The organism is Shewanella oncorhynchi, assembly GCF_012584455.1.
GTDB classification, from domain to species: Bacteria; Pseudomonadota; Gammaproteobacteria; order Enterobacterales; family Shewanellaceae; genus Shewanella; species Shewanella oncorhynchi.
Genome location: NZ_JABAEB010000011.1, coordinates 1 through 54885 on the forward strand (window position 1 = coordinate 1; position 54885 = coordinate 54885).

At 44.7% G+C, this 54885-nt stretch carries 66 protein-coding genes and 1 pseudogene (1 of these 67 only partly in view); 53 read left to right on the plus strand and 14 right to left on the minus strand.

What is annotated here, in order from left to right:
- Positions 1-74 precede the first annotated feature (74 nt).
- The 8 genes and pseudogenes from HGO26_RS16625 to HGO26_RS16660 all read left to right on the plus strand — a co-directional run.
- A pseudogene (locus tag HGO26_RS16625) lies at positions 75-392 on the plus strand (hypothetical protein); the annotation flags it as partial.
- A gap of 154 nt (positions 393-546) precedes the next feature.
- Positions 547-1197 carry a hypothetical protein gene (locus HGO26_RS16630; protein ID WP_247651580.1) on the plus strand — a complete coding sequence of 217 codons (651 nt, stop codon included), beginning with the start codon at positions 547-549 and terminating at the stop codon, positions 1195-1197.
- A 149-nt stretch (positions 1198-1346) separates the two neighbouring features.
- Positions 1347-2096, plus strand: a complete 750-nt coding sequence (locus tag HGO26_RS16635) for a hypothetical protein (RefSeq protein ID WP_168826597.1) — start codon at positions 1347-1349, stop codon at positions 2094-2096.
- Between the two features lie 342 nt (positions 2097-2438).
- The gene (locus HGO26_RS16640) at positions 2439-3389 is read left to right on the plus strand and encodes a DUF4427 domain-containing protein (protein ID WP_168826598.1); all 951 of its coding nucleotides are present in this window, start codon (positions 2439-2441) and stop codon (positions 3387-3389) included.
- 248 nt (positions 3390-3637) lie between these two features.
- Positions 3638-3907 (plus strand): type II toxin-antitoxin system TacA family antitoxin, encoded by a 270-nt coding sequence (locus tag HGO26_RS16645; RefSeq protein ID WP_168826599.1) that lies wholly within the window; start codon positions 3638-3640, stop codon positions 3905-3907.
- Complete coding sequence (locus HGO26_RS16650) at positions 3904-4434, plus strand: GNAT family N-acetyltransferase (protein WP_168826600.1); 531 nt, start codon at positions 3904-3906, stop codon at positions 4432-4434. Before HGO26_RS16645 ends, HGO26_RS16650 begins: the two co-directional genes overlap by 4 nt.
- 338 nt (positions 4435-4772) lie before the next feature.
- Positions 4773-5588, plus strand: coding sequence for a hypothetical protein (locus tag HGO26_RS16655; RefSeq protein WP_168826601.1), 816 nt, complete (start codon positions 4773-4775; stop codon positions 5586-5588).
- Positions 5578-5967, plus strand: a complete 390-nt coding sequence (locus HGO26_RS16660) for a hypothetical protein (RefSeq protein WP_168826602.1) — start codon at positions 5578-5580, stop codon at positions 5965-5967. Before HGO26_RS16655 ends, HGO26_RS16660 begins: the two co-directional genes overlap by 11 nt.
- Positions 5968-6030: 63 nt before the next feature.
- Here the strand turns inward: HGO26_RS16660 and HGO26_RS16665 are convergent, their stop codons facing one another.
- From HGO26_RS16665 to HGO26_RS16705, 9 genes are all read right to left on the minus strand, one after another.
- Entirely contained in the window at positions 6031-6336 is a 306-nt protein-coding gene (locus HGO26_RS16665; RefSeq protein ID WP_168826604.1) for a hypothetical protein, read from the minus strand.
- Positions 6337-6514: 178 nt separating this feature from the next.
- Positions 6515-6787 (minus strand): hypothetical protein, encoded by a 273-nt coding sequence (locus HGO26_RS16670; RefSeq protein WP_168826606.1) that lies wholly within the window; start codon positions 6785-6787, stop codon positions 6515-6517.
- On the minus strand, positions 6787-7107 hold the full coding sequence (locus tag HGO26_RS16675; protein ID WP_168826608.1) for a hypothetical protein: 321 nt from the start codon (positions 7105-7107) through the stop codon (positions 6787-6789). The genes HGO26_RS16670 and HGO26_RS16675 overlap by 1 nt, the downstream gene beginning before the upstream one ends.
- Entirely contained in the window at positions 7104-7334 is a 231-nt protein-coding gene (locus HGO26_RS16680) for a hypothetical protein (protein ID WP_168826610.1), read from the minus strand. The genes HGO26_RS16675 and HGO26_RS16680 overlap by 4 nt, the downstream gene beginning before the upstream one ends.
- On the minus strand, positions 7331-7609 hold the full coding sequence (locus HGO26_RS16685; RefSeq protein ID WP_168825293.1) for a hypothetical protein: 279 nt from the start codon (positions 7607-7609) through the stop codon (positions 7331-7333). Before HGO26_RS16685 ends, HGO26_RS16680 begins: the two co-directional genes overlap by 4 nt.
- The gene (locus tag HGO26_RS16690; RefSeq protein ID WP_168826612.1) at positions 7610-7903 is read right to left on the minus strand and encodes a hypothetical protein; all 294 of its coding nucleotides are present in this window, start codon (positions 7901-7903) and stop codon (positions 7610-7612) included.
- Between the two features lie 30 nt (positions 7904-7933).
- The gene (locus HGO26_RS16695; protein WP_011847795.1) at positions 7934-8281 is read right to left on the minus strand and encodes a hypothetical protein; all 348 of its coding nucleotides are present in this window, start codon (positions 8279-8281) and stop codon (positions 7934-7936) included.
- 25 nt (positions 8282-8306) lie between these two features.
- Positions 8307-8567, minus strand: a complete 261-nt coding sequence (locus HGO26_RS16700) for a pyocin activator PrtN family protein (protein ID WP_011847794.1) — start codon at positions 8565-8567, stop codon at positions 8307-8309.
- Positions 8564-8917 carry a forkhead box protein gene (locus HGO26_RS16705; RefSeq protein ID WP_012196661.1) on the minus strand — a complete coding sequence of 118 codons (354 nt, stop codon included), beginning with the start codon at positions 8915-8917 and terminating at the stop codon, positions 8564-8566. Before HGO26_RS16705 ends, HGO26_RS16700 begins: the two co-directional genes overlap by 4 nt.
- Positions 8918-9293: 376 nt before the next feature.
- Between HGO26_RS16705 and HGO26_RS16710 the strand changes: the two genes are divergently transcribed.
- Genes HGO26_RS16710 through HGO26_RS16720 form a run of 3 tightly spaced genes read left to right on the plus strand, consistent with a single transcriptional unit; the run spans position 9294 to position 12204 of the window.
- Complete coding sequence (locus tag HGO26_RS16710; RefSeq protein WP_115335521.1) at positions 9294-10415, plus strand: DNA cytosine methyltransferase; 1122 nt, start codon at positions 9294-9296, stop codon at positions 10413-10415.
- A gap of 2 nt (positions 10416-10417) precedes the next feature.
- The gene (locus tag HGO26_RS16715; protein WP_168826614.1) at positions 10418-11497 is read left to right on the plus strand and encodes a DUF262 domain-containing protein; all 1080 of its coding nucleotides are present in this window, start codon (positions 10418-10420) and stop codon (positions 11495-11497) included.
- 2 nt (positions 11498-11499) lie between these two features.
- Complete coding sequence (locus HGO26_RS16720) at positions 11500-12204, plus strand: MAE_28990/MAE_18760 family HEPN-like nuclease (protein WP_168826616.1); 705 nt, start codon at positions 11500-11502, stop codon at positions 12202-12204.
- A 71-nt stretch (positions 12205-12275) separates the two neighbouring features.
- Here the strand turns inward: HGO26_RS16720 and HGO26_RS16725 are convergent, their stop codons facing one another.
- Entirely contained in the window at positions 12276-12971 is a 696-nt protein-coding gene (locus HGO26_RS16725; protein WP_115336164.1) for a S24 family peptidase, read from the minus strand.
- Positions 12972-13057: 86 nt separating this feature from the next.
- Between HGO26_RS16725 and HGO26_RS16730 the strand changes: the two genes are divergently transcribed.
- From HGO26_RS16730 to HGO26_RS16865, 29 genes are all read left to right on the plus strand, one after another.
- Positions 13058-13261, plus strand: a complete 204-nt coding sequence (locus HGO26_RS16730; protein WP_168826618.1) for a Cro/CI family transcriptional regulator — start codon at positions 13058-13060, stop codon at positions 13259-13261.
- A gap of 31 nt (positions 13262-13292) precedes the next feature.
- Positions 13293-13901, plus strand: coding sequence for a hypothetical protein (locus HGO26_RS16735; protein ID WP_168826621.1), 609 nt, complete (start codon positions 13293-13295; stop codon positions 13899-13901).
- Positions 13902-14065: 164 nt separating this feature from the next.
- Entirely contained in the window at positions 14066-14815 is a 750-nt protein-coding gene (locus HGO26_RS16740) for a helix-turn-helix domain-containing protein (protein WP_168826623.1), read from the plus strand.
- Positions 14812-15498, plus strand: coding sequence for a replication protein P (locus HGO26_RS16745; protein WP_168826625.1), 687 nt, complete (start codon positions 14812-14814; stop codon positions 15496-15498). The genes HGO26_RS16740 and HGO26_RS16745 overlap by 4 nt, the downstream gene beginning before the upstream one ends.
- Positions 15488-16744 carry a tyrosine-type recombinase/integrase gene (locus HGO26_RS16750; protein ID WP_168826628.1) on the plus strand — a complete coding sequence of 419 codons (1257 nt, stop codon included), beginning with the start codon at positions 15488-15490 and terminating at the stop codon, positions 16742-16744. Before HGO26_RS16745 ends, HGO26_RS16750 begins: the two co-directional genes overlap by 11 nt.
- 55 nt (positions 16745-16799) lie before the next feature.
- Entirely contained in the window at positions 16800-17018 is a 219-nt protein-coding gene (locus HGO26_RS16755) for a helix-turn-helix transcriptional regulator (RefSeq protein WP_168826630.1), read from the plus strand.
- Positions 17005-17385 carry a hypothetical protein gene (locus HGO26_RS16760; RefSeq protein ID WP_168826632.1) on the plus strand — a complete coding sequence of 127 codons (381 nt, stop codon included), beginning with the start codon at positions 17005-17007 and terminating at the stop codon, positions 17383-17385. The genes HGO26_RS16755 and HGO26_RS16760 overlap by 14 nt, the downstream gene beginning before the upstream one ends.
- Positions 17386-17460: 75 nt before the next feature.
- Complete coding sequence (locus HGO26_RS16765; RefSeq protein ID WP_168826634.1) at positions 17461-17964, plus strand: hypothetical protein; 504 nt, start codon at positions 17461-17463, stop codon at positions 17962-17964.
- A gap of 1075 nt (positions 17965-19039) precedes the next feature.
- Complete coding sequence (locus HGO26_RS16770) at positions 19040-19564, plus strand: lysozyme (RefSeq protein WP_168826636.1); 525 nt, start codon at positions 19040-19042, stop codon at positions 19562-19564.
- Positions 19554-20057 (plus strand): hypothetical protein, encoded by a 504-nt coding sequence (locus tag HGO26_RS16775; protein WP_168826637.1) that lies wholly within the window; start codon positions 19554-19556, stop codon positions 20055-20057. Before HGO26_RS16770 ends, HGO26_RS16775 begins: the two co-directional genes overlap by 11 nt.
- On the plus strand, positions 19942-20187 hold the full coding sequence (gene lysC, locus HGO26_RS22570) for an Rz1-like lysis system protein LysC (RefSeq protein WP_367870022.1): 246 nt from the start codon (positions 19942-19944) through the stop codon (positions 20185-20187). Before HGO26_RS16775 ends, lysC begins: the two co-directional genes overlap by 116 nt.
- Positions 20168-20503 carry an HP1 family phage holin gene (locus tag HGO26_RS16780; protein ID WP_012586805.1) on the plus strand — a complete coding sequence of 112 codons (336 nt, stop codon included), beginning with the start codon at positions 20168-20170 and terminating at the stop codon, positions 20501-20503. Before lysC ends, HGO26_RS16780 begins: the two co-directional genes overlap by 20 nt.
- Positions 20457-20990, plus strand: a complete 534-nt coding sequence (locus HGO26_RS16785; RefSeq protein WP_168826638.1) for a terminase small subunit — start codon at positions 20457-20459, stop codon at positions 20988-20990. The genes HGO26_RS16780 and HGO26_RS16785 overlap by 47 nt, the downstream gene beginning before the upstream one ends.
- Positions 20965-22962: a phage terminase large subunit family protein gene (locus HGO26_RS16790; RefSeq protein WP_168826639.1), complete on the plus strand. Its 1998-nt coding sequence runs from the start codon at positions 20965-20967 to the stop codon at positions 22960-22962. Before HGO26_RS16785 ends, HGO26_RS16790 begins: the two co-directional genes overlap by 26 nt.
- A 29-nt stretch (positions 22963-22991) precedes the next feature.
- A complete protein-coding gene (locus tag HGO26_RS16795; protein ID WP_168826640.1) occupies positions 22992-23201 on the plus strand; it encodes a hypothetical protein in 210 nt (69 codons plus the stop codon).
- A 46-nt stretch (positions 23202-23247) separates the two neighbouring features.
- Positions 23248-24822, plus strand: coding sequence for a phage portal protein (locus tag HGO26_RS16800; protein WP_168826641.1), 1575 nt, complete (start codon positions 23248-23250; stop codon positions 24820-24822).
- Positions 24731-26797 (plus strand): ClpP-like prohead protease/major capsid protein fusion protein, encoded by a 2067-nt coding sequence (locus HGO26_RS16805; RefSeq protein WP_345719258.1) that lies wholly within the window; start codon positions 24731-24733, stop codon positions 26795-26797. Before HGO26_RS16800 ends, HGO26_RS16805 begins: the two co-directional genes overlap by 92 nt.
- An 80-nt stretch (positions 26798-26877) precedes the next feature.
- The gene (locus HGO26_RS16810; RefSeq protein ID WP_012196684.1) at positions 26878-27201 is read left to right on the plus strand and encodes a DUF2190 family protein; all 324 of its coding nucleotides are present in this window, start codon (positions 26878-26880) and stop codon (positions 27199-27201) included.
- Complete coding sequence (locus tag HGO26_RS16815; RefSeq protein ID WP_168826642.1) at positions 27194-27538, plus strand: hypothetical protein; 345 nt, start codon at positions 27194-27196, stop codon at positions 27536-27538. Before HGO26_RS16810 ends, HGO26_RS16815 begins: the two co-directional genes overlap by 8 nt.
- A 3-nt stretch (positions 27539-27541) precedes the next feature.
- The gene (locus tag HGO26_RS16820; RefSeq protein WP_168826643.1) at positions 27542-28111 is read left to right on the plus strand and encodes a hypothetical protein; all 570 of its coding nucleotides are present in this window, start codon (positions 27542-27544) and stop codon (positions 28109-28111) included.
- 15 nt (positions 28112-28126) lie between these two features.
- Positions 28127-28552: a hypothetical protein gene (locus HGO26_RS16825; RefSeq protein WP_168826645.1), complete on the plus strand. Its 426-nt coding sequence runs from the start codon at positions 28127-28129 to the stop codon at positions 28550-28552.
- The gene (locus HGO26_RS16830; protein ID WP_106649474.1) at positions 28549-29268 is read left to right on the plus strand and encodes a phage tail tube protein; all 720 of its coding nucleotides are present in this window, start codon (positions 28549-28551) and stop codon (positions 29266-29268) included. Before HGO26_RS16825 ends, HGO26_RS16830 begins: the two co-directional genes overlap by 4 nt.
- Positions 29269-29362: 94 nt before the next feature.
- The gene (locus HGO26_RS16835; RefSeq protein WP_168826647.1) at positions 29363-33649 is read left to right on the plus strand and encodes a phage tail tape measure protein; all 4287 of its coding nucleotides are present in this window, start codon (positions 29363-29365) and stop codon (positions 33647-33649) included.
- Positions 33650-33687: 38 nt separating this feature from the next.
- Positions 33688-34059, plus strand: a complete 372-nt coding sequence (locus HGO26_RS16840; RefSeq protein ID WP_012196693.1) for a hypothetical protein — start codon at positions 33688-33690, stop codon at positions 34057-34059.
- Positions 34060-34066: 7 nt separating this feature from the next.
- The gene (locus tag HGO26_RS16845) at positions 34067-36565 is read left to right on the plus strand and encodes a hypothetical protein (protein WP_168826649.1); all 2499 of its coding nucleotides are present in this window, start codon (positions 34067-34069) and stop codon (positions 36563-36565) included.
- Positions 36566-36577: 12 nt separating this feature from the next.
- On the plus strand, positions 36578-37531 hold the full coding sequence (locus tag HGO26_RS16850) for a hypothetical protein (RefSeq protein WP_168826651.1): 954 nt from the start codon (positions 36578-36580) through the stop codon (positions 37529-37531).
- Positions 37524-37823, plus strand: coding sequence for a hypothetical protein (locus HGO26_RS16855; protein WP_168826653.1), 300 nt, complete (start codon positions 37524-37526; stop codon positions 37821-37823). The genes HGO26_RS16850 and HGO26_RS16855 overlap by 8 nt, the downstream gene beginning before the upstream one ends.
- The gene (locus HGO26_RS16860) at positions 37820-39580 is read left to right on the plus strand and encodes a hypothetical protein (protein WP_168826655.1); all 1761 of its coding nucleotides are present in this window, start codon (positions 37820-37822) and stop codon (positions 39578-39580) included. Before HGO26_RS16855 ends, HGO26_RS16860 begins: the two co-directional genes overlap by 4 nt.
- 25 nt (positions 39581-39605) lie before the next feature.
- Positions 39606-39818, plus strand: a complete 213-nt coding sequence (locus tag HGO26_RS16865) for a hypothetical protein (RefSeq protein WP_011847761.1) — start codon at positions 39606-39608, stop codon at positions 39816-39818.
- A 90-nt stretch (positions 39819-39908) separates the two neighbouring features.
- On the opposite strand, the gene HGO26_RS16870 is transcribed toward HGO26_RS16865, so the two are convergent.
- Positions 39909-40880, minus strand: coding sequence for a hypothetical protein (locus HGO26_RS16870; protein ID WP_105251462.1), 972 nt, complete (start codon positions 40878-40880; stop codon positions 39909-39911).
- 479 nt (positions 40881-41359) lie between these two features.
- Complete coding sequence (locus HGO26_RS16875) at positions 41360-42427, minus strand: tyrosine-type recombinase/integrase (RefSeq protein WP_168826656.1); 1068 nt, start codon at positions 42425-42427, stop codon at positions 41360-41362.
- 120 nt (positions 42428-42547) lie between these two features.
- Here HGO26_RS16875 and dusA point away from each other — a divergent pair, with 120 nt between their 5' ends.
- The 3 genes from dusA to HGO26_RS16890 all read left to right on the plus strand — a co-directional run bounded on the left by dusA (position 42548) and on the right by HGO26_RS16890 (position 44420).
- Positions 42548-43567 (plus strand): tRNA dihydrouridine(20/20a) synthase DusA, encoded by a 1020-nt coding sequence (gene dusA / locus HGO26_RS16880; protein ID WP_168826657.1) that lies wholly within the window; start codon positions 42548-42550, stop codon positions 43565-43567.
- A 210-nt stretch (positions 43568-43777) separates the two neighbouring features.
- Positions 43778-44068, plus strand: coding sequence for a hypothetical protein (locus HGO26_RS16885; protein WP_168826658.1), 291 nt, complete (start codon positions 43778-43780; stop codon positions 44066-44068).
- Positions 44069-44219: 151 nt separating this feature from the next.
- Complete coding sequence (locus HGO26_RS16890) at positions 44220-44420, plus strand: PspC domain-containing protein (protein WP_113941528.1); 201 nt, start codon at positions 44220-44222, stop codon at positions 44418-44420.
- A 131-nt stretch (positions 44421-44551) separates the two neighbouring features.
- Here HGO26_RS16890 and HGO26_RS16895 read toward each other — a convergent pair whose 3' ends face one another.
- Positions 44552-45289: an enoyl-CoA hydratase gene (locus HGO26_RS16895; protein ID WP_028761866.1), complete on the minus strand. Its 738-nt coding sequence runs from the start codon at positions 45287-45289 to the stop codon at positions 44552-44554.
- Between the two features lie 33 nt (positions 45290-45322).
- Here HGO26_RS16895 and HGO26_RS16900 point away from each other — a divergent pair, with 33 nt between their 5' ends.
- From HGO26_RS16900 to HGO26_RS16910, 3 genes are read left to right on the plus strand one after another with little or no spacing between them, the layout of a single operon-like run.
- A complete protein-coding gene (locus HGO26_RS16900; RefSeq protein WP_113941529.1) occupies positions 45323-45805 on the plus strand; it encodes a copper chaperone PCu(A)C in 483 nt (160 codons plus the stop codon).
- A gap of 11 nt (positions 45806-45816) precedes the next feature.
- Positions 45817-46785: a DUF2333 family protein gene (locus HGO26_RS16905; RefSeq protein WP_168826659.1), complete on the plus strand. Its 969-nt coding sequence runs from the start codon at positions 45817-45819 to the stop codon at positions 46783-46785.
- Between the two features lie 2 nt (positions 46786-46787).
- Entirely contained in the window at positions 46788-47525 is a 738-nt protein-coding gene (locus tag HGO26_RS16910; RefSeq protein WP_168826660.1) for a TIGR04219 family outer membrane beta-barrel protein, read from the plus strand.
- A 77-nt stretch (positions 47526-47602) separates the two neighbouring features.
- Here HGO26_RS16910 and tolC read toward each other — a convergent pair whose 3' ends face one another.
- A complete protein-coding gene (tolC, locus tag HGO26_RS16915; protein ID WP_105251469.1) occupies positions 47603-48910 on the minus strand; it encodes an outer membrane channel protein TolC in 1308 nt (435 codons plus the stop codon).
- A 244-nt stretch (positions 48911-49154) separates the two neighbouring features.
- Here tolC and nudF point away from each other — a divergent pair, with 244 nt between their 5' ends.
- The 7 genes in view from nudF to parC are tightly spaced (at most 56 nt apart) and all read left to right on the plus strand, a layout consistent with a single transcriptional unit that may run on beyond the window.
- A complete protein-coding gene (gene nudF / locus HGO26_RS16920) occupies positions 49155-49757 on the plus strand; it encodes an ADP-ribose diphosphatase (protein WP_028759445.1) in 603 nt (200 codons plus the stop codon).
- 6 nt (positions 49758-49763) lie between these two features.
- Positions 49764-50204, plus strand: a complete 441-nt coding sequence (locus HGO26_RS16925; RefSeq protein ID WP_105251470.1) for a DUF1249 domain-containing protein — start codon at positions 49764-49766, stop codon at positions 50202-50204.
- Positions 50205-50219: 15 nt separating this feature from the next.
- Positions 50220-51059, plus strand: a complete 840-nt coding sequence (gene cpdA / locus HGO26_RS16930) for a 3',5'-cyclic-AMP phosphodiesterase (RefSeq protein ID WP_105251471.1) — start codon at positions 50220-50222, stop codon at positions 51057-51059.
- Positions 51060-51085: 26 nt separating this feature from the next.
- On the plus strand, positions 51086-51661 hold the full coding sequence (locus HGO26_RS16935; protein WP_168826661.1) for a YqiA/YcfP family alpha/beta fold hydrolase: 576 nt from the start codon (positions 51086-51088) through the stop codon (positions 51659-51661).
- A gap of 56 nt (positions 51662-51717) precedes the next feature.
- A complete protein-coding gene (parE, locus tag HGO26_RS16940; RefSeq protein WP_105251473.1) occupies positions 51718-53604 on the plus strand; it encodes a DNA topoisomerase IV subunit B in 1887 nt (628 codons plus the stop codon).
- Positions 53605-53656: 52 nt separating this feature from the next.
- Positions 53657-54829, plus strand: a complete 1173-nt coding sequence (locus HGO26_RS16945) for a PQQ-dependent sugar dehydrogenase (protein WP_168826662.1) — start codon at positions 53657-53659, stop codon at positions 54827-54829.
- Positions 54822-54885, plus strand: the 5' end (the start) of a protein-coding gene (gene parC / locus HGO26_RS16950) for a DNA topoisomerase IV subunit A (RefSeq protein WP_105251475.1). The gene runs 2213 nt beyond the window's last position; 64 of the gene's 2277 nt are visible here — the first part of the coding sequence; it begins with the start codon at positions 54822-54824; its stop codon lies beyond the right edge, outside the window. The genes HGO26_RS16945 and parC overlap by 8 nt, the downstream gene beginning before the upstream one ends.

The window sequence follows — 54885 nt, forward strand, 5'->3', positions numbered from 1 at the left end:
GGGTTAACGCCAAATGAGTCAGAACGTTTATATTGGAATGACTCTAAAACCGTGGCCAATTTTACTTGACCACTACAGACAGCATTTCTCAATCAAGCGTGGGTTCAAACGCTACTTCTGATAAGAAAAAAGAAATCAGTACCTATATCGAGAAACAACGTATTGCCAGAGAGATCACTCGGCTTGAGGGTGATCGTAAGCGGGTTATTGCGGCGCGTGATCAGCGCTTACGTAATCTTCGTGAAAGTCGGCAGTATGCGAATAACAACCTAGCCGGTGCGACGTGGGAGCAAAGCTTGGCGCAGGAAATGACTGCCACAGCTCAAGAGGCTGATACGCAGGTGTCATCTATCGATCGGCAGATTGAGCAGCTTAAAGACGAGTTAAAATAGTGCATGCACGTTTTTCCTGATTGTGTATTTGGTAAAGTACTGATAAATTTCATGTATTACAGTTAATTAGCTGTATCGCGTTTTTTATTGGCTAATGAGGTAAACGCACATGCGCACTAAGACGTTATGTTTCCAAGGAAATTGTGTGCCATATATGCTTTTCAAAAAATGTGTATTTATAATTTCTCTTTCAATAATATCTGTCTCGTGTGCGCCAGTAGTTAGAGATTACTACAAGCCAATATATAGCGAAGGAGTTACACACAGTAGTGGCTGCGGAAGTTCTGGCCCTGCGAATAAAATATCAATACAGCTTAGTGGGGGAGTTGAGCTCGAAGTATCTAGCTCTAGTTCTGCAAAAAACGAGAGGTTTAATAATTTTTATTTTACAGCTTCAATTCTTGCACCATCTGGAACATATTTTCAGTTTGAGAGTGACGAAATTGTCATTACTGACAATACAACAAACAAAATATGGAATGTAAAGATTGCTGAATTAATTACACGGACAGAGAATATTTCAAATGAAAATTCTGGAGAGTCCACTAATAAAGATGAATATCTCCGTGTAATTCCAACATCAAAGATAATTGGCAATACCTTTTTTGGCTATAACACATTATTTGGTAAAAAGTATTTTAATTCGGGTGCGTCAATAAGTATTTTTTCAAGAGATATTGAGTATAAATTGGAAAATTACTCTATCCAGTTACCATCCATTATTATAAATGGTAAAAAATACATTATTGAACCTATAGGATTTTTACATGTGCGAAGCATAGGAATAGACCCACTAAATTGTTAACATAACATGCTGTTCTGGCACTTCGTGCCTGCGCTGGACGAGTTTTAAACTCGCGGTTTTATGGTTTTGCTGCGCCAAAGTGTTCCATTAAACTACAATTTAAAAACTGCCGCTGAACTCGGCGTTAAGCGGCAATAGGAGAACATCGGATGTTCATAAAAACAAAAGAAATTTTAGAAGCTTCTGAATCAGCATTGTTAGGGTTTACCTCAAATCGAAGTGTGCTGAAGCCGGTTCAACGATTTGTTATTTATCCACTTGTATATCTCAGGGTAGGCTTTGGTGATTTTACAAAGCCAATGGCAATCTGGTCATTGGCGAGTTTTATTTTGCTACTTGTGTTGACATTGTTTTCTTCAAGCTTCGAAATGCCTAACGAAATATTCCTTGTGTCATTCAATGTGTGTATTTGGGTCGTACTGCTATTAACAATGTTTTCAACGCCTAGTAGCTATGCGTTTTATGGGGCTACTGAGGCAAGTGTAAATAGAATTGTTGAAATCCTTGATCAGAACAATGTTCACAAGGAAGTAGACGTAGAACTTCTCGAAGAGAACATGGAGAAAGTAGAGAAACGCATTGAAGCTAGAGTTGATTTTTACAAATGGATCATAGGATCATTTTGGGGGCTATATATTCTTTTGGTGAACTTCGAGTTGCGCTTTGTAAGTTTATCAGGCAAACCAATAGGCGATGATTTCCTACAAAGCACATTTGAAAGCTTCCTATATGTAATTCTATTTACTGCATTTGCATTGCTGGCAATGATTAGCTATAAACGTGCATCAAAGATGCTTATGGCGAACCTTCACTATGCTTGTGTTGAGCAAAGGGCACGACAACAGCCGCTAAACAAGTCAAGGCAGCATGACGCCAGCGAAGCTGTCGCCTCTGCTTAAAGCATTAGGCACAAGTTCAGAGATAATAATATGACAATTAATTCTATACGGTTTGACTTATCTAATTGGTTAATACACTTTTTTCGGGATATTGATTTCGAAAGTGAGAATTCAGTTCCATATGTTGAACATATGGGGTGGAGTAATGTAACGGAAGATACGCATTACTCTGCACTATTCATGCTTCGGTGTGCTATTAGGTCTGGACGGTTATGGGCAACGTGGTCCTATAGGAATGGTGCTAGGACTATATATGGGCCAGATCCTGCTGTTTGTTTTACCGAAATGCCAATAGCTGCGTTTATTGAATCTGGTGAAGCTCGTCACCGACGAGGGGAAGCAATGAGCCCTTTTGCCCTTATTTTCCCTAAAAATGATATGTTTATTGCAGGGGCTAACCCTGTCATATATGGCTTAGATGACAAAGATTATTGGCTCCCTTCTAGACGAGGGGGAAGAGCAAGAATTATTGATTCCAGTGTATTACCTGAAAGGGAACAATATAGGTACGTTACTTATAATCCAGCGTCAAGAGTGCCAATTGATTGGAGCCATGAGCGAGAGTGGCGATGGCCATACCGTGGTGATTACAGCATGGTGGAAGAAGAAATCGGAGAGTACGGATTAATCGAAGAGTTGATGGATATTCCTGGCTTGGATTTTTATCAAGAGTGTATAAATGGAATAGGCGTAGTTGTTCGTAATGAAGCACAGGGAAAGAGAATTGCACACGATATTTTAGTTCTCGTTGATAGGGGGGATGTAGTTAAGAATACTTTTGGTTTTATTCTTGTTGCCGATGAGTTACCTAATGGAGATAGGCTTGTTCATCCGGAAGATACACAAAATGCAATAAGCGCCTCACTAATTGATTTGTCTCCATTCTTCTCACATAACAAAAATAAATTACGTTTATTAGCTGAGGAATTTTCTTCTTTGGTTATACAAGTTGAAAGTGAAAGCTCTCCTCCAGAGGTAGGTATGTATGGTGGTTGTTGGTTATGGGTGCTTGACAACACTTCAATGCTGGTTAGAGCGTTAATTAAAGAGCATCGCATTGTAATCACAAAGTCTGGAAAGTATCTGGTGAATCTTTTTGAGTTTAGTGATTCACGTAGCCTTGAACAAAGAGAGCAAATGACCAGAAAGTTAGCTCGATTGGTCAACAATAAATATGAAATCGAGTGTGGATATTTTTCTGTCCACAACTCTGATAATCCAAATGAACTGCCATTTTATAATAGTGACCATCTGGATAACTACTTGCATTATAACGTTTCTTGGGAGTACTAAGGTCGAAAAGTGCCTAACAAACTGTTTAAGAGTGATTCGCAACGCATGGCATTTTTACTATGCGTTGTGTTTAGTGTTTTAGGTGGTATGCGGCAGCTTTTCTATTGCGTTGCTCACACCTTAACAGGGCGTTAGTCCCCACAAATCTAAAAATCGAATCCGTACTGTGTCCGTACAAGTTGCGCTGTGGTTGTTTAAACTTTATACTCCAATCCATTACGGATTCACTCCGTACGATAGGAGGTTTTATGGCGACTGCAAGACTTGATATCCGATTGGATGAAGAGATCAAAGCTAAGGCTGAGAAAGCATCGGCTTTGCTCGGGTTAAAAAGCTTAACTGAATACGTTGTTCGCTTAATGGACGAAGATTCAACTCAGGTGATTGCTGAGCACGAAAGCATTACGGTTAAAGCTGATGTATTCGACCAATTCATAATGGCTTGTGATGAGGCTAAGGTCCCGAACAAGGCATTGCGTGAAGCGGCAGCATTTACTAAACGTGGTGAGTTTAAGTGAGTTATTCCAAGACTTTTAAAGAATTGGATAAATCACAACACGATAGAGCATCATTTGACTGTGGCGAAGCAGAGTTAAACGATTTTATCCAAACTCAAGCAGCGAAACACATGCAAGCAGGTATTAGCCGCACAATGGTTTTACCTGCTGCTACGCCATTACCCAATCAAAAATACCCAATTTGCTCATTTTATACTATCGCACCAAGTTCAATTTGCCGTGATACCTTGCCGCAAGCCATGGGTAAAAAGTTACCACGTTATCCCGTTCCGGTCTTTCTGCTTGCTCAACTTGCTGTCCATAAAGAGTTTCATGGCAGTGGGTTAGGTAAAGCTAGCTTAATCAAAGCGCTAGAATATCTTTGGGAAATTAACGCTCACATGCGAGCTTATGCCATTGTGGTCGATTGTTTAACTGGCCAAGCTGAATCATTTTACGCTAAGTATGGTTTCGAGGTTCTTTGTGAAATCAACGGTCGTGTAAGAATGTTTATTCCAATGAAAACAGTCGGTCAGTTGTTCACTTAGATGCTTCATGCAGTCTCCTTGCTCTTCGGTGCGAGGAGCAGCTCTTACGTAATCGGGGTGAAAGTCGCCGGTAAGCAAACAACAACTTAGCTGATGCAACTTGGGAGCAAAGCTTAGGGCAAGAAATGGCAGCGGTGGCGCAGCAGGCAGAAACTCAGGTGTCTTCCATTGATCGGCAGATTGAACAGCTGAAAAGCGAAGTAATAAAATAAAGTTTTTTACAGTTGCTCTTGATGCAGAATTGCGCAAAACATATATCTGAGTAATAATTCAGCTCTTTGATTGAAATAGTAAGCAACTTAGAAAGCTAAGATGACATTACAAGTAGGGAGTTTTGATTGACTCAGCCGGTTCCGAAATCTTCGATTTACTTTGAACAAATCAGTCGAATGATAAAAAACAATTTAAAATTCAATGAGTTGGATTTTAAAAGGTTTCAATTTGAGATATCAAAAATAGACTCTATTGCCTCTCGTTTCGAGTTGTTAGGGTGGGCTCACGCTATCCAAGGTAATCAAAGTGAAGCCATATCAAGCTACAAGAGCGCTTTATCAAGCACCTTTGCAGGGTTCCATACGAATGGTAACTATTACTTGCTGCTTAAACGCTTTGGCTTATATCGTGAAGCGCTTGAATTTGGTAAGACTATTTCAGTTACTTACAATGATCCTGACTTCCTAAATGATTTTTTCCTAGAAAATATCGTTGCATTAGATGTTGATGGTGCACAAACTGTTTTTGATAAGCTTAGAAGAATGAACAAATTAGATCTAAGAGAGTTCATGACGGAGGCTTCGAAAGAAATGGATTTAATGCATAATTTATCTAGTGGTTTTATTAGCAAAGACCAGTTATTGGCTCTCGGAAAGGTAGTCCTTGAAGTAGCCGAAGAACATAAGTGCATACTAATCGGGAATAGAGTTCGTCATAACAAGGAAAGTAATCACTTATCTATTAGCTATGCTCTTGACTGCAAAATGGTCACTTCTGATCAACTTTTTGATGTAAACCTTGCATTATTTGAAAATCTAATCAGTAGTAATTTAGATAGCCTGCCTGCGGTAGTGCAATTTGTAAGATTGAACAAGTCTGAATCTAACATTTCTGATGTAAGCAAGGTATTAAAAGCTGAAGGAGTAACTGATGCCAGTTAGTCATAATTGTTTTTTAGTATCTGCTATTGACTCAATGGCTACTGAAACTGAAATCGGGTATAGAAATTGTGTAAGTCGTTCTTACTACTCAATGTATCATTCTGTTTTAGCAATAATTAAGAATGATATTCCTCATTATACTCAAGGTGGTGTGCATTCTAACCTTATAAAATATCTAGAGCTTTCAGGCAGTAGTGAGCCACACTCTTCACAAAAGCTTAAGGTTATCGCGTATATTCTAAAAGCCGCTAAAGATGTACGTTGCATGGCTGACTATGATTTGAAATGCACAGAAATTATTAAAGAAACTGCAGAGGATTCAATTACTAGAGCTAATCGCGTTATTGATATGTGTGATAAGTTAGACGCCGCTGCATAGTTTTATATGAACGAAAACTAAGGCGCAAATTTGATGCCTTAGTCGTATTACAAGTATAAATAACTAATCTTGAACCTGTCTTAAACATCCTTCGTTTTCATCTTCAACCCACTCACCAGAGTCGAGCAGTTGCTTGGCGCACTCACTGCAAATTTGATGTGTATTTCCACAGTGTTCAGCAAAGGTTGGCCTATGGATTTCACAGAAATAACCTTCGCAGCTGATTTCATCTGCGCCATGCATACCGCCACACGCATAGGCAAGGCCGCGGTCGATTTGTTTGTGGCAACCCGGATGATCACAGGTTGCTTCGAAGGCATAACCAATGGGTCTGCCGTTACTATCCTCACCACAATTTGACCAGCTCATTGCTTACCATCCTCAATGTAACGATGAAAATCATCCTCGCCACACGTTGCAAACTCCTTTTCGCAATGCGCCCATGAACAGACAAATTCGTTTTCGCATAGATCTGATGCGTAAATCGTATTTTCACCGCCACAGTGTGGACATGAAACTATTAGCCCTGCAGGCTTTGCCATCTTCTTCATTGCTCATCCTCATCATTGACTGAAATAGGCAGCGTTTCACCGAAGGTTGCCATAGCAACATGCAATCCAACCTTGAAGCCTTGGAGGAATTTTTTATCAGTAATTGTTTGGTCGCCTAAACCCAAGCTTTCAGTGCCTTTATATTGCTCAAGCTCATCACGCCGCATCTGAAACCATTCCTCAAGCTGTTCTATTAACCTTGCTGCATCGCCAGATACAAATGCTGATTCAACGGGGGCAATTTCTATCTCTAACTGTGTATCAGTCATCACTTCGGCTCCTTGTCCTTCGGCGCGAAGAACAGTGCGACGGGGCCATCTTCGGTGTCGTGAATACTCAGCAAGAATGAGCCGGCTTTGTCGCAAACGGGGTGCCAGTCGCTGATATCGGTGTCGCCCTCGTCAAAGTAGCGCTCGATCTGATGTTCAGTGGCGTCGAGCTCAAACCAAATCGCCACAAACTCGCCGCCGTTTTCAGCTGCCCATGCTTCACACTCTGCGCGGGTCACACTTTCATCCCACTCGGGCATATCTGGATGGGTCCAATAACCTTCTTCACGTTCTACTGTTGCTGCTTGTATCGGGTTCATGCTGCTTCTCCTTTTATCCTGAGTTTTGATTCTGCGTTGAGTGCGAATACTTCGGCGTCGGCTTGGCTGAAGTCGCTGCACTCGATGGCGTTAAAAGACTTACAAATGCCCCAGCCGTGGTAGTTATTGGGGGTGTACTTCACTTCGATTTGTTGCTGATCGCACATCAAGGTGAAGTAGGGCTTAGATAACGTGACCACGCCATCTTTAGTGCTGAACGTATTCATGCCGCCTCCTTGTTTTGGTTGTCGCTGGTTTGGCTGACTGGCGGATGGCAGGGCAGGCGCATTGGGTGATATCGGTACGAATACACTATGGTGCGGCTAATGCCCTTGGCGAGGTTGGTTAAGCCGTTGCCCAATGCTTGCCAGTACAGGCAATCTAGCGCGCCCAGTGCCAGCGCGATTTTGATGCTGTCGCCCGTTGTGGCCTTGAGTAACAGGCTCAACTTATGGCTGCGGTAATGATTTAGCAGATGGCGAAACGCCGCTGATTGAGTCATTTAGGCCACCTGCTTCGGTTGCAAAGGGTTTGATTGCAAAGGGTTTGATTGCAGCTTGGCCCAGTCGATGGCCTTAATGGCCTCGACCGTGGCGGCGATTTGCTCTAGCTTCTTTTGCCCGCGCATAAAGTTCGACAGTTCAATCCCGTGGCGAGCGGCAGCGCGTTCGGCGGGCAGGGCGCTGGTGTAATGCAGCGTTAATGCGGCAATCACCTCGGGCGAACTAATGCGGGTAAGCGATAGCAATAACGCAACGCGTTCTTTTGATTCAAAGCCTGGGAGTAAGTGGTTCATACGCTATTCCTTCCTTTTGAATCAGCAGGGCTAAGCTGCGGCTTCGCCGTTAAACACCACCAGATTGATGATGGGTTTCTTAGTTTTGGGGTTCACCTTGTCCGACAGCTTGTGATAGCGAATATGCACATCGCGGTGGGCTTCTTGGGTCATGGCTAACACGATATATTGCTGGCACAGCGCGGGCGTCGATAACGAATGCGACAGGCGTTGTGGCTTCATGGTTTCAAACAAGTGCTGCGCCATATCATTCAACTTAGCTTGGTACTCGTCGGGGCTCAGTTGACGGCGGTTAGGGTGCGCGCCTACTGAGGTGCTGCACTTTTTGGCCGCTTGATTTTTCGCTAAGGTCATGGACACGCCGTAAACAAAAAACATAGATACCTCCCCACTGAGCCGCTGATTACGCTAAGTTGATTTGATCTTGCTTGGCGGCGTCGCGTTGCTTGTCGAGGTATTCGGCAAGGTCGGTGACATTGACCATCCAAGGCGCTTTGTTGCTGTTGCTGGTGCGAAAGGCGGCTAAGGGCAAGCGGCCGGCTTTGGCATAGTTAGCCGCGGTACGCGGTTCGAGGCCAAAATACTCTTTGCTGATTTGATCCAGTGGCACTATCACTTTGTTGAACTGGGCCATAAGCAAAAACGCGGTGTTGATGCCATTCATGTTGGTTGCTCCGCTTGGGTGAGTTGCAGCGGATGCACGTTAGTGGCCGCCTGTTCGTTACGCCACACCATCACCTTGCCGTACAAGCCTTGTTGGGGCTCGGTAAAGCGCAGGCAGAAGTTGAGCCCGAGTTCGCCCGTATGGCGAATGAACTGGCGGTAAAACGCAGGGCTTGGGTGGTGATAGGCAAAATGCTTTACCAGCTCGGCACAACGGGCTTGCACTCGTGGGCAATCCATCGGGTCGGTGTGGCCCTTAGCCAGCGCCATCAAGCAGGCAAAACGTATCGCAACCAGTAGACGAAACTCATCGCGTTGCTTAGGTGTGGTGTGAACTTTCGCTAGAATCATTTCCTTGTCCTCGGTAGTGGGTACAAGGCAAAAGATAAGATAACTTATCTTTGTCGTCAATTGAAAAGTTAACTTATTTTTGAGTGTTTTTGTTTTGGTGATTTTTTGAACGAGTACTGAAGTGGGCTAAAATATTGAAATCAGATGAATTCATAATGGCTTAAACCATAATTAGCTCACTATTAGTTATGAATTGAGGTTCAAAGACCTGCACTTTTATCAGTTCACTTTAATTTTAATAAAAACTAAAACTTACATTGTTAGTGTTACTTATTTTCTTCCTTAATGTAGAGTAAAATACGCCAAATACAGAGATAAATTAGTAAGTGTGGGATAATACTATCCGCAATATTTGTACATGTAGAGAAAGAGTGAAATGAATAGTAATGTCTGTGACAATCAATGGCTTAGGTGTTTTGAGCCTCCGAATTATAATCAATTCGTACATTCAATCAACATCGTAGATCTATTCGCGGGTTGTGGTGGGTTAACCCTTGGTGCTTTGGAAGCAGCGAAAAAACACGGATTGTCAAGCAACATCAAACTTGCAGTAGAGTTGAATACGCAAGCTGCAAATACCTATGAAAGCAATTTTTATAAAAGTTTGTCAGCTATTCATAAAGGTGACATTTCAGAGCTGATTTCGAATTATCCAGGTGATATTGTTTCTGCTACAGAGAGAGAGATTCAGCTAAATAATAGTAATATTGACGTACTTTTAGCTGGTCCTCCATGTCAAGGGCATTCTAGATTGAATAATCATACTAGATCTAAAGACCCTCGAAATAAATTATACTTAAAAGTAATTCGTTTTGTTGAATTGTGCAGACCGAAGTTTGTTGTTATTGAGAATGTATTAAATATTAAATACGATTCAGATAACATTTTGCAAGAAAGTGCTAACTTTCTGACGAAGTTAGGTTACACAGTTGAAAACTTAATAATTAAAACTGTTAGCTTTGGTATTGCACAAAATAGAGTTAGACATATTCAAGTCGCTTCAATAGAAAAAATTGATTTTAATCTAGATGCCTATCGTTCCAGCTCCGTCTTGTCTGATGTTATTGAAGACATTATTGATAATGGAGAAAATTCTGACTCTATATTTGATACTCCTTCCGTAACTGCGCATTCAGAACGCATTGATTACCTTTTTGATCATGAATTATATGATCTTCCAAATGAAATGCGACCTGATTGTCATAAGAATAAAAAGCATACTTATAAAACTTCCTACGGTCGCTTGAAATGGGATCAACCGTCATCAACAATCACAAGAGGTTTTAGCACCATGGGCCAAGGTCGATTTGTCCATCCATTGAGAAGACGAACTTTAACTCCTCATGAGGCCGCTCGTATCCAAGGTTTTCCTGACTTCTTTAGTTTTAAAGATTACAAAACTCGTGGCAATTTGCACTTGATGATAGCAAATGCAGTTCCTCCGAAAATTAGTGCAATGCTTGTTGATTTATATTTGTCTCAAAGTAAAAGGAATTAAATATGTTAGCTCAGTCTGATGAAAAAGTTGCAATTGAAAATCAAATAAAATTATGTATGCAGTCGTATGATTATGATACTACGGAATATCCCGTTGGTGTTATTATTGAAATGTACCAAAGAAGTTTAGATTTTCTTTTTCTAGAAGAGGAACAAAATACTGGTGATATTATTTATATACCAGATTATCAACGAGAATTTGTTTGGACCGATGAGCGTCAGTCTAAATTCATAGAATCAATGATAATAGGTGTTCCAATCCCTTATCTATTTCTAGCTGATATATCAGGTAATATGGAGGTTGTGGATGGTTCTCAACGGTTAAGAACACTGTATAGTTTCATAGTTGGAGACTTGAAACTTAAAGGACTTAAACAATTAACATTATTGAACGGTAAAAGGTTTAATGATCTACCTTTAGTTCGACAGAAAAGATTCCGTTCTAAATCAATTCGAGCAATATTATTAGGAGAGAAAACAACCTCTGAAGCAAGATATGATCTTTTTGAAAGGCTTAATACTGGTAGTGATGAGCTCAAACCAGCTGAAATTAGAAAGGGGGCTTTTGCAGGACCTTTTGCTGATTTTCTTTCTGAATGTGCAGAGGAAGAACTCTTCAAAAAACTTTGTCCAGTAAGTGTTAAAGTAGGTTTACGTCAAGAGAATACAGAAAGAGTCTTAAGATTTTTTGCTTATTCGGCAAGCGATCCAATAGTTGGCTATAGGGGAACAGTCAGTCCTTTCCTAGATACCTATATGAAGGGTATAACAAAAACTTGGAATGCTGATATCGAACGTGAGATGAAAGCTAAGTTTCTTGCTATGCTTAATTTTGTTGACCAAAACTTTCCTTATGGTTTTAGAAAATTTGAAGGAGCTAACTCAACTCCAAGAGTTAGATTCGAGGCAATATCGGTAGGTGTTGCAAATGCTATAGCTTTAAATCCAGATCTTAGCGTGAATAATGTTGAATGGATCGATTCAGAAGAGTTCCATATTCAAACTCGTTCTGATGCTGCGAACAATAAATCAAAATTAGTTGGACGAATTGATTTTGTAAAAAATAAGTTGTTGGGGATTTAGAAATGGATTTAGAAATGGAGGATTTTGAGAGTAGAGTTAATGAAATTGAGCTTTATTTTCAATTTATGGAACAAATAACCGCAACTAATGCTTGTATTGGCGATCTTTACGATGTTGAATTTGAAAAAATTAAAATTGATTCAGAAGTTAAAAAGATTTTTAAGGCAAATTTATTTTTACTATTATATAACTTGATTGAATCTTCTTTTAAGAGTGCTTTGGTAAAGCTGATTCAAGATATTAATGGTTCTAATAGTAAATATGGAATGTTAATTCCTGAGATAAGGAAAATTTGGTTTCAAGATAAAACAAAGTTTTTTTCTGAAAAAACACCAAGAATTTCTGGTAAAACTGTAAATAAATTAGAGTATTATTTCCCTATTGTTGATGATATCTTCGAATTTGTTTTAAGTATTCCAGAGAAACCTGAGATATCTGGAAATTTAGATGGACAGAGTATTCGAAAGTTATTAGAAAAATATGGTATTTTGTCTGAAGAAATAAAAAGTCTAAAATCGGAAAAGTTAGTTAAAGTCAAATCCAATAGAAATGATTTAGCGCATGGTGATATTTCTTTTTCAAACTGCGGGCGAGATTTAAGTGTGCCAGAATTAAAAGAAATAAAAGATCAAGTGATTAATTATATGCGAGTAATATTAAATGAATTCAATAGAAAAATTGAGAATAAATATTATTTAATTAGTTAGTAGTAATTTAGAATTTGTTATAAGTTTTTATTTTTTCTATTGAAGTCAGCATTAGCTGAATTCAATAGATTTTAAATTAACACTGAATACCAAAACACTTTACCAATCACTTTAATGTTTTTAAGTTGTTCGTTATTGATGTGCTCGTCTGGCCACTCATCGGTGTTGTAGCTACGTAGGCGCAGGCCACCACCGGGGAGTTTGTAGAGCATTTTGACACGCATCATGCCATCGTGGTTAATGGCGTACATTTTACCGTCCACTATTTCGGTGGCTGAGGTATCTACACCGACAGTTGAACCGTGGGGTAATACTGGCTCCATGCTGTTGCCATTCACTTTGACACAGGCCGCATGATCTGTGTTTACACCTTGACGCTTAAGGCTACTTTTGGCAAAACGGAGCTTAGGGCCTTTATATTCAACACCTTCTGCAATGCCTTCACCCGCCGAGAGTTCGATATCCACGTAAAAGGGAATTTCGACTTCATCCTCACCCAGTGGACTATCGTTGTCCCATAGATCAAAGCCGCCAGCCCATTCAGCATTGGATTCAGGTTTCGCAGCGACTTGTCCATTTAGAAGCCAGCTGAGATCACATTTCAATGATTTCGCTAAAGCAAATAAATTTGCGCCCTTTGGGGCTGTCTCATCTTTTTCCCACTGAGTTACTGCAACAGCAGAAACCCCAACTAAAGCACCAAGTGCTTTTTGGGTGATACCTAATTCTTTACGCTTTTCGCGTATGCGCTGACCGAGTGTTTTCATGTAAGTGATCTTATCTTTTGTTGACATAAGTTTCCTTTCTTTCTATTGTGTAAGAAAACTTATTTATTCGGTATGGAGATCAACCCATGACAAAAGATGATGCTGTCAAATTTTATGGTTCTCAAACCAAGCTAGCTCAGGTTTTGAACATCAAACCTTCTGCAATTAGCCAGTGGGGTGAAGACGTTCCCGAACTCCGTGCTTATCAAATTGAGCGCCTAAGCCATGGTGCACTCAAAGTTAACCCCGTCGTTGTTTTAGATAATCCTGAGTCGGCGAGTGTGGCTTAGGTTCACTGTAGGTTGAAGGAGGACAGTACACATGAAAACCCATTCACGTAAAAATGACAGCCGTTTGAATTTGTTGATGAAAACGATTCATCGGGTGTTGGAGTTACCCAAGATGACACGTTTTGCGCTGGCGATAGATTTTGTCGCGGCGGTTGAACGCCTTGGGCTAAGCGAGGTGTTAGCGGCGGAGGGCATTAGCTTTGCCCGCACTCAAGACGTGCACAACGATGCGCGGATAAATGCGCAAAAGCTGTTCCGTTGGCTTGGCCAGTACGAGGGCCAGCATCCGCAGGTGGATCGCTTGTTTCATGTTGAGCAAGCACTGGTGGCGGCACTGCCCGAGCATTTGCGGGTGCAGTATCTCAACGATGTATTTGGTTGCACTGGGGTGACGGTCATTGCTGATCGCATGAATGATGGCCATGTGTTGCATGTGGCCGATATGGCGGCATCGTTAACCAAAGAGAACGCCGAGGCGCAAGTGGCAGTGATCCATTTGGGCGAGGAGCCCAAGCGCGAGCAGTTAGTGGCGGCGCACCGTGAGTTAAAAGAGTCGGCGGCGACCACGCAAGCGAGCATGGCGGCGTTAGAGCTGGCGTACCCGTATTTAGCGAGTCATGGCGGTAAGGCGGGTTGTTGATGACGGTACACGAACACGCATCGATTACTTATCGAGAATAAGAAAGCCCGCAAAAGTTTGGCGACAGGCGCGGGCTTAATACCTAAGAGAGGCGATTACATGTTACGAAAGCATGGGGTTTGCGTCAATTCGGCTTTGTGGGTTACTCCGTTTGGGGGTGGTTTATGAGCATGGAATTGATGGTAAAAGCGATGAAGGCCAAGGTGGGCAATCCACTGAGTAAGCTAGTGTTGATTAAGCTGGCCGACAACGCGAACGATAATGGTGAATGTTGGCCGAGCCATCAGCATATTGCAGATCAGTGCGAGATTGGTCATAGCACAGTGAGAAAGCATATTGCGGCCTTGGTTGATATGGGTTTTGTGACGATTAAAAATCGTAAGGGACCTAAGGGAAATTTAACCAATATTTACACGATTTCAATCTGCTACGAGGTAGCACCCCCTGTGCTAGCAGATAGCACCGAAGGGGTGCCACCAGATAGCATAGGTATGCCACCAGATAGCACACCCCCTGTGCCACCAGATAGCACCGGAATCTATCACTCTTTTGAACCTATCAAGGAATCTTTAAAAGATAGTTGTCCAGCAACGAGTGCTAAGTCGGTTTTCAATGCGTTTTTCAAAGCGTATCCCGCCCATCGCAAAGGCGGCTCGGATTCGGCTGCGTGGAAAGCGTGGAAGGCCGAAAAGCTGACCGATGCCGATTGTGTGTTGGCGGTGACCTGGTTGAAGGACGCTGCGGCGCTGGATACCAGTTGGGGCTTTAGCGCTAACGGCCAGTTTGTGCTCGGCATTACCAAGTTTATCCGTGAACGCCACTGGCTGACGCCGTTGCCAAGACCGATGGCCGCGGCCGTTGGGCAAGTGGATTGGAGCCATGCGGTGTATGACCCTGAGGATCCTTTGATATGACTGCCAAGCAAAATACGAGCATGAAATCACTGCAGACCTTAATCCGCCAGCCGCTGGTTGGACAGGGCGCGCGGGTGACACAACCTGAGCCGACGGCGATGGATATGGCGATTGTGGACAGCGTGTTTAGCAAGTTGCGGGTGTTGTTTCCGGTGAGTGCGCCACGGCCTGAGGACGAAGCGACCCACAAAGGTGAGTGGCTTAAAACCTTGGCGGCGCAGGGGATTGCGAGCCGCGAGCAAGTGCAAGCGGGGCTGAATCGCGCTAGACGCGAGCAGGGCGATAGGCAGTTTTGGCCGACACCGCGCCAGTTTGCGCTATGGTGCCAACCCACGGCCTGTGATTTAGGGCTGCCCAAGTTAGAGGCGGCGTTTAAGGAGGCTACGCGCCATTACCATCACCCCGACAAGCATACGTGGAGCCATAATTTGGTGCGCTTAGCGGTGCGCGAGACGGGCAGTTGGATGTTTGCGACTGGGCTTGAAAAGGATGTGTTGATGACGTTTGAGCGCAATTACAAAGTGTTGTGTCGGCGCTTTAGTCGTGGCGAGTTGACCGATGTTGAGTTGCCAAAGGCATTACCTGAAACGGTGACGCGGCCCACTGAGGCGGCAAAGGCGAAATCGATTATTGCTAATTTACGGGCAAACCTTGGGCTTAAGGGGGCAAACGATGGCTGCTAGCGGGGTTGAGATTGGTAAGTTGAACGATGCCGCGCTGCGCCGTTGGTTACGTGGCGGTTTGACGCGGGACTTTAGGGACCCGCAGTTTCCTGAGCTGCGTTTACGGGCGACGGCGGATAGGACGAAGGCGAGTGTGCATTTGGTGATTAATGAGGGGGATAAGACGGTTTGGAAGAAGCAAGGCGTGTGGCCGAGCATGTGTATTAAGACATTTTTAGCGGATTTACCTGTGATGCTGGCTAAGCGTAGTGCGGGTGCGGATGTGTTGCGCGGTGAGTTTGCGACTGTGACTGATTTGCTGTTGTGGTATGGGGATTATTTGGATGGTAATACGACGTTAAGCCCGAGCTGGCGCGATAACTGTAGGTCGATTATGCGTAAGCAGTTGTTGCCTAAGTTGGGGGATGTGGCCTTGGCTGAGTTGTCGTTTTTGGTGGTGGATAGTGCGTTGGTGAAGCTGATGCTGAATGAGGGTTATGCGCCGCATTATATTCGTTTGAGTGTGAATGTGCTTAAGCGGGCGTTGAGTTTGGCGGCTGATTTTAGGTTGTTATTGCTTAATCCTCTGATGGGGTATCGAGTGACGATGAGTTTAACCTTATCACCTAAGCCTGATACGCGCTTGATGGAGTCGGACTTAGGGCCGTTGTTTATCGCTTTGCGGGATGCATTTATGCCGGTGGCGATGTTGTTTATGTTGATGCTGATGTTTGGCACGCGCATTGGTGAAACCCGTTTGGCACGATGGGAGCATTTTGCGGGTGAGTTTTGGTTTATTCCTGCGGCGAACGCGAAGAACCGCCAAGAGCACCGGCTACCGTTAACGCCTACGGCTAAGGCGTTGATCCAACATTATTTACAGTGGCAGCTTAAAAATGTGGGTAAGCGGGCATTTTTGTTTGCGGGTGATGTGGGCGCTATTAGCCAGCGCACTGCGCATTATTGGAGTGAGACGATTCGGTTTAAGGAGTTTACCTCGCATGATTTGCGCAAGCTTTGCCGGACGATTATTCAAGACATGGGCGTAGATACTATGGTGGGTGAGCGGTTGCTTAATCATGCCTTGCCTGTGCTTTTGCGTACCTATGTTCATTCGACTTTGGATAAGGGCATGTTGAGTGCGCTTGATGCGTATCACGCGCATTTAATTTCGCTCGGTTTTAGTGAGGTTGCGCCCGAGATAATCCCTAGATCGTCTGCGAATGTTGGGAGTGCTCAAACCCTTGGTGCGAGTGGGTGGCTGTGATGATCGTTGCATCAGCCTTACAAGAGTATGCAATAGCACAAATTAAGGTGGTTTTATGAGCAATCGGTCAGCAATCATTCTAAAAACTGGGCGTGGTATTCGGGGCTTTAGTCAGCATGAAGTGGCTGAGATTTACGGAGTGGATCGCCGTACTTATCAGCGATGGGAAAGCGGCAAAAGCAATGTTCCTTCTAACCATTTTCTTGCCATCTTGGATGATGTATTTCATTTATCGATTGAGCAGATCACGGAGGTAGCGAATGAGGCCAGCTAATTTAAGAGTGACATTGGTTGCTGATGGGCGAGATGACTTGGTCAACATGAAAGCCCTTCGTGCTGGGCTCAATGCCTGGGGGCGTTATTGGGCGTTCCAAGAACTCGGTAAAGGTTTCACTAATCGCAGTGCTTGCGATAAGTTAGGTGAGGTGCAAGTTTATGGATGTGCGTTGGTTAGGGAGTTGAGCGTTCCTAAGCAGGTGGTCCAGTTCGATAGGATGATTGAGCGGTTATCGCCAAACTGTATTAGGGCGATTCGTACCTGTTACGTGTGCAAAGGCCAGTGGGCATTGATGGGGTTCGACAGTAAGAAGTCGTATGTGTATTGGTTGAGAAGGGCAGAGATGGAATGCATTAATAATTGATTTTTAGCTAGCAATTAGTATTTTGGTGATATCAAATTAATTTAAGCATGAAGAGGATTTGTTAAGGGTATACCTATGAAGTATTTAGTAATTCTGTTATCACTTATTATTTCTAGTGTTTCTGTGGGAGTGGATGCGACCACTTTCTCTAGGGATGATCAATATATTCGCTTGGATTTGGCTCCGTTATGTACAGCTGATGGACAAGTTACCCTTACTCTTACTAATACATCTGGTCAAAAGTTATTTGTTGACCCTCACATAGCTGATCCTGCCCTTTTTGATTTAGCTAGAGCAAGGATGTATCTCAGAGGTATGAATGATAATAAGCTTGTTAGTTTGAGTCCGTTAACTGAATATGTAAGAACTTCTGATTGGAGTGCATTGGCAGCTGGGGCAGTAATAACATATCCAATTGATTATACCAAACACGCAATTTTAGATACTTCCAAAGCTTATAAATCTGGTGTTGAAATTCGGATGGACATTTTGCTTGAGAACGGGAAAAAAGTTGTCGTAAAAATTGATTCCGCATCTCTTAATAAATATGCCGATATTCAACCGGATTGCTTTAAGTAATTTGCTGTCTTGGTACATCGATGAGTTGGAGTATGCTCATTAGGCATACACTCAATGTTAATACTCAATTGGTCTTTATCTTGGGGTGATTGCAAAACCATGATGATGTATGAAGCTATTTGAGATTAGATTAATGCCGATTGTGCTGAGTGGAGATGGACTCAATGGTGATGAGAATCGATATCATCAGGTCGGAGCGCCCCACATTTTTTCACGGGTCCTTTCGGCTGCCTTCACTGCGGGGGCGGTGACGCGCAATGCTTCACTACATATGAGAATTTTGGGGAGGTTGGTTGTTGTTTTATGAGCCCCCTAAAATCTAAAGAAATTCAAGTAACAAAATGTTAACCTATCATTTTGATTTATCTTAATTTTATTAAGTGTGTGCCTAGTGATGTTTGATGGTCATTTTTGCCGCCGAATATAACAACTTTGTCAGATCGTTTTTTGATCCTTCGATCATCCAGTTTCCCCTTATCTGAATTTTTTACGTGATGACCATTTTCTTGGCGTTGGGAATATGGTTCTCATGGTTCGTGTTGCCTACCGCTGAAAATAGCTAAATCAGTTAAGTGATAAGTAAAATGTAAATTCAGCTAAATGCTTTTATCACTCAAATCACTTAAGCGATAAGTAAAACGATAAATCCTCTGTGATTAAGTTTTCACGTATCACATATTTACAAATTCCGAAACGGCACTTTTGTCGCTTTATGCGGCACATTTGCCGCTTTCAAGGCCCTTAAAATCGAGTACATTTGTATACGCTTGCTAAGGTTACATTTATTCAGTCGCACGTTATTTCTCTGCCAAGGGCTCCTTTTAGGGGCCCTTTTTATTTGGCGCTATTTCTTGTTCGCAAACATCCAAATAGCTGTTCGTTAGCTAACCCCCGCTGAAAAAAAAGCGGCCGCTGCAATGGTGGTCGTGGTGGGTATGTGTTGCCGTGGTGTTTGACATGACCGCTGCGGACGTTGAAGGACACTAAAAACATCAGCTGTTAGAGGCGGCTACCTCACCGTTGATCTAACCGTTGGCCGCGCTAAGGCTAACCTCATTTTAAAGGAGACTGACCTATGTCATTAAAGCAAAAGCTCATGGCACTGGGGCTTTCTTCTGCTGTCGCGCTGGCGGGGGCTAATTTGATTGCCCCCGCTGAAGCGCCGAACGGCGAGCCCATTCTGCACACCTATCTTGATCCTGTGGATATTATCACCGCTTGCTTTGGGCACACTGGCACCGAGCTTGAGCTAAACCAGTTTTTTAGCGAGCAGCAATGCATTGAAATGTTCGCCAAGGATTTAGGTAAAGCCGATCGCCAGCTGCGGCGGCTAACGTATCCGGTGCAACTTACTGAAGGTGAACACGCTGCTTACCTCAGTCTGATTTACAACTTTGGTGCGGGTAACTTTCAAACCTCCACCTTGCGCAAGCTGTTACTGCGCGGAGAAAGGGTGGCCGCTTGTCTCCAGCTCACCGATGCATGCGGTAAACACGGCTGTAATGGTTTTGTCTATGCCGCTGATATCAAGTTGCCTGGCTTAGTCGAACGCCGCAAAAAAGAACGTAAAATCTGCTTAAAGGATTTATATGTGGAATAAAATCATTAATGCCACTGGCTCGCTGCACCTGTATTTAATCGCAGCGCTCATCATAGTGATAACGCTACTTGGCCTTAGCCTGACCGCCGTTAAAGCTGACCTCGCGTTAAAAAACTCGCAGCTAGAAACCGCCGCCGTTAACCAGCGCATGCTGCAAGATGATCTCACGGTTGTTACCGATGAATTGCAAGTGCAGGCCATCGAACGTGACAGGCTTGCTAAGGATTACGCCTTTGCCTTAGCGCTCAATGAAAAAGCCGATAAAGCCAAGGCCGAGATTGATCGCCAGCTTGCTGATCAGCGAGAAGCCATTAAAAAACTAAGGACCTCAGCCAATGAACAAACCCGAAGTTGGGCTAATACTGTTGTGCCTGATGATGTTAAGCGGCTGCTCAAACACGCCGCCTATTGCGCGCACCGTAGTCACCAAGCAGACCCAATATGTACTACCGCCGCAATCATTAATGAGCCAGTGCCTGCCAGCCGAATGTAGTTCAGACGCTAATGCCGATCTGCCCGATTGCATCATTCAACTCTTAGCCGTGATCACCAAGTGTGATACCGATTTGCATAACATCGAAACATGGCGAACGGAAAAACAGCATGAACAATCCATACATTAATGATGTGACCACTCAAAAATCGCTGACGTTTAGCGCTTATGTATCGTCGCTCATGAGCACAATTGGAGGTGCGTTTACGTTGAATGAAATCGCCATTTTGCTCGGGATATTCTTCGCGCTCGTCACCCTATTAGCCAACGTTTTTTATCAGGAGTTGCGCCGCCGCCGTGAGCAACGTCAAACAGATAAGGACGAACTACGCGCCCAAGAGTTACACCGAGCGGAGATGCAGCTGAAAGCTGCACTGTTAAAACAGGTAGATGAACACCATGGCACGCATTCAACCATCACCACCCGAGCCTGTTCTACTGAGTAAAACCGACCTATGCAAAAGCCTTGAGATCAGCACCCAAGCGTTTGATAAGTGGGACGTGCCAGTGCACAGCAAGCTCGGTCGCGTGTGTTTATACAAGATGGCCGATGTGGTGGGTAACAGAGTCGCCAACGAGCGTAAAAAAACCATCACTAAACCCGATGAAGATGATCCCGATAAGCCAGATATGGACTACGAACGCTGGCGCTTAATCCGAGCCCAAGCAGTTGGGCAGGAGATTAAAAACGAAAAAGACCTCAAAGAAGTGGTCGAAGTTAATTTTGCTACCTTTGTGCTAAATCGCATTGCTGCGCAAATTGCCCCAGTGCTCGATCAAATACATATACGGGTAAAACGCAAATTCCCCGACATTCCAGAACGCACAATCGACGCTATCAAAGCGGAGGTGATTAAAAGCCAAAACACCGCCGCCGATCTTGCGGAGGGCATTGAGGGTTTATTAGATGAGTATATCGGCCGCGCAGATTAAAAATCTGAAAGCCGCCGTTGCTGCTGGGCTGCGTTCGTTCTATCGCCCACCCATGCTCACCTGTTCTGAATATGCCGACGAGCACTTTTACATGTCGTCGGAGTCCTCTTACACCGAGGGTAAGTGGGAAAGTTTACCGTTTCAAATTGGCATTCTTAATGCCATGGGTAACGACCAAATCAGCACGCTTAACTTAATGAAGTCAGCGCGTGTCGGTTACACCAAAATGCTGATGGCTAACGCTGCTTACAAGATTGAACACAAAAAGCGCAACGTGTTGATCTATCAGCCTCGTGATGGTCAAGCCAAAACCTTCATGAAAAAGCACGTTGAAACGGCGATTCGTGACATCCCTGTTTGGCGCGCGCTTGCACCTTGGATGGGTCGCAAACATAAAGACAGCACGCTAGAAGATAAAATATTCACCAATGGCAAAACGCTGATGGTGCGCGGTGGTACCGCTGCAGCTAACTATCGCGAAATCTCCACCGATGATGTGATCTACGATGAGCTAGCGGGTTTTGATGAATCCATCGAGCACGAAGGTAACGCCACATCGCTCGGTGATACTCGTATCGAACTGTCGATGTTTCCTAAGTCGATTCGCGGTTCAACGCCTAAAGTGCTCGGTACCTGCCAGATTGAAAAAGCCTGCAGCGAATCACCGCACTATTTTAGGTTCAACTTGCCTTGCCCACACTGCGACGAACTGCAGGATTTAAAGTGGGGTGGCCCTGAAGAACCCTTTGGGATTAAGTGGCATAAAAATGCCAAGGGTGAGCACGACCCAAGCACAGCCTATTATCTGTGTGAGCAATGTGGTTGCTGCATCGAAAACAATCAGCTCGACGATATGGAGCTGCACCCAAGCGCAGTTTGGATATGCGAAAACACCGGCATCCACACTAAAGACTTTTTAGACTTTTATGATGCCGACGGAAACGACATCACCACGCCGCCCAATATCTCGATTCATATCTGGTCGGCCTATAACTCGCTCAACAGCTGGGCGAAACTGGTTACTGAGTTCTTTAAAGCCAAAGGCGATAAAGAAAAGCTGCAGACTTTCGTCAACACTAAGTTAGGCCAACCGTGGGATAACGACAACGGCGAACGCTTAGAGTGGGAAGAATTAGCTAAGCGCCGCGAAATGTACCCGAGTGGCAAAGTGCCTAACTGGGTGGTGTATTTAACTTGCGGTATCGACACCCAAGATAACCGTTACGAAGGCCGTGTTTGGGGCTGGGGTGCGGGTAAAGAGGCGGCGCTAATTGACCGCTTTATTCTCCATGGTGATCCCGCTGATCAAGTGCTTAAAGACAAAGTGGCTGAGCGTATTGCGCAAAGCTATGCCCGTGCCGATGGCGTTGTGCTCAATATCGGCGTAGTGGGTTGGGACTCTGGCGGCCACTACACCGATGACGTTTACGCTATGAGTAAAAAGCTTGGGCTAATGCGGGTTATACCCATTAGAGGTGCCAACGTTTACGGTAAGCCGATCGCCAACTTCCCCCGTAAGCGAACCGCCAAAGGTGTTTACTTAACGGAGGTTGGTACCGACAACGCCAAAGAGCTGTTGATGTCGATGTTGCGGATTGCCCCTGATGTTGATGTGCGCAAGCCTGGTGCGATTCACTTCCCGTTAAACGAAGCGGTATGTGATGACGTTGAGCTGCAACAGCTCACCAGCGAACGCAAGGTTCCGGTGCGCCAAAACGGGCGGATCATCTATAAATGGGACAACCAAAAGCGCCGCAACGAGGCACTAGATTGTTTCGTTTACGCCCTAGCCGCGCTGTATATCGCGATAGAGAAATTCGGCATCAACCTCGACAAGCTTTCAAAAGTTACCCCGATCGCCATATCAAGCGACCAACCCAAAGAACCTAAACCCAAAGCCGCAAAACAGGCCAATGCGAATGCTGCTTACCTAAACGGTGGCGGTGGTGGCAGTTCTGGCGGTTGGCTGTAGTTAATGCCAATAAAGCCAAGGATAACAGCATGACCAAAACCCAATGCCAACAGATGATCGATGCGTACTTTCAGGCTGAGCTTGATGTGTTGGCAGGCAAGCAAACCACGATCAACGGCAAGTCGATGACCACAGAGGACCTAGGCGAAATCCGCAAAGGTCGGTTTGAGTGGGAGCGCCGATTAAATTGCTTTAGTCGGCCACAGGGCGGGGTTAAGTACGCCAGTTTCAACAACTAAGGCCGCATTAATAGGGCACTTATAAAAATATAAGTCGGAGCAACACATGAGCATTATCAATGATGCGCTGGCGATATTTGCCCCGCGTTTAGCATTACAGCGTGAAGCGGCTGCAATGAGCTATCGCAACCTGAAAGGGTATGAAGCTGCCAGCCCAAGCCGCACTCATCGCGCTAAAAAGGAAAGTCGCGGGGCCAACCAAGCGGTATTTGCTGCAGGTAAAAGCCTGCGTGAGCAAGCGCGCTGGTTAGACGAAAATCATGATCTCAGCATTGGCATTCTCGACCGCATGGAAGAAAGGGTGATCGGTGCCCAAGGGATTGTGGTTGAACCGCAGCCGCGCAGTATTAGCGGTGAAATCCTTGATGACTTAGCCAACGATATTCAACGCCGTTTCGGTGCATGGTCGCTTAAGTGTGACGTTACGGGCCGCTTTAGCCGCCCTGAATTAGAGCGTTTGGTGTTACGTAGCGCCCTGCGTGATGGTGATGTATTCGGCCAGCATGTGATGGGTAAAGTGGCTAAGTTCGCCCACCCCAACGAGCAAGGCACCCAATACAGCATTGAAGCGTTAGAGGCCGACTTTATCCCCTACGAGTTAAACGAACCAGCAAAGCGGGTACGCCAAGGGCTTGAGGTTAACGGCTGGGGCCAAGTTGTTAACTATCACGTATTGCTGGATCACCCCGCTGATCAAGTTGGCTTTCGCTACAAAACTAAAGTGGTACCCGCATCGTGCATGATGCACTTAGGCTTATTTAAACGCTTGCACCAACTGCGCGGCGCTTCTTTATTCCACGGCATTTTAACCCGCCTTGGTGACATTAAAGACTATGAAGAATCCGAGCGAGTAGCCGCAAGGATTGCGGCCGCGCTGGCGTTTTACATCAAGCGCGGTGATGCCGCCATGTTTGTTCCTGACTCAAGTGGTGAATCGTCAAGCCGCGAAATCCCCATTGCACCTGGCATGACCTTCGATGATCTCAAGCCCGGTGAAGATGTGGGCATGATTGAATCAAACCGCCCTAATGTGCACTTAGTTGATTTTCGTAACGGTCAATTAAAAGCCGCCGCAGCTGGTACCCGTGGCAGCTATTCCAGCATTGCCCGTGACTACAAAGGCAGTTATTCAAGCCAGCGCCAAGAGCTAGTTGAGCAAGACGAATCCAACCGAATTATGCAGCAGTGGTTTTGTGCTGGCTGGTCGCGGCCTGTGTTCCGCAATTTTCTCAAAATGGAAATGCACAACAAGCAGGACCCGTTAGTGCTACCGCCTGATCTCGACATGCGCACTTTATTTGATGCCGTGTACTACGGGCCCACCATGCCATGGATTGACCCACGCAAAGAGGCCGAAGGCTGGGAAATGATGATCGCTGCCAACGTCGCAACCGAGGCCGATTGGACTCGCGCCCGTGGCCGTAATCCTGCAGAAGTAAAACGCCAGCGTAAGCGTGAGGTGGATTACAACCGCGAAAACAACATGGTCACGGCCAATGACCCCGACCCCTCGCTAGGAGATCCTAACAGTGAAAAAGACCCCAATAGCATCAGTAATGCTAAGCGCAATGCTGCCAAGCGGAGCGCTGAGCGTGCCCGTCGCAACGCTGAACCAGAGTAATAAACCCGCCAATAGCTGGTATAGCCTCAAAGCCCAAAACGGTAATGCCGAGTTAATGATCTATGACGAGATTGGCGGCTGGGGCATTAGTGCGCAACAGTTCGCCCGTGATCTACAGGCCCTAGGCAAAGTGGGTACCATTACCGCCCGTATTCATTCGCCAGGCGGCGATGTATTCGAAGGTATGGCGATTTACAACATGATCAAAGGCCATCCAGCGCACAAAGTTTGCTACATCGATGGCCTTGCTGCTTCGATGGCCAGTGTGATTGCCATGGCTTTTGATGAAGTCATCATGCCTGAAAACGCCATGATGATGGTGCATAAGCCTTGGGGCGGAACTCTCGGTGATGCCGAAGATATGCGCAAATACGCCGACTTGCTCGATAAGGTTGAAGGCAATTTAGTGGGCGCCTACCAACACAAAACAGGCTTGTCAGAAGATGAACTTCACGCCTTATTAGCCGCTGAAACTTGGTTAACAGGCCGCGAAGCAGTGGAAAAAGGTTTTGCCAACACCCTCACCGATCCGCTGCAAATGGCGGCATCACTTAATTCAAAACGTCTTAAGGATTTTACTAATATGCCTGAAGCTCTCAAAAACCTGTTTGCACCGCAGGGTAACAGTGCTCCCAACCCACTCGTGCCAGCACCAGCAGCACCTAATGCTCAGTTGCCTGCGCCTGCAGCAACACAACCTGATACCACAGCTATTCAAGCGGCTGCGATTGCGTTTAATACTGAGCGTATGAACGGTATCAATGCGGCATTTACTTTCTTTCCTGAGTTAGCAGAGTTACGTAATCAGTGTATTGCCGATGCCAACATCAATGCTGATAAAGCCAAAGACATGATCTTGGCAAAGTTGGGTGAGAACACTACACCGTGCGCTACGTTACCTCGCACGACTATTTATGCGGGTAACGGCAATATCGTTGGTGACTCGATTCGCGCTCAGTTAATGGCGCGTTCCGGCCATGCAAAAGCTGAAGCTAGCAACAACTATTCGAGCTACACCATGCTTGAGTTGGCGCGCGCCTCACTGTTAGATCGCGGTATCGGCTGCGCTGGATTCAACAAAATGGATATGGTCGGCTTAGCCTTTACACACAGCTCAAGCGACTTTGGCAATATCCTGTTAGATGTCGCTAATAAATCAGTGTTAATGGGCTGGGAAACCGCCGAAGAAACCTTCGAGCGTTGGACCAAAAAAGGTCAACTAGGCAACTTTAATATCGCCAAACGTATAGGCCTTGGTGACTTTAATAGCCTACGCCAAGTACGGGAAGGTGCGGAATACAAGTACGTCACCGTTGGCGACCATGCACAACAAATCGCGCTGGCTACCTATGGCGAGTTGTTCAGCATTACTCGTCAGGCCATTATCAACGACGATATGAGTATGTTGACTGATATCCCAATGAAAATGGGCTTTGCCGCCAAAGGCACCATTGGCGATTTGGTATATGCGGTATTAACCAAAAACCCCGCAATGGCTGATGGCAAAACGCTGTTCCATAATGAACACGGCAACTTAGGTTCCGGTGCGCCAAGTGTGGCGGCCCTCGATGCCAATCGCATGTTAATGCGTAAGCAAAAATCGGGTAATCGCCCTCTGAATATTCGGCCTGAGTTTGTACTGTGCCCTGTAGCGCTTGAAACCACGTTTAACCAGATCATTAAGTCTAGTTCTGTTAAAGGTGCCGATGTGAATTCAGGTATTGCTAACCCAATCCAAAACTTTGCCGAAGTGATTGCTGAGCCTCGTTTAGATGATAACAGCGCGGTTCAGTGGTTCCTTTCTGCGGGTCAAGGCCGCGACACCATTGAGGTGGCTTACCTTGATGGCATCGACACGCCTTACATTGAGCAGCAACAGGGCTTCACTATCGACGGCGTAGCCACCAAAGTGCGTATCGACGCGGGTGTTGCACCGCTTGATTACCGTGGATTGGTGAAATCAACAGGCGTGTAAACAGCGCTAAACCGACATAAATGGGCTATCAAACGATAGCCCTTTTTTATTCAGTTTTGTTTTTAAGCAGGAATACTCTCATGAAAAATTATGTACAAGATGGCAAGACCATCAGCTTTACGCCCACCGCCGCAGTTGCCAGTGGTGAAGCGGTATTACTGGCCACATTGTTAGTTGTGGCGATTGGCGCCATTGCCGCAGATACCGAAGGTACAGGTGTAACTGAAGGCGTGTTTGAACTCCCTAAAAAATCCACAGATGTGCTAGCAGTTGGCGCAGCCGTGTATTGGGACGACACCGCTAATGAAATCACATCACTCGCCACGGGCAATACCTTAGCTGGCAAAGTATGGGCTGCTGCGGCAAATCCATCAACGTCGGTCTGGGTGAAGATCAATGCCTAACGTTGGCAACCACTTTGCCGAACGTGTGCGGGGTAAAATGGTGCGGCTGTTTCAGCGTTTGGCTGATCCGTGCCTTTTTACCCCAAGCGATGGTTCTGCGCCATTTACTCGTCTTGTGAGTTTGGATGATAACGGCGCTGAAATTGCGGCCTCGTCTAATGAATATGTCCCCGAGCTAATCAGTCGTGCCGAGTTTTTACAATCCGAAGGGGCGGTAAATTCTGGTGATGAGTTTGCGATAGGTGAGGGTATGAGCGTCCAGCAAGGACGGCTCACCCAAAGGGTAAGCATGGATTCAGTCAGTGTAACCTTTATCTATATTCCGCTTGAGGCCTAGCCAATGGCACGCATAAAGATTGAAGGCATGGAGGCGGTAACAAAGGAACTTAACCGCATTCGTGATGCACAAGCGCCAGCGATTAATCGGGCAATTGAGGACGCAGTTAAGTTTGGTAAAAAGGCAGCGGTTGACGGCATTTTTAACAAATACGGTTTTAACTCAAAAAGCTATGTTGAAAAGTTGTTTAGCTACAGTATCGACCCTAGCAATCTTAAAGGTTATATCAGCGCAAGATATCGCCCAAGCACCTTAACTCGCTTTGCTCGTCCATTGTATCGCACGGGTAAAAACGGCCGATCTAGAACGAACGGGCACATGATCAGCCCAATACGTAATGAGCCACATTGGTTTAAAGGCACATTTACCTTTATTGGTAAAAATCGCAATTTTTTAATGTATCAGCGTTTGCCCGGGCAAACGTGGCGCACATTTAAACAAGCCAAAGCGGCAGGTAATACATCTATGTATGGCCCTTCAGTTGCGGGTAGTTTTGGTTCAATACAAAAGGATATTGAGCCACCAATTATTAAGCATCTACGCGAACGCTACGGCCACCACGCTAGCAGTTAACTAAGAGGCAACTCCATGATCCAAGCAATCTTAGACCGTCTCGGGCTGGTTGACGGCGCAACTGTACGTGAAGGTTTTTATGTGCAGTCCATTGCCAAAGAAAGCAAGTTCATCTTTTTGCAGCCGTATACCGATGCCTTTGATGCTAAAAATGGCATCGATAAATACAAGGATGATCTGGTGCTGCAAGTGGTTGCTGGCGTAAAACTCGCTAAAAATCCGCAACCAACCAGTGAGCTAATCAACCTCGTGCGCGCTATCCGAAGTGCATTCTATAAAGATGAACGCTTCCCTGAAAAACCTAGCTGGTTGCCCTCGGTGATCAGCTTTAAAGAGACAGAACCCTGCAAGTACATCATGCCCGAAGCCCATGAAGAACACGGCCTAGCGGTGTTCACCTTATCCCTTGTTAATACCATTAAATTTGGAGACTCACTATGAGTGAAATAGTAACCGAAAGTTACATCGGCTCAGCGATCGTCTATATCGATGGCCGTGACTGTGGCAACGTGAGCGGCGTAAAACTCGCTATCGAGCAAGAAACCAAATCCTTGCCCAACTACCGTGGTGGCGGTGGTTATGCCGATGAAGTAACGTTGATTAAATCCGTAAAATTAAGTGCTACCTTTTACGATTTTAACAACGAAAACTTAGCGTTAGCTATGCGTGGTAAGATTGATGTATTAACTGCAACGCCCGTCGCAGATGAAGAAATTATTGCTGTGCTCGATGGCTTAGCGCAAACCGCAAAAATGATTGATACCAGTATCGCCCCTGTTGTTAAAAATGAAGCGGGGGATGTGACTTATGTACTTGATGAAGATTATGTTGTCAGTGCCGCAGGTATCCGCGCGTTATCTACTGGCGCCATTACAGCAGGCCAAACATTAACCATTGGCTACACCAGCCAAGCGGGTAATGCGTTGCAGGCATTAACGGAATCTGGCAAAACGGTCAGTGTGGTCGTTGACGGTATTAACGACTCAACCGGCAAACCGTGGATGCTGAAGTTTTATAAGTGGAAGCCCACACCCACATCAGGCTTAGACTTGATCGGTACCGATTACGGTAGCTTCGATATTGAAGGTGCTGTACTCGCTGACAGCTCAATCGTTGCCACGGGTAAGTCTAAGTTCTTCGTCCGTAGTGCTGCATAAGTCGAAAGATTTTCCCCTATAGCCCACTGCATGTGATCCATGTGTTGTGGGCTTTTTTATTTTGGTTTGTTAATTCCTATCAATCGGTGATGCCATGAGTTTTAAAGATCAAGAAGTGAATTTAATTATTCAAGGCAAAGATCTGTTTTCTGCTGAGGCCAAAAAATCTGAGCAAGCGTTGCAGGAGTTGGGGCGCGAAAGCGAAAAGCTCAATGAGCAACTTGATGATTTAAAACGCCAGCAAGAGGCTATTAAGGCGATTGATTCGCTTACTGAGTCTATCAATAAGGGTGAACGTGCCTATGTTGATAACGCCCAAGCGCTCGATAAGTTAAAGCAAGAGCAGAAGCAGGCTAATACTGAGGCAAAAAACCTTGAGAAATCGCAGCAAGATGCGGCTGCCTCAACCTCTAAGCTTGAAACTGAATACAGCCAAACTGCGGCGCAGTTGGCTAGCTATGATAGCCAACTTGCTTCCGCTCGCGCCGAAGTTGAGCGTTTAACCACGACTCAAAATAAAGGTGCACAGGCCAGCCAAGCACAAGCAAAGGCATTATCCGCGGCTAAAACCGATTTGCAGCAGCTTGAAGCGGCGCAAAAAAATACCGCCACCAGTGCGACCACGTTGGCAAACGAGCTTGAGCAAGAACGTAGCGAATTAACGCGCTTAGGTACCGAAGTTGAAAAGGCTGGCCGTAATAAAGCCGAATATGCACTTAAAGTTAAAACGGCCAGCAATGAACTAACTAACCTTGGCAGAAGCCTTGGCAGCAATAAAGCGCAATTAGATAAACAGCAAGCTGTGCTGAATAAAGCCGGCATTGATATGGGTAAGCTGGGCGATGCCAGCCAAGAATTAAAAACCAAACAAGCTGGCGCAGAAGCCGCGCTTAAAGGGGTTAACGATAAATTAGCGCAGCACGATAGGTTATTGGTTGAGTCAAAAAACTCGGCCAAGGTCGCCAACGCGCAAACTGACCTCACCACCAAGGCGGTGAGCACGCTGGCTAAGGCTTATGCGGTATTGCTGTCGGCACAGCAGGCGGTGCAAACGGTAAAAAGTGGCGTTGAAAACTACGGTGAGTTAGAAGCCGCGATTACTAAGGTTGAAAAAACCACCAACCTTGCCCGTGATACTGTGGTGAAAATGGCCGATGAGCTTAAAAACCTCAGCGAAAACGTCACCCCTACCAGCACGAATGAGCTGCTGCGCATGGCGGAAGTGGCGGGCCAGTTAGGCACTAAATCGACTGAAGATATTCTCAGCTTGGTGGCTGCGGCTGATGCGTTGGGGTTATCAACCAACTTAGCCGGCGATGAAGCGGCAACCATGCTGGCCAGAATTTTAGGGATGACTCAAGAAGGTATCCCTGAGATCCACAATTTATCCTCGGCTGTGGTAGCGCTTGGTAACGACTTTGCGATTACCGAAGCTGATATTGTGCAGATGACCAAAGAGATAGTTTCTGGTACCCGCGAAATTAACTTGGGCAGCGCTGCGGCTGCGGCGTTTGGTACTACGCTGGCAGAGTTAGGCCAACCAGCTGAACGTTCGCGAACGGCTATGCAACGCCTTGGCGCTGAGATTAACGAAGCGAGCAAAAAAGGCGGCGATTCACTTGAGCGATTAACTAAGATTACTGGGCTAACTGCTAAGCAGATTGAGCAAGATCTCGGTGATGCGCCTGAAAAGGTATTGGTTAAATTCCTTGAGGGCTTACAAAAGGTTAAGGCCGAAGGCGGATTAGTCTCTGATGCCCTTAAATCTATGGGCATTGATGGCACTGAGGCGACAGGCGTTCTCAGTGTATTAGCGGATGGTACAGATCGTCTAAAAGTTGCATTAGAGCTAAGTAATAAAGCCTATGCTGCTGGCGATTACCATATGAAGGAAGCGATTAAAGCTTATGCTGATCAAGAGTCAGCAATCGGTCGCTTACAAAACAAATTCCACGGTTTAACCACTGAAATAGGTGAGACTTTTTCTGCCGAAGTTGATAGCTCTATCCGAGGAACGGGTCGTGCTATTGATAGTGTTCGTGAGTATGTTGTTAAGTTGGCAGAATATTTACCTGAACTGATAGGTGGTTTTAGGGATGTATTAGAGGCGGCTAATAATTTTACCAGTTTATTCACGGACGGTGCGTTTGATGTTGTCCTGCGTAAAATTGATGAAATGTCATTAAATGCTAATTATCTTACCTCTGTTTTTAATACTCTCACTTTGGGTTTGCAAGGGACTACTTATGCAGCCTTATCTCTGGCTGAAAATATCGAATCTTTGGCTGGGATTGACACCACAAATTTGCAGAAAAAAATCGCCGATATTGGCGTGCAAATGTCGAAAACTAAGGAATCAATTAGCAAAGATGTTAAGGACATTGAGGAAACCAATAAGCGCTTAGCGGGCGAGTCATCCATTGCCTATAAAAGCTTTAATGACACTATGGATAAGTATGGGTTTGCGATGAGCAGGCTTAGTGCTGAACAGCAAAAGCAAATCCGCAGCATCATTGAGACCAATAAATACAATGCTGAACAAGAAGACTTATATCGTAAATTAACCAATGCGATAGTTCGTGCTAATAACGAACTTGAGGTCGAAGCTAGCCTTAAAGTTACCTCGGCGAATGCCAGTAATAATAAAGCAGAAGCTGACAAGAAGGCGGCTGAGGCTGCTAGTGCGCTTGCCGTTAGTCAGTCAAAGGTGAATACCTCTACAGATCAGTATTCTGTCACAGTGAAGGAGGCAATGGCTCGGCAAGCTGAACTAAATCAGCTGCACGATAAAGGGCTTATTTCAACAGAAACATTGAATAACATGACCAAACTGCTCAATGCATCGGTCAAGGATTACAACGTAGAGGTTGATAAAAGTAATGTTAAAGCCGTCACTCAAACGGAATTAACGTCGGCATTTATCACTAAGCGTAAAGAGCTCCAAGCGCAGTACGAAAAGGGTTTGCTGACCGAAAAAGAACTGAATATTTCACTGCAAGAGTTAGCGGCATCACATACTAAAGCCGTTGAGCAGTCGAATAAATCCATTGCCGCGACAGGGTTGTTGTCTGATGCACAGCTAGACTTGCAAGAAAAAATATTAAGGACCGAGAAAGAGGTTCGTGATCTTGAAGCGGCTTTAAAAGATGACAGTAAGGCCTCGGCTGAACTCACCCTTATAAAAGCTAAGTTGGCAAAGGAAGAAGCCAACCTTGCTGATCTGAAGCGCGAGTCTGTTGAGCTATCCAAGATAGAGAACGCGACCTATGTTGAACTGTTGATATTGCAGCGTGACTATGAAGCGCAGCTTGAAGCATTGGATCGAAATTTCAGGGCGGGTTTATTAACTAAGCAAGAGTACGATGCTCAATCACAAATACTCAAAGGGACGTTGAGTGAAGTCAATAAAGTGGTGGGTGAAAGCAGTAAAAAGACAGATGAAAATACCGAGGCAACGAAGGAAAACACTAAGGCCACTAAGGATAATACTGCCGCTGGTATTGAAAATGCTAAAGTTATCGCGGAACAATTAAGTACGATTGATGACTTTAGGGGAAGTGCTGCCGCCACTCGTGATGTGATTGTTTCGCTTAATACCGAATACGATTACTCAAATGCCACTATCCAAGCAATGACCGAAAGGTTAGCGCAATTGGATAATCAAATAGCGGGTGCTGACCAAAAACGCGAACGACGTGAAATCAATAATGCCATTCGGATGCGTGATTGGGTCACTCAAATCGAGAGTGGATCACTCAGCTTGCAAGAGCTAGGTGAACTTGCTGATCTCGCTAATAACTCTGTTGTAAGGCTTTCTGACAATCAGCTTGTTCCGCTCAATAAAGCAATCGATGAAGCCCGTTCACGCTTTAGAGAATTGGCCGATGAAATCAATAAAACCACAATGGATATTCAAGATCGGCTCGATACCGCTTTGGGTAACCAGAAGGATATTGCTGAGCGTAAGTTTGCTAGTGAGCTAAAGGAAGTGAACGATTTAATCACCACAGCTCAAGCATACGGTGATAGTCAGCTCATCAATAAACTGCAAAAAAGTCTTAGTGATCTTAAGCAGGCACAAGACTTAGAACGTAAGGCCCTGCAGGCCCAGCAAGCAACCGATAAGCAAAGCGCTGCCGAGGCGAAGAAGCAAGCCGACGCTAGTGCTGCGACTGCTAAGGCCGCGGCTCAAACTCAAGCAACCGCTACCGTTAACACGCAAGTCAACACCCAAACCAGCACGCAATCTGTGGCTAACACTTCAGATATGCAAGTGCTGCAACTGCAGGTTGGCAATAGCACCTTTAATGCCCAAATGAAGCGTAGCCTCGTCACCGAATTGATGAACGAGATCAAACGTCTGCAATCTGTTGGCGGTTAGCCAATCCTGTTATTCGCCCCATTTAATCAAAGGTCCTTATGACAACCATCGATGAGAACGATATCGCGGTGGATTTGCTGTGGCTAAACCGCGACAACACGCCCCGCGTTGCGGCCAACATGAAGCGCGCCTTAAACGGTGCGCCATTGGTGCAGCAAACCATTATCCCAGCCGGTATTGCCATGGAGTTAGGCACCAAATCTGGATGGATGCTGCGCACTGAGTTTGAACAATTAAAAGCCCATGCCGCCATTACGTTAACCGCCTTCACGTTGGCCTATGAAGGCACCAGTTATAACGTGGTTTGGGATAACACTGCAGGCTCGCCTATAACGGGTGAGGATTTATTTGACGAAGTTGGCGGGTTTGAAAAGCTCACTAACGTGGTTCTTAAGTTTCTGACTTTATAGGCCGTTTATGACTATTTCCCGTTTAGATTTAAAAGTATTTAAGCCTGAGCAATTGGGCTCAAGCGATGATGCGGGTGGACAACGTACCAAGCTGGCGGTGGAGTCTGGCAAGCTAAACGAACTATTTCGCGCCATTTCAGACATAGATCACGCGCAATCAGCGGTTGATATTGTGAAGTGTTACCCTGCACTCAATACCCCTGATACATCGATTTTGCTCGATGGTCATGTGTTTATCAGCCAAAAGCCCACCGATGATCTGGTCAGTTTATTGATCGCCGAAGCCGCTACGCTTGATGATGCCGACCGCATGACCGATATGGTTGAGATTCTGGAATCATCCGTTCGTGCTGGCCAGTTGATCCGCAATCGACTGATTGGGCTACTTGCTGGTCAGGATACATTTCCTCGGCCATATTTGCAGAGCATATATCAATTCAATGGCGTTGATTTTTATGAAAATATAACACTTGTGCAAGGCCAGACCGTTGTTATATCTGTGGAGTACCCAGGTGCCGAGAATGCGCTATATCCTCGATTCGAACATTTTTGCCAAATTCAAAAAACAGTTACTGGTGGTACTGGTGGATTGGTGCAATTTAAACCTGCAATACCGTTTGATACACCTAACTACGATATAACAATCAATGGTGAGTCAGGTTGCACCAAATTACGTTATACATCTGAAAACGATGGGATCAAATATCATGGTGTCACTCAATTAACTGCAGCAGCAACCACTGAGGTTTTGGCTGTCGAGTCAACTCAAGTCGAGCTATTACCGAAGGTAAAAACGATTTCAGTGAGTGCAGGTAATGCACTTGATGGTGTGTCTGATTCGCATGGTGGTACAGTGGGTGGCATTAGCAGCCTGCCTTCAATGTATTATAAAACGGTATCGCTACCATCCGTTTCAGGGCAAAGCACGTATATTTTTGAATTACCTGATTTATTGATATCAAACTGGTTCAACGATAATGGTATTCAAAATGTGAAATATACTGGTGCATGGTCTCAAAATGCCAGTGTCACTGTTACAGGTACGACTGTCACCGTTATATTCACGGGGTATACCCCGCCAGTTGGTTACAGTATTGGTATCAATTACATAAGTGATGACAAATACGACATTTACTACACCCCCGCATCATTCCCAGCGAATAGAGTCATGGTCGATAATCGACTGTATGGTGAAGTTACATTTTTAAATCCAACCTACGGTAAAAGCGCCATTAAAATGGGGCAAGGTAAATCTGGTGTCAACGCATCACTGGTCGAGCCCAATGGCAATATTATTGCTCAGATTGACGCTACTACAGGTGTGCTTACTAAAAACCCTGATTTCAGAGGCGATTTCACTTACACCTATAACTGTATGTTGGTTGAAACAGTACCAGGTGAAGTAACCCCGCCAGGCGATTTAACAGTTGAGTTTATTCTCAAATCGAATGAGCCGATTCTCGACACATTTTATCTTACCGTGTCTACCACTGCAGAAACTGTGCTTAGCGCCAGTGCTGATAGCAATGGTGTTGTATCTGGTTCAGGCGTTAGTGGGACAATCAACAATGGGACTGTATCGCTCACCTTTACTCAGCGCGTGTATTTAAGCACGCTGCGCTATGACATTAGTGAGACCGTCACGCTATCACCGCCACCCGAACTATACGGGCTTAATCCACTGCGGATTAAAAACGGCGGTGTGGTGAATGCGTTTACTGCGTGGAACACCGTATCTGTACAGCATACTGAATTGCAAGTGGTAAGCAGTCCCGCGCCAGCCCAAACCTACAACGCTCGCGCTAATGCGCGCTTTGTCGATATTACCGATGCTGAGGGTAAATCACTTTGGACGCTGACTAATACCCATTACACATGGGTTAAAGCAACAGGTGTTGTCACTATCAATAGCGATTTTACGGGCTTTACTGCGCCATTCATTCTCACCGATACCATTGGCGAAATTGCGCTAGTGACAGACGTACAAGCACAGGCGCTAATACTGGCATCGCCATTAAGCCAAACTTATCCAATCGGTGCCAATGTATCGAGTGTGCAAAATTTGGGTGACTTACAGGCCCGTATCGGCACGGTACGGGATATGAGTGCGTGGGCTAACAATTGGGACCTCGATGGCGCACCCGCCACTGGCAACATGAATACTGTTGATTTCCCAATCGAGGTCCGTAACGACACTGCAGTAAATGAGGACTGGGTGTTGATTTTCACCTCAGCAACCGCATTCCGTTGTGTTGGTCGTCGCCTTGGTCAAATTGCCACGGGCGATACGCTGAATGATTTTGCCCCCGTCAACCCGCTAACCCTGCAGCCTTACTTCATTATTCGTTCCGGCGCATTTGGTGGTGGCTGGCAAGCAGGCGAGGCCATTCGTTTTATGAGTTATGCCGCGAGTAAACCCGTCATGTTATTGCGCACAGTGCAAAGCGGTCACAGTCAAATCACCACAGACCGCGCAGTGCTTGCGTTCCGTGGCAACGAATCTTAATGGGGGTATGTAATGGGATTACCAGTAACTGTTTATCGTTGGGATGATGCGGGTGCACCTGTCATATCTTCCAGCGGTAAACCATCTGAAATGATTAATGTTCTAAAAAAATGTTTAGTAGATGGTTATGGTACAAAATCACCCCTAGGGTGGAGTGTTGCTTTCGAAGATGCGGCGTCCTTCAAAATAGCGTTTAGAAATTCCACGGCACAAGGTAGTGGTGGTTATTTTTCAATTCGGTCTGTTACTGGTGCTGATACAGCGAACGGTGTAATGCGAATGCAGTCTGCACAAGCTATGACTGATATCGACACATTTGTAAAATCTATATATTTTGCATCTACAAAACTAGATACTGTTAACACAAAGTGGATTGTCATAGGTACTAGCCGTGGTTTTTATGTGGTTTTTGGTAGAAATAACATATCTACGTATTTACTTGGCACCAATGTAGAGCCGATGTTTTTTGTTGGTGACATAGACACACTGATAACAAATGATGTAGATGCGTTTAAATTAATAATGTCTCCTTATGCATCTGGGGACGTTACTGCGACTGGTTATAACTACAGTATGACGTACATGTTTGGCAGTGCAGTTTCAACTTGTGCACTTTTTTATAACACAGATGGTAGCGCTGGTTCACAACTATATCGTTGGCGTATGCCTTATGACGTCATTAACACCGTTAGTGCATTAACATCCCCCACCACTAAATTTTTAAGCCAAGTAATTATAGAAAGTAACAATCCAATATCACTTGATTCCGCAGGTACAATACAACATTGCAGTTTGAAAATGCCTAGTGTAAGGGGTGTTATGCCGGGAATGCTAATGGCAAACGCTAACGCAGATTCATCCCTGAGTTGGCCTAATTTTGAGTTGTTAAACGGTGTTTCACACTTGAAAATGCGGTGTGTGAACAATAATCAAATGTGCATAAATGCGGTTTCTTGGTATGAGTAAAATCAATAATGCAGTGTTTGCTAGAGGTATCCACTACGTTGGTTTATTGGTTGTCGATCTCGATGCCGATGCTGAACTAATGTTTGTCACAGATCGTACAAATTGTGAATTATTGCTGGTCTGTCAACGTTCACCAACGGGCATAGTTAAAAAAATATTACCAATAGGGTTTACTCTAGTAAATAGGTTAATTGTGACGATTGTCGATAAAGATATGGTGTACGGTGCCAAATGTGTCGATGGTGTTATGCTAGAACAGGCTGATGCTAACACTGTGGATATGAGCCAATGACAGCAATCGTGGTAAGGTTTGACACACCTTTTTCGAATGCAGTTAGCCCAATAACAATCAGGTTTATTGACACACCCATTGTTGTTGATAATTCATTTGGTATCGAGTGTGGATTCAGTTGGTTTACGCTCGATGCTGTTGAACAATCATTATTGTTGGCTGAGTTTTCAAATGATATCGAATCTAAAATTGAATCACCGTGGGAAAACTACAACGCGGATGAGATTAAATTTGATGCAGTATGGTTATCCAATATTGCAAACGATTCAGTTTTATCAATCAATTGGTTATGCAATCTAGGTACCCAAACAAACACTAGCGTTAATTGGTCGCTGCCAATCGATCACCAAATCACATTAAGCGTTAACTGGGTTGTGCCTGATGAGCATCAAATACAATCCTTAATAAACTGGCTAGATATTGCCGCGCACCAGTTGCACACTGTGGTCGCATGGATAGATGGTCAAGAACAAGAAAGCTCGTTGATGATTCAGTACCGTGGCATTGTGGTCTATGATGAAAAGTCGATTAAATGGGGCTTCCACGAACCGCGCTGGGTTTGCTCTACCAAGTACCGCCCACCTGTTGGCAAGGTCACGCTTCGATTCAATGAGCCATTATCTACACAATCAAACCCTATTGTCTTACGGTTCACGGCCTCACCGAACTATTGCTACTGGGACGATGGCGGCGGCCTCATCGATGGCAACCCGACATTACCCAATATCGATTTTAAAATCCCGATTGAACCACAAATCCGCAGGTACTACTTAATGCAGCCAACGATCACATGCGTGCGAGTATCAGACAGTTTACCGATTGTGATTACCAGTGTGAGCATTAGCCAAAGCCGTGGACAGTGGGCAAGGTCGGTTAGCCTTGAGTTCTCAAGCCGTATCGATGCGCAGCGCGCCCACAATGAGCTATTGCTGATCACCATCAACGGTTATGAGTTTTATGCCATTGCCGAGCAGCCTAGCGCCAGCAAAGCCTTTGGTATTGAAACTCACAGCAGCACAGGCCGTTCACGTGCCGCAGAACTGTCATCGCCTTACCTTTTGCCAATCAGCTACACCAACACCGTCTTGCGCAGCCTTGGCGGTATTATCGGTGATCTATTGCAAAACACTGGCTGGACTGCAGAGCTAAGCGGGATACCAGATTTTAGCGTCCCTGCAGGCGCGTTCAGCGTGGGTAACAAGTCACCTATCGACGCGATTAACGAAGCAGCAAGCCAACTGGGCTGCATGATCTTAGCGGATGATGCCACCCGTAAATTAACTATCATTCCGCGCTGGCCAACCGTGCCGTGGGAAATGGCAACAGCGGTACCCGACCTAACAGTGCACGATGCCGTGATCACCAATTACAGCGAGTCAGTCTTCCGCAATCCGTTGTGTGATGTGGTGTGGCTGCGGGGTGAACAACAGGGGATTAGCGCTAAGGTGAAACGCACCGGCAGCGCGGGCAATATTCCTACCGCTGATATTAGTGCTCAGTTGATCGTCGATAACCAAGCGGCGCGCATCGCTGGCACCAATGCGCTGGCAGATACAGGCGATAAGCTGAACGTCACGCTATCCTTGCCCGTTATGGTTGATTTGCCACCCGCAACGCCTGGCATGTTGATTGGTATTCGTGAAGGCGCCGAAGTCTTTAAAGGAACGTGTGACAGTTGGAGCATCCGCGCCAGCGTCAGTGATCGCGGTGATATCGATATCGAACAATCCATTACAGTTATCCGCTCAATCGCGTAACCCTGCTAACAGCCAGCGAGGCATCATGCTTAAACAACTTCAAACAGCGTTAGTATTGCCACGGATGATCATGACAGTAGCTGCCGTAAACGCCGATGGCACAGTCACCGCCAGCAGTGCCAGCGGTCACACTATCCGCGCCATTGGCTCAGGAACGGTTGGGGATCATATCTATGTACAAGACGGCAGGGTGCTAGGGACTGCACCAGATTTGCCATTTGTAGAGATAGAGGTTTAAGGCACTCCACCTATCTGACCTCAAAAACGACAATACAGAAGTATAAATACCTCTGTATTGTCGTTGTGTTGCTTACGTCACTAAAGTTTTTTAGTAGTCAGGCTGTTGACCACTTCCCCAATTCCATGTGCATTTTTGGGTAGTATCACGTTTGATTCTCAAGAAATGTTTTCCTGAAAGATGGACTTCTGCAATGTTGTTAGACCAAGTAACATTACTGGGTTCAAAGCAGCGATATGGCATAGGTTCAGGCGTTAAGGATTGTTGATACAACGTCACTTCAATATACTGTTTATCCAGCAACCCTGAGAGTGACTCTTTGATAAATTGTCCTACATCAATGTTGTTTACGATGTATTTATTAGGCTGGACAATCTGATCCAGTCCTAAAATTTTAGTATCACTATTCTGAACAGATAATAATGTCTGTGTAATGACTTTAGTTACACCAATTGAGATTATATATTCTGCTATTTTATCAATAGTCAACATTTCTAATGGTCCAAGGAATGGGCCAAAGTTGCTATCAACATCAACAGATTTAGTGGCAGAAAACTGCGGGTTGTCAATTACACCAGTAATCAAATTATAATCACCAGACACAACGATATTACTCATGTTAAGTTTTGCTTTTACATCCAGATACCAACTTTTTTCTGCCTTGGCGACAATATTGAGATTTGGGATGGTGACTTTTACTTCTATACCACCATTACTTTTACCAGTCAGCTTGAATTTAATTGGGGCTGAATAAGTTGCCTGAACACTTCTTAAATGAATGCTAGCTTTTTCAACTATTTTGCTTATTTCAGGTATTAATCTAGTTGTGGTTTCTTGCTGAAGTTTGAGATAGATATTGTTTATGTCGAAGTGCGTGATGTTTAATTTGTTACTCACGACACTGCCATTGATAACGATGGGAGATGTATAGTTTGCATTTCCTGCAATACTCAGATCATAATTTTTTGAAATTATTTCAGCATCCCATTTGTATTCTTCAGAATTAACAGAAAAAGTACTTAGACATAGTGAAGCTATTAAAACCGATAAACTTTTTTTCATAATTACACCTTCTAATATCCATATTATTGACGTAAGCGAAATGAGCGTACTACACAAGCATTGTTTGTACAATGATGCTTTTATGTGAATTTATTAATTCACCTTAGTTGAACTCTAGACTTATTTTACCGTTGTTAGTTCTAATTGGTGGATGTATCTAATTAAATTCAATAAATTACGGATGTAAAAATTTTGATGGTTATCCCACGTCTTTGACTTTCATGGTTGTCATTCAAAAGTTGTAATTTAACACGTATAAAAAGATGTCTTTATAAATGTAAGAACAAGATAAGATTTATCAAAAAATCAGGAACTATATAATACCGTTAGCTCTCTGTATCCGTTAGAGATATGGATATTCACATGTAACCATGTTTCGTGTACATCATCAGGTTAATCAGTATTTAGAACTAAAGGTTGAAATTTCATTTTAACTTTTTAGTTTTAATTTAGTTTATTAAAATTCTTCCTAATTAAAACTAGTTCAAGTCCTTATCATGCAACCGCTTAGGGAATAGCTCGGTATACACCTGCCACAGAGTATTAACATTCCTATGCCCTGTCACCTGCGCCACTTCATCAATGCTATAGCCCTTCTCAAACAACCGGCTTGCACCTTCACGCCTTAGGTCGTGATAGCGTAAATCTTCAATTCCCAATTCGTTACGCACCCGCTGAAACCCTGCAGTAACACTGCGCTCGTTGTAGGGGAAAACCCGCGCATCATTCCTCGGCTGCTTTTGCAGTATCTCCCAGGCACCACCTAACAGCGGTACCAACATGTGGTTGCCTGCTTTTTTACGCGGGTCCTTACGGTCACGAACAATCACGGCCTTTTGTGCCTCATCTACATCGTCCCATGTTATCCGGCACACTTCACCAATACGCATGCAACTCAGTATCGAGAAATCGAGCAAATCAATATAAGGGATGTGTGCAGCCCGTTGATCTGCTCTTGCAGCTAATCCAACTTTTAACCTCTCAATCTCATCCGTAGTCGGTCTGCGCGAACGCTTCCCCGATTTAGCGATCAAGTCTTGGCTATACAGTGCATCGTAAGCCTCAATAACCGAAATTTGTGAAACCTCATGCCCAAAATTTGATTTAGCGATTCGTAGCAGCCATCGGATCACGCTTACATCAACTGCAATAGTAGATGGCCCAGTGCCTGCGCTGCGTCGCAATTTACAGTGATCGATGATGTGGTGCGGCTTAATATCAGTCAGATTCAATTTAGCAATATCGCAATCAGATAACAGCCTTAAACAAAAACGCTTCGAACGACCAATGCTGCTGTCGATATTTTCATCTGTCAGGGCTTTGTTGATGATGCTGCCCAATGTAACAGGAGCCGTATCCTCAGTAGCAAACCCGTTTGACTCAATATCAATCACCCGATCTTTACCCCATGCCTCGGCAGCGGCATATTTGGTAAAGGTACGTTGCTCCGTGTATAATATTTTGCCGTTTTTCTTTACACGAACTAGGCAGCGATGCCGCACAGTGCCGTCGGCTTTTTCGCGTTTTTGAATGCTATATGATGCCATGTTTTTGGTTCCCCGAACCCTTCAGTCCAATCCATTGTGGATCACTATAGGTTCCCCGAGCAATGCAAAACATGCAAAAACGTACAAAAATTAGCAAAAATATTAACTTTTCGGATTGCAATGAATTTAGATAAAACCCAGCAACACCAAGGTTTAGCGCCTAAAACCCTCGATAGAACCTTTTCCATTGCGCCCATGTTGGATTGGACGGACCGTCATTATCGTTATTTTGCACGTTTGATGTCGGCTAATGCTTTGTTGTATACGGAAATGGTGACAACAGGAGCGATATTGCATGGTCGTGGTGATTACTTGGCATATAACCAAGAAGAACATCCTTTGGCGTTGCAGTTAGGTGGCTCTAATCCCTTAGATTTGGCTCGTTGCGCTAAACTCGCTGCTGAGCGAGGCTACGATGAAGTTAACCTCAATGTGGGTTGTCCTTCCGATCGAGTGCAGAATGGTCGCTTTGGCGCGTGTTTGATGGCAGAACCTGAGTTAGTGGCTGAGTGTGTTGACGCCATGAAACAAGTCGTTGATATTCCTGTGACTGTGAAAACGCGTATCGGAATTGATGAACAAGATAGTTATGCGTTTTTAACCCAGTTTATTGATGTGGTCAGTGCAAAAGGGTGTACGGATTTTACTATCCATGCGCGTAAGGCGTGGCTTCAAGGGTTAAGCCCAAAAGAGAATCGCGAGATCCCGCCGCTCGATTATGAGCGTGTGTATCAACTTAAGCGTGATTATCCTGCACTTAATATTGGTATTAATGGCGGCGTAACAACTCTCGAGCAAGCACAAGTTCATTTAGTGCAGCTCGATGGAGTAATGATGGGGCGCGAGGCTTATCAGAATCCTTATATTCTGGCGCAGGTGGATCAAATATTGTGTGGCAGTCAAAAAGCAGTGATCAGCCGCGAGGCAGTGATTGAGGCTATGCTGCCTTATATTGAAGCGCATTTGCAGTTTGGTGGCCGGCTCAATCATGTAACTCGTCATATGATAGGTTTATTTCAAGGTTTACCAGGTGCCCGCGCTTGGCGTCGTTATTTGAGTGAAAATGCCCATAAAAACGGCGCTGGGATAGAAGTGGTAAAACATGCTTTTCAGAGTATTCAAACTGAAGTCACTGAGTGATTTCTAATCAACTTAAAAGATGGTGAAATTTACTAGTTTGAGTAGTATTTTTCACCACTTGTTATTTACCTATTCATTTCCATATCTCATTCCGTTCACTTAAAATACTTTAAAATGATTATAATCATGATGTTAAAAATATTATTATAAGTTGGCACGCAGTTTGTAATAGTCCCTTCGTCAAGTTAATTAATCGAAAGGGATGCCATCATGTTTATGTTAACCATTAAAAAATCAGTACAAATGAGTGTGTTATTAGGCGCGTTAGTCGGTAGCGTTGCAGCACACGCAGAAGCCGCACCAATATCAGATGTTGTGGGAACTATTGAGCAAACATTAACTGCGCAGACACAAGAATTGTTCGTCAGTGTAAAGCGTGAATTTGTGATGTCATTGCAAACACAACTGGCTGAAAGTATTTATGACTTCAACAGTCAACTTAGCTTAAACGCTGAAAATAAAGGTGAATCGGCAGGTGTCGATGAATATAGCGCTAAGTAAAGGATCTGCTTATGTGGTTTGTAGCACCTTTGATGACATTGCTACTGTTACCTGTAATTAGTCTTGCGTTGTTTTCAGGCATTATTTGCTGGTTTCAGTGGCATAGTGTTAGTGATAAATAAGTTCGCGATCAACTGAGCCGAGGTTTTAGATGAAACGATTAAAAGTGCGTATGGAGAGTCCAGAGCGGTTAGTGTGTGGTGTTGCTGCAGGCATGGCGTGGAAATTTGATTGGTCTTGTTTTTGGACTCGTGCGGTGTGGGCTGGTGCAGTTGTATTTATGCCGGGTGTAAGTTTGCTAATTTACTTTGTTTTAGCATTGTTAGTTGACCAATGGAAAAAACCAGCCTAAGCATGCAGTGATGGCTGGTGTTGATGAGCTAATAAGTGGCTTGTTTTGATTTAAAATGATGCAGTTAAACCTATCAAGAAGAGGGCACTTTGACCCTCATGCGAAAATGTATGTGCATACTGCCTTGCAGACTACTTTTTCAAAAAAGCCTGAAATCTGCTTTTGGCTTCATCACTTTTTAGCCTAGCGCTAAATTGTTCAAGTTCTTGGTGCATTTGGTGTTGTACACGATTTTTATGCGGACGCATTAATTGACGTGTGATTTGTAGTGCTTGTGGCGGTTGATTGGCCAATTTTTTTGCCTGAGATAATGCATAACTGAGTAAATCTTCATGGGCCACAATTTCGTTGATCATATTGAGTCTATGGGCCGTCTCGGCATTAAAACTTTCACCAAGTAGCAGTAACTCTGCCGCTTTTTGATAACCAATGAGTTCAGGTAAGAGTAGGCTAGCCCCCGCTTCCGGCACGAGAGCCAAGTTGACGAAGGGAAGTTGAAATTTCGCCGTGTTGTCAGCGTATACCAGATCGCAATGTAGCAGTACGGTTGTCCCTATACCGACGGCGGCACCAGAAACAGCAGCCACCAGAGGTTTTTTGAGTTCGAGCAGACAAAATAAGAAACGTACTGCGGGATGATTTGGCCCTAAGTCACTATTTTTCAAAAAGTCAGCAACATCATTGCCTGAGGTGAAACAATTATCTTGGCCATGGAGCATAAAGGCACGAATGTCGTTGTCTGCTTCACCTTCGATCAGGTATTCTGTCAGTTGTTTATACATATTAAGATCAAGTGCATTGCGTTTATCAGGGCGATTAAAGCTAATAATACGCACGCCCTGATCATCCTGAACCTGTATATGACTCATGGGTTGTTTCCTTTACGACGACATTGGGTAGACATGGAGTTTAAGACATTGAAACCAATATTCAAACAGCTGTTTAATTGTCTAGTTTTATCTTGTGCATCATTTTCAGCGTTGGCGAACGTAGTCATGACTGAAGGTCATATACGCGCCATGCCTGAGACAGTACCAAATACTGCCGCTTACTTTACGCTTGAAAACCACACAGATAAAGCGATTCGTCTTATCGGTGTCAGTACGACTGTGGCAAAGGATGCCCAATTACACACGATTATCGAAGACCAAGGCATGGTGAAGATGCGCCATGTTGAAGGTTTTGACATCCCCTCCCATGGCACATTAACGTTAACGCCGTCAGGGGATCACGTCATGTTGCTTGGCTTAAAAGCACCATTGGTGTTAGAGCAACAAGTTGAACTGCAATTAGAGTTTGACGGTGGCGAGAAAATGGCAATTACCCTGCCTGTTAGTAAAGCAGTAGAAAACGCCGCAGAGCAAGAGCATCATCACCATCATTAAGGAGTCGCTTGATGCAAATTACATGGAAAAAAGTTACCGGGGTCGGTTTATTTTTAGTATTAATCGGTTATGGCGTGAGTGTATGGTGGAGTATCGAACCGGATCCGATTAGCCCTCAACAATTAACAGCATCCAATAAGAATATTGTTGGGTACGCTACCACTACATCGCTAATCCTCACAGTCGAAAATTTACTCGATAAGCAAGGTGGTTGGTTATCAAACGATGTGATGCCACCTTCCATCTTCATGGATAACATGCCCGCATTTGAATATGGTGCTTTGGAGCAAGCCCGTGATTTAGCCTTGATTATGCGTAAAGAGTTTAGCCGCTCACAGTCACAATCTGCAGCGGACAAAGATTTAGGCGAAGCCCAATCTAAGCTCAATATTGACCACACTAGCTGGTTAGTACCGAGTGCCGAAAGCGAATATCGCGATGCAATCAAATTGCTGAAGCTTTACCGTGCCCGCATGATGGACCCTAATAATCAAGATGCACAGTTTTATGCCCGTGCTGACAACCTTAATGAATGGTTGAAAGAAGTGCAGAAACGTCTGGGCAGTATGTCGCAGCGTTTATCTGCCAGCGTTGGCCAAGAGCGCTTAAATACAGACCTAGCTGGTGACAATTCGGCGCGTCAATCAACCCCAAATTTGACCAGCCATCAGGTAAAAACCAGTTGGTGGAAAATTGATGATGTCTTCTATGAGAGCCGTGGTGCTTCATGGGCGTTGTTGAACTTTATGCGCGCAGTTGAAGTTGACTTTGCTGACGTATTGAGGAAGAAAAATGCTGAAGTAAGCCTAAGACAGATCATTCGTGAGCTGGAGGCGACTCAGCAAACTGTCTGGAGCCCTGTTGTGCTGAATGGCAGCGGTTTTGGCTTAGTCGCTAATCATTCATTGGTTATGGCTAACTATGTATCCCGTGCGAATGCCGCGGTGATTGATTTAACGAACTTGCTATCTCAAGGTTAATTATGAAAAAAACTCTCCTCGCCAGTGCGGTATTAGGATTCTGTATGGCCACATCTGCCCAAGCGGCAACTGTGGTTGGTTTTACGATTGGTGGTGATTACTGGCGCGCCGATACTAGCGGTACTTTTGCTGATAAAGGTCAACCACAACAAACATTTGATTACAGTTCATCTGCTCAAGGCAGTTATTGGATTGCAGTTGAGCACCCATTGCCATTTGTCCCTAACATTAAAATCCGTGAAAATAGCCTAGATCAGAAAGGCGGCATGTCGGATGCTGATTTCAACTTCAATGGTCATGATTTTAAAGGTAATGTTACTGCTTATACTGATTTGAGCAACACAGACTTCGTGCTGTATTACGAAATATTGGACAACGACATAGTGTCATTGGACCTTGGTGCAGCATACAAGTTAATGAATGGTTCACTGCGTGTTCAAGACCCTGGCCATCCAGAAGAGAAAGATGTCGATAGCGGTATTGTGATGGGTTACGCCAGTACGCATGTAGGTATGCCTGGCTTAGGCTTGTACGGTTTTGCTGATTTGATGCAGGGCGTTAATGAGTCAAGCGTGCACGACTATGCTATTGGTTTAGGTTGGCAATTTGATGGTTTGGCCGTCGATACACGGGTACGTGTAGGCTACCGTGAATTTTTATTCGATGTGAGTAATTTCTCGGGTGTGAGTGCTGATACTAAATTTAAAGGTTATTTTGCGGGTGTTGAAATCAACTTCTAATTTTGTTGATTTTAACTTCTAAGCATAAAAAAACCGCCAAATGGCGGTTTTTTTATATTTAATGACTGAGAGCGTTGTTACTGTGCAATCAAGCCATTATTGATGGCGATAACATCATCTTCATTCAATGTGCCCGCAGCTTGCTTTAGTGCAACTACTGAGTTGATGTAGCTATAGCGCGCATCGGATAATTTACGTTTTGAGTCGTACAAGTCACGGGTACGGTTCAAAACATCAACGATAGTACGAGTACCCACTTCGAAACCCGCTTGAGTGGCTTTTAGGGCACTTTCTGATGAAATAACAGATTGCTCATAAGCTTTGATTGAGCTGATAGAAGCGCCTACGTTGTTGTAGTTATTACGAACGTTTTTCACTACACCACGGTAAATTTGCTCAAGCTTTTCACTTGCTTCAACATACTGGAATTGTGCTTCATTAACTTGTGAGCTGACTTTAAAACCTTCGAAAATCGGAATGCTTAAGTTGACACCAACGCTGACATTATCAAAATCAGGTTCGTTGAGATTCCCCATTTTTTGCTCAAGACCTTTGTTGTAACCGGCATTTAAGCTTAAAGACGGCATGTGGCCTGCTTGATAAAGCTTAATGGTCTCTTGAGCAATATCTTTACCAATACGTTGAGTCATTAAATCAACACTATTGGTTTCAGCAATTTTTAACCATTCGCTAGATGACGTTGGCGCTGGCGTAACGGCTGAGAAACGGTTGGTATCTAACACATTAATCGTCTTGTGATCGATGCCGGTGATTTCACGTAAGGCTTCATAACTATTGGCGAGCGTGTTTTCGGCTAAAATTTCAGTGGCTGAGGCTAAGTCATATTGCGCTTGAGCTTCATGCACATCGGTAATCGCGGTTAAACCCACTGCGAAACGTTGTTTAGTTTGTTCAAGTTGACGCTCGATTGCGCGTTTTTCTGCACCTTGGAACTCGTAGTTGTCTTTCGCCGTTAATACATCGAAATAGGCTTTAGTGATACGAGTAATCAAGTTTTGTAATGCTGAAGCATAAGCGGAATCAGCTTGAGAAGCGGCTTTCTCAGCAAGACTTAAACCAACCCAAGCACTGTGATCATAGATGACTTGATTTAATTTCAGGCTACCTACTAGACCACTTGCATCATCCTTCGGATCATTCCAAGCTTTGTCATAACCGACGTTTGCACTAATGGTTGGCAACAGCGGAGCGCGGTTTTGTTCGATTTTCTCAAACAAACCATTACGCTGGGCTTGGGCTTGCAATACGAGCGGGTCGCTGGTCAGTGCTTGCTGATAAATTTGCAACAAATCATCTGCTTGCACCGCTGAAGCGGAAGCCGCAAGTGTTAATGCTGCGCATAAATTATGGATCTTAAATTTCATTTGCTGTCCTTATTAGACAAAATCCCCCCACGGAGGAATATTTTAACTTCGTTTAGACTAAGTAATGCCTTTACCAAGGCGGTTTGCGCTTCCCGACGCTTCCCGATACAGCTAAAACTTAATGACCTAGAGTCTAAGAACTCTGACACTTTCAAGTCAAATTCGAAGTGTAACAGATTTTATTTTAAAAATGTGCTCAAATTGCCTTGATTATAGGCGCAAATTTAACTTTTAAGGATAGAGTATGAAACCCCCTGTTTTTTCGCAAACGGATATTGAGATCTTAGGAAAAAAATCCCTTTATCAAGGTTTTTTCTCAATGGACGAATACACTTTCAAGCATAAATTATTCGCTGGTGGCTGGAGTAAGCCTGTCACTCGCGAAGTGTTTGAACGGGGTCATGCTGTGGTCGTTCTTCCCTATGATGCCAAGCAAGATAAAGTCGTACTCATCGAACAGGTACGTTTTCCTGCATTAGCAACTGCTAAATCTCCTTGGCTTCTTGAGTTAGTCGCGGGTATGATTGCGCCCGCAGAAACGCCTCTGGATGTTGCACACCGAGAATTAATGGAAGAAACTGGCTTAATGGCTAAGCAAATACACAGTGTAAATAGCTATTTAGCGAGCCCAGGTGGTAGTACAGAACGTTTCTATTTCTATTGGGCTGATGTCGATTCAAACGACGCCCGTGGATTGCATGGATTAGCTGAAGAGCACGAAGATATTCGATTGCATGTCATGAGCCGCGAGCAAGCTTATGAGCGAGTGGTTGCGGGCGAGATTGATAATGCGTCGACCGTTATTGGATTACAATGGTTACAATTAAACTATCAGCAACTGGTTTAAGTTGGGATGAATTTGGCTACTTCGAGTCTAAAACGGCGCTATAAACCCAACGTCAGTGATTTTTTAGCACTGTGCGGGCGTAATTATGGCTACATGTTGAAATGGTTACCGTTAGAGATAGCTATCGGTGAGTCATGGCGACTCGAAGGTGAGTTTGGTATATTAGTAGTGCGAATTTTAGAAAATACCAAATATACTCAGCTAGTTGAGATATCTCGTCCCATCGAAATCAAGGAGTTTATTAATACTCCCAAGGTGTTAGTGAGAATTTATCACGATGCTAAATTAGCAGAAGTGTTAACTGGCCAACAGATTTATCAATTACGCCCAGTGTATGATTATCCCAATGTACGCATGTATCAAAGTGATGAAAAGTACCAGGTGAATGCATTCCTGGAAGAGTTATTAAAGATTGGTTACCAACACAGTGTCGTGTGCCAGTCTTAGAATTGGGTATTCAATGTGCTGAAAGAGGCTGTCTCTTACTCCATAGCTGAAGGGGAAAGCGTGCGTATCGTGCAAGTCACAGATCCGCATCTTTTTGCCGATCCTGAAGCTCAGCTATTAGGAGTTAATACTAGCAAAAGTTTTGCTGCCGTATTAAATACGATTAGAGCTGTGGACTATCCTGCTCACTTGATGCTCGCCACGGGCGATTTGAGTCAAGACTATTCGGCTGAGTCCTATCAGCAATTTGTGAAAGCAGTCACCCCTGTTGGCTTACCTTGCCATTATCTTCCTGGAAATCATGACGATCCACGGATCATGTATCTGCACATGCAGGGTGAACAGATTTTTGGGCAGCAGCGTATTCTGGCGGGAAACTGGCAAATCCTCATGTTGGATTCAACCGTGCGGGGAAAGCCTGGCGGCAATATGGCCGAGACTCAGTTCGAATTAATTGATGAAGCCATTGCCGCACATCCTGAATGCCATACTTTACTGGTGATGCATCACAATCCCATCGTTGTGAATTGTACTTGGCTGGATCAGCACTGCATGGATAATGGCGCCGAGTTTATCGCGCGAGTGGCAAAGTATCCGCAGGTCAAAGGATTGCTCTGGGGACATGTGCACCAATGTATTGATACCCATCATAATGGGCCCCATGGCACGTTGCAGTTGATGGCGACACCTTCCACTTGTATTCAATTTAAGCCGTTATCGCCTTATTTTGCCTTGGATGGCGTTCAACCGGGTTATCGTTTGCTGGAGTTGAAAGCCGATGGTAGCATCAACACTAAAGTGTATCGCGTACCGGGTAACCATTTTTCCCCCGACAACAACTCTAGCGGTTATTAACGCGAATAGCCGCAGCCTGAGGAAATATGCTGCTTTATATTCACGGTTTTAATAGCTCTCCATTTTCAGATAAAGCTGTGATGACGGCTAAGTACATGGCGCTGCATCACCCTAGTGTGGCCTTCCATCAGCCCCAATTGCCTAATACACCTAAGGCTGCGATGGTGCTCTTAACCGCTTATGTTGAGGCGGCGATTGATGCCAACGAGCCATTAGCTTATATAGGCTCATCTTTAGGCGGGTATTTCGCCAGCTATTTAGCCGAAACCTATGGTGGCAAAGCGGTGTTAGTTAATCCTGCGGTAAAACCCTTTGAGTTGTTCGATGAATTTATGGGGCCGCAATTCAATCCTTACACTGAACAGCATTATCTTGTCTTACCTGAGCATAAGTCTGAAGTCGCTGAATTTAATACGGCTGTGATCCGCAATCCGGATCGTTTTTTGGTATTATTGCAGACAGGTGATGATGTGCTGGATTATCGCGAAGCGGTCAATAAGTATCATCACTGTCAATTGCGAGTTGAAGCGGGTGGTGATCACAGCTTTGTTGGTTATGAGTCGCATCTGCAAACTGTAAGCCAATTTTTACACTTACCTTGACAAACTGACATGCCGAGCCGCAACATGGCCGGATATAACAACCTATAGCGTGCCCTATGACAAATCAATACACCTCTGACGCCATTGAAGTTCTCAACGGACTCGATCCTGTTAAACGCCGTCCAGGTATGTATACCGACACCTCCAGACCGAACCATTTGGGCCAAGAGGTCATAGATAACAGTGTCGATGAGGCATTGGCTGGTCACGCGACAAAAATTGAAGTTGTTCTACATACAGATAACTCCCTCGAAGTCACTGATGATGGCCGTGGTATGCCAGTGGATATCCACCCAGAAGAAGGCATTCCTGGGGTTGAGTTAATTCTGACCAAATTGCATGCCGGCGGTAAATTTTCGAATAAAAACTACCAGTTCTCCGGTGGTTTACACGGTGTCGGTATCTCGGTGGTTAACGCTTTGTCGCGCCGTGTCGAAGTCACGGTTCGCCGTGATGGCCAAGTGTATGACATCGCTTTTGAAAATGGCTTTAAAGTTGAAGATTTACGCCCAACAGGGACCTGTGGCCGTCGTAATACGGGGACTCGAGTGCATTTTTGGCCCGATGCGAGCTATTTTGATTCGGCTAATTTCTCAAATTCAAAACTGATTTATCTGCTTCGTGCTAAAGCGGTACTGTGCCCAGGTTTACGGATTAAATTTACCAATAAACAGACAAATGAAGTCCATGAATGGTTCTATGAAAGCGGCCTAACTGATTATTTAAAGGCGGCTATCGGTGACAATTTAAGATTGCCCGAAGAGCCGTTTGTGGGTTGCTTTAAAGGTCAACTAGAAGCCGCAGATTGGGCCATTACTTGGTTGCCTGAAGGCGGTGAATCCATTGGCGAGAGTTATGTTAATTTAATTCCGACTCCACTCGGTGGTACCCATGTGAATGGTTTCCGCCAAGGTTTATTGGAATCGATGCGGGAGTTCTGTGAGTTCAGAAATTTAATCCCCCGTGGTATTAAACTTTCACCCGAAGATATCTGGGATCGCGCCGCGTTTATATTGTCGGTGAAGATGCAAGAACCGCAATTCGCTGGTCAAACAAAAGAAAAGCTTTCTAGTCGCCAATGTGCTGCTTTTGTGTCTGGCGTTGTGCGTGACGCATTCTCACTCTGGTTGAACTCAAATACCGAGTTAGCTGAATCCTTAGCCGAAATGTGCATTAATAATGCCCAGAGCCGCTTAAAGGCCGCCAAAAAAGTGGCCCGCAAAAAGGTGACTTCGGGACCTGCACTGCCGGGTAAGCTGACAGACTGTAGTGGCCAAGATCCGATGCGCGGAGAGTTATTCCTCGTGGAAGGGGATTCTGCGGGTGGTAGTGCTAAACAGGCACGCGATCGTGAGTTTCAAGCCATCATGCCGCTGCGTGGCAAAATCTTGAATACCTGGGAAGTCGATGCTTCGCAGGTGTTAGCTTCACAGGAAGTCCATGATATTTCGGTCGCGATTGGTTGCGATCCCGATAGCAGTGATATTTCTGAATTACGTTATGGCAAGATTTGTATCCTTGCTGATGCCGACTCAGACGGACTGCACATTGCTACCTTGTTATGCGCGCTATTTTTGAAGCATTACCGTATCTTGGTTGAGCAGGGTCATGTGTATATTGCTATGCCGCCGTTGTTCCGTATTGATATCGGCAAAGAGGTTTATTACGCCTTAGATGAGGCAGAAAGAGCGGGTATTTTAGACCGTATTGCCGCTGAGAATAAAAAGGGTAAGGTACAAGTCACCCGCTTTAAAGGTTTGGGTGAGATGAATCCTTTACAACTTCGTGAAACAACGATGGATCCAAACACCCGTCGTTTAGTACAGTTGACGATAGATGACATCGAAGAAACGGATGCTTTGATGGATATGTTGCTCGCTAAGAAGCGTTCGCCTGACCGTAAAAACTGGCTTGAAGATAAGGGTGACATGGCTTTACTTTAATGTTGTGCACTATTGCCGATAACAATAAAACATAGGCATAAAGAAAATTACAATGTTGTATATTAAAACTAATAATTATAATTGCTTAAAGGTGTTTTCTGCCGGTTTTACGCTCTTAGCGAGTGTGACGTTATTGCTCTGCAATAGCGCCTTTGCGGGTTCCCAATCGATCATGATTACCGTCGCTAAGGGGTTTGGTTTATCGCTTTATGCCTCGGATATTGGCGATGCTAAGCAGATGGCGATGGGGGCTAATGGCACTTTGTTTGTCGGTTCCAATAAGAGCGGCACTATCCATGCTCTCGTTGATAGTAATCAAGATGGTCGTGTCGATAAGCGCTATGTGATAGCCAAAGGGCTTGAATCACCCGATGCGATTGCATTCCACAATGGTGACTTGTTTGTCGCCACTGAAAATCAAATAGTGCGCTTTGTTGATATTGAGCAAAGATTGCGCCGCCCGAGTCGACCCAAAGAGATTTACAGTGACTTGCCTTACTCAGAGAAGAAAAGTTCTCGGGCAATTAATTTTGGCCCAGATGGCCGTTTATATGTGTCTATTGGTGCGCCCTGTAACGTCTGTGAAGCGCCAGTGCCTTACAGTAGTATCATAGCGATCAATGTTGATACAGGCGCGAGTGAGCAGATTGCGGCTGGTGTGCGAGATGCAAGTGGATTTGATTGGTCGCCAATAGACAAAAAATTATGGTTTGCCGATCAAGGCCGTGATTGGATGGGGGACAACTTGCCACCCGATGAGATTAACCGCATCGATGTGGTAGGGGGTCATTATGGCTTCCCTTATTTACATGCCAGTAGTGTTGTCGAACCTGCCTATGAAAAACCGAAAAATTTAAAAATCACTCTGCCAATGTATGAGTTGCCAGCCCATGTTGCACCCACGGGACTTGCATTTTATCGCGGCAGTCAATTTCCCGATATTTACCATAATCAGTTGTTTGTCGCCGAAAATGGCTCGTGGAATCGTTCGAGTAAAGTTGGCTATCAAGTGGTGATGTTGAAGATTGAAGATCAAAAAGTGGTGAGTCGTGAAACGGTTGTTAGTTTCCTTGACGGTGAATTTCCCGTTGCTCGACCCTTTGCGCTGTTATCGGCATCCGATGGTGCTATGTACATCTCCGATGATTTAAAAGGTAACGTGTATCGCTTGTTTTATAAGGGCGATAGTACTGAAGAAACACAGGAACTAGAAGAAAATGAGTGACGCTATCAAGTTAAGTCTCGATGGGGTAGAGCAAATGCCATTGCGGCGCTTTACCG

Excerpts from the sequence above, each read along its gene's own strand:
- HGO26_RS16685 (WP_168825293.1), bottom strand. The coding sequence starts at position 7,609 with ATGACTCAATCAGCGGCGTTTCGCCATCTGCTAAATCATTACCGCAGC.
- HGO26_RS16885 (WP_168826658.1), top strand. The coding sequence starts at position 43,778 with ATGTTTATGTTAACCATTAAAAAATCAGTACAAATGAGTGTGTTATTA.
- HGO26_RS16750 (WP_168826628.1), top strand. The coding sequence starts at position 15,488 with ATGGCTGCTAGCGGGGTTGAGATTGGTAAGTTGAACGATGCCGCGCTG.
- HGO26_RS16935 (WP_168826661.1), top strand. The coding sequence starts at position 51,086 with ATGCTGCTTTATATTCACGGTTTTAATAGCTCTCCATTTTCAGATAAA.
- dusA (WP_168826657.1), top strand. The coding sequence starts at position 42,548 with ATGAATTTAGATAAAACCCAGCAACACCAAGGTTTAGCGCCTAAAACC.
- HGO26_RS16710 (WP_115335521.1), top strand. The coding sequence starts at position 9,294 with ATGAATAGTAATGTCTGTGACAATCAATGGCTTAGGTGTTTTGAGCCT.
- HGO26_RS16845 (WP_168826649.1), top strand. The coding sequence starts at position 34,067 with ATGACTATTTCCCGTTTAGATTTAAAAGTATTTAAGCCTGAGCAATTG.
- HGO26_RS16905 (WP_168826659.1), top strand. The coding sequence starts at position 45,817 with ATGCAAATTACATGGAAAAAAGTTACCGGGGTCGGTTTATTTTTAGTA.
- HGO26_RS16810 (WP_012196684.1), top strand. The coding sequence starts at position 26,878 with ATGAAAAATTATGTACAAGATGGCAAGACCATCAGCTTTACGCCCACC.
- HGO26_RS16775 (WP_168826637.1), top strand. The coding sequence starts at position 19,554 with ATGTGGAATAAAATCATTAATGCCACTGGCTCGCTGCACCTGTATTTA.
- HGO26_RS16760 (WP_168826632.1), top strand. The coding sequence starts at position 17,005 with ATGAGGCCAGCTAATTTAAGAGTGACATTGGTTGCTGATGGGCGAGAT.
- HGO26_RS16645 (WP_168826599.1), top strand. The coding sequence starts at position 3,638 with ATGGCGACTGCAAGACTTGATATCCGATTGGATGAAGAGATCAAAGCT.
- HGO26_RS16910 (WP_168826660.1), top strand. The coding sequence starts at position 46,788 with ATGAAAAAAACTCTCCTCGCCAGTGCGGTATTAGGATTCTGTATGGCC.
- HGO26_RS16670 (WP_168826606.1), bottom strand. The coding sequence starts at position 6,787 with ATGACTGATACACAGTTAGAGATAGAAATTGCCCCCGTTGAATCAGCA.
- HGO26_RS16680 (WP_168826610.1), bottom strand. The coding sequence starts at position 7,334 with ATGAATACGTTCAGCACTAAAGATGGCGTGGTCACGTTATCTAAGCCC.
- HGO26_RS16630 (WP_247651580.1), top strand. The coding sequence starts at position 547 with ATGCTTTTCAAAAAATGTGTATTTATAATTTCTCTTTCAATAATATCT.
- HGO26_RS16730 (WP_168826618.1), top strand. The coding sequence starts at position 13,058 with ATGACAAAAGATGATGCTGTCAAATTTTATGGTTCTCAAACCAAGCTA.
- HGO26_RS16720 (WP_168826616.1), top strand. The coding sequence starts at position 11,500 with ATGGATTTAGAAATGGAGGATTTTGAGAGTAGAGTTAATGAAATTGAG.
- HGO26_RS16665 (WP_168826604.1), bottom strand. The coding sequence starts at position 6,336 with ATGAGCTGGTCAAATTGTGGTGAGGATAGTAACGGCAGACCCATTGGT.
- HGO26_RS16740 (WP_168826623.1), top strand. The coding sequence starts at position 14,066 with ATGAGCATGGAATTGATGGTAAAAGCGATGAAGGCCAAGGTGGGCAAT.
- HGO26_RS16700 (WP_011847794.1), bottom strand. The coding sequence starts at position 8,567 with ATGAATGGCATCAACACCGCGTTTTTGCTTATGGCCCAGTTCAACAAA.
- HGO26_RS16770 (WP_168826636.1), top strand. The coding sequence starts at position 19,040 with ATGTCATTAAAGCAAAAGCTCATGGCACTGGGGCTTTCTTCTGCTGTC.
- HGO26_RS16820 (WP_168826643.1), top strand. The coding sequence starts at position 27,542 with ATGGCACGCATAAAGATTGAAGGCATGGAGGCGGTAACAAAGGAACTT.
- parE (WP_105251473.1), top strand. The coding sequence starts at position 51,718 with ATGACAAATCAATACACCTCTGACGCCATTGAAGTTCTCAACGGACTC.
- HGO26_RS16900 (WP_113941529.1), top strand. The coding sequence starts at position 45,323 with ATGGAGTTTAAGACATTGAAACCAATATTCAAACAGCTGTTTAATTGT.
- HGO26_RS16745 (WP_168826625.1), top strand. The coding sequence starts at position 14,812 with ATGACTGCCAAGCAAAATACGAGCATGAAATCACTGCAGACCTTAATC.
- HGO26_RS16755 (WP_168826630.1), top strand. The coding sequence starts at position 16,800 with ATGAGCAATCGGTCAGCAATCATTCTAAAAACTGGGCGTGGTATTCGG.
- HGO26_RS16635 (WP_168826597.1), top strand. The coding sequence starts at position 1,347 with ATGTTCATAAAAACAAAAGAAATTTTAGAAGCTTCTGAATCAGCATTG.
- HGO26_RS16660 (WP_168826602.1), top strand. The coding sequence starts at position 5,578 with ATGCCAGTTAGTCATAATTGTTTTTTAGTATCTGCTATTGACTCAATG.
- HGO26_RS16765 (WP_168826634.1), top strand. The coding sequence starts at position 17,461 with ATGAAGTATTTAGTAATTCTGTTATCACTTATTATTTCTAGTGTTTCT.
- HGO26_RS16705 (WP_012196661.1), bottom strand. The coding sequence starts at position 8,917 with ATGATTCTAGCGAAAGTTCACACCACACCTAAGCAACGCGATGAGTTT.
- HGO26_RS16675 (WP_168826608.1), bottom strand. The coding sequence starts at position 7,107 with ATGAACCCGATACAAGCAGCAACAGTAGAACGTGAAGAAGGTTATTGG.
- HGO26_RS16715 (WP_168826614.1), top strand. The coding sequence starts at position 10,418 with ATGTTAGCTCAGTCTGATGAAAAAGTTGCAATTGAAAATCAAATAAAA.
- HGO26_RS16875 (WP_168826656.1), bottom strand. The coding sequence starts at position 42,427 with ATGGCATCATATAGCATTCAAAAACGCGAAAAAGCCGACGGCACTGTG.
- HGO26_RS16825 (WP_168826645.1), top strand. The coding sequence starts at position 28,127 with ATGATCCAAGCAATCTTAGACCGTCTCGGGCTGGTTGACGGCGCAACT.
- HGO26_RS16785 (WP_168826638.1), top strand. The coding sequence starts at position 20,457 with ATGGCACGCATTCAACCATCACCACCCGAGCCTGTTCTACTGAGTAAA.
- lysC (WP_367870022.1), top strand. The coding sequence starts at position 19,942 with ATGTTAAGCGGCTGCTCAAACACGCCGCCTATTGCGCGCACCGTAGTC.
- HGO26_RS16830 (WP_106649474.1), top strand. The coding sequence starts at position 28,549 with ATGAGTGAAATAGTAACCGAAAGTTACATCGGCTCAGCGATCGTCTAT.
- HGO26_RS16865 (WP_011847761.1), top strand. The coding sequence starts at position 39,606 with ATGCTTAAACAACTTCAAACAGCGTTAGTATTGCCACGGATGATCATG.
- HGO26_RS16925 (WP_105251470.1), top strand. The coding sequence starts at position 49,764 with ATGAATTTGGCTACTTCGAGTCTAAAACGGCGCTATAAACCCAACGTC.
- HGO26_RS16695 (WP_011847795.1), bottom strand. The coding sequence starts at position 8,281 with ATGTTTTTTGTTTACGGCGTGTCCATGACCTTAGCGAAAAATCAAGCG.
- HGO26_RS16850 (WP_168826651.1), top strand. The coding sequence starts at position 36,578 with ATGGGATTACCAGTAACTGTTTATCGTTGGGATGATGCGGGTGCACCT.
- HGO26_RS16780 (WP_012586805.1), top strand. The coding sequence starts at position 20,168 with ATGAACAATCCATACATTAATGATGTGACCACTCAAAAATCGCTGACG.
- HGO26_RS16725 (WP_115336164.1), bottom strand. The coding sequence starts at position 12,971 with ATGAAAACACTCGGTCAGCGCATACGCGAAAAGCGTAAAGAATTAGGT.
- nudF (WP_028759445.1), top strand. The coding sequence starts at position 49,155 with ATGAAACCCCCTGTTTTTTCGCAAACGGATATTGAGATCTTAGGAAAA.
- HGO26_RS16870 (WP_105251462.1), bottom strand. The coding sequence starts at position 40,880 with ATGAAAAAAAGTTTATCGGTTTTAATAGCTTCACTATGTCTAAGTACT.
- HGO26_RS16795 (WP_168826640.1), top strand. The coding sequence starts at position 22,992 with ATGACCAAAACCCAATGCCAACAGATGATCGATGCGTACTTTCAGGCT.
- HGO26_RS16800 (WP_168826641.1), top strand. The coding sequence starts at position 23,248 with ATGAGCATTATCAATGATGCGCTGGCGATATTTGCCCCGCGTTTAGCA.
- tolC (WP_105251469.1), bottom strand. The coding sequence starts at position 48,910 with ATGAAATTTAAGATCCATAATTTATGCGCAGCATTAACACTTGCGGCT.
- HGO26_RS16690 (WP_168826612.1), bottom strand. The coding sequence starts at position 7,903 with ATGAACCACTTACTCCCAGGCTTTGAATCAAAAGAACGCGTTGCGTTA.
- HGO26_RS16735 (WP_168826621.1), top strand. The coding sequence starts at position 13,293 with ATGAAAACCCATTCACGTAAAAATGACAGCCGTTTGAATTTGTTGATG.
- HGO26_RS16790 (WP_168826639.1), top strand. The coding sequence starts at position 20,965 with ATGAGTATATCGGCCGCGCAGATTAAAAATCTGAAAGCCGCCGTTGCT.
- HGO26_RS16860 (WP_168826655.1), top strand. The coding sequence starts at position 37,820 with ATGACAGCAATCGTGGTAAGGTTTGACACACCTTTTTCGAATGCAGTT.
- HGO26_RS16945 (WP_168826662.1), top strand. The coding sequence starts at position 53,657 with ATGTTGTATATTAAAACTAATAATTATAATTGCTTAAAGGTGTTTTCT.
- HGO26_RS16855 (WP_168826653.1), top strand. The coding sequence starts at position 37,524 with ATGAGTAAAATCAATAATGCAGTGTTTGCTAGAGGTATCCACTACGTT.
- HGO26_RS16840 (WP_012196693.1), top strand. The coding sequence starts at position 33,688 with ATGACAACCATCGATGAGAACGATATCGCGGTGGATTTGCTGTGGCTA.
- HGO26_RS16815 (WP_168826642.1), top strand. The coding sequence starts at position 27,194 with ATGCCTAACGTTGGCAACCACTTTGCCGAACGTGTGCGGGGTAAAATG.
- HGO26_RS16890 (WP_113941528.1), top strand. The coding sequence starts at position 44,220 with ATGAAACGATTAAAAGTGCGTATGGAGAGTCCAGAGCGGTTAGTGTGT.
- HGO26_RS16895 (WP_028761866.1), bottom strand. The coding sequence starts at position 45,289 with ATGAGTCATATACAGGTTCAGGATGATCAGGGCGTGCGTATTATTAGC.
- HGO26_RS16640 (WP_168826598.1), top strand. The coding sequence starts at position 2,439 with ATGAGCCCTTTTGCCCTTATTTTCCCTAAAAATGATATGTTTATTGCA.
- HGO26_RS16835 (WP_168826647.1), top strand. The coding sequence starts at position 29,363 with ATGAGTTTTAAAGATCAAGAAGTGAATTTAATTATTCAAGGCAAAGAT.